Raw genomic sequence first — 57,671 nt, forward strand, 5'->3', positions numbered from 1 at the left:
AAAGATTATGAGATGGTTCGAGATCAGCTTGTTTCCATGCGAGTAAATGGTGGATTCCCTTATATTTTAGTTAAAAACGGAGATTATTTACGGAACGGAGAACTCTATTTAATGCATGGCTATGAAGGAATGGAGCTAGATCCGCACTATTTAGAAAATGTTTTACCCTATATATATCAGCTGTGGGGCCGTCCTGTGCATTTAGAGACCTATGTGGATGGTAAACCGATGTTATATTCCTATGATGGTACTAAAAACTATAAACGTAATGTTTAATAAAAAACTTCTATCTGTTGAGTGTGACAATGAACAGATAGAAGTTTTTAATTCTATTCCTCTGTTTCTTCTGTTAAATCATTGTCCTCTTCATGGCTTTCACTATGATTAGAGGAGGAATGAATATCGCTATCAATGACTAAGCTATCCCTTACCTTAATACCTTGCTGTCCACCAGCTTCGTCGTTATTATTACCCGCTATACCGCTACGGCCATTACCATCTGCGAACTGAGAATTTACATTCCGTGTGTGACTGCCATCACTAGCATTTTGACCACCTTGATTGGCATTGGTCCCCACATCCTCATTGATTTGACCTCCGCCTTCAGCGCGTTGCTCAAAATGGAAGTCTGTATTTCCTATATTGAAAGTAAAATTGAATGTAATATGGTTTCTAGCATGTTTTTCAGTAGAATTGTTTTCAGGTTCCTCAGGGTCATTAAATTTTCTAGAATTGAAACTTTGCATCGTTTGACCTCCTTTCATCTATTAATACTAATACTAATAAGATATTACAGTTTTTAAAGTCCGTTTGTACGTGTAGCCATATCAACTAGAGAGAAGCACATGAATTTTGCTATCTATCCTATAAATTTGTTAAAATGAATGGGATTTGAATATCTAGGGAACTGGAACGGTGAAGGAAAGTTGAAAACATTTAAAAAGGTTTATATAGAAATAACGAGTGTTTGTAATTTAGCATGTAGTTTTTGTCCACCTACTGCACGAGCAAAGGGACTCATAAAAGTAGAGCAATTTAATAAAATATTAGACGAAATCCGACCCCACACAAAATATATTTATTTGCATGTAAAGGGAGAGCCTCTTTTACATCCACGAATAGATCAATTGTTGGATGCGGCTCATGCGAAAGGGTTTAAGGTTAATATTACAACGAATGGTACGCTAATTAAGAAAAACCGTGAAAAAATATTAGGAAAACCAGCATTACGTCAAATAAACTTTTCTCTACATAGCTTTGATGGGCATGAGGGTTCTGAAAACAGAGAAAAATATTTAGGCGATATTTTAGATTTTGTACGGGAGTCTAGAGAATACAAAACGATTATTTCCTACCGTTTATGGAATTTGCAAAAAGACCATGTTTCAGATGTTGCAGCACGTCGCAACCGTGAAACATTAGAAATACTAGAAAATGAGTATAATCTTGACTTTCGCATCGAAGAAAAAGTAGAGCCTGGTAAGGGTGTGAAAATTGGCCCCAATATTTATTTGAATCAGGATCATGAATTTAGATGGCCAAGCTTACTGGAGCCAGAAGATGAAGGTAAAGGCTTTTGTCACGCACTTCGGAGTCAGGCTGCAATTCTTGTAGATGGTACCGTGGTACCTTGCTGTTTAGATGGCGAAGGGGTCATTAATTTAGGTAATGTTCATGAAAAATCCTTCGCAGAAATAGTGGATGGGGAACGTGCAACTAATATAATCGATGGCTTTTCAAGAAGAGAGGCTGTTGAAGAGCTTTGTAGAAAATGTGGCTATCGTCAAAAGTTTGGTATGTAATTATGTATATGAAAAGAAACAGCTCCAATGTCATTGACCATTGGGGCTGTTTTTCTTTGACTGTGAATCAATCGTATCTAAAAAATCCTTTGTAATCCGAACGACATATTTAACCTCATCTAAATTGCGTTCTCTTAATAATGATCGATGAATGTCTAGCATAAGGTTCTTTTCCTCAATATCAGTAACGCCAGATAATTTTTGAAAATTAAAAAGCTCCTCAGGAGGGATGTCTAGTGCCTTCATAAGTGTTTCTAATGTACTCAAGGTTATATTAGATTGTCCGTGTTCAATATTGGAAACTCTCCCTTTACTGAACCCCAATTTCCCTGTTCTTTCGGCCACTTCTTCCTGGCTTAGCCCCTTAGATAATCTAATAATACGGAGTTGTTCACCTACTAGCTTTAAAAAATCTGACATATGATTCACCTCTATGTTAAAAGCTAGTGAAAAATAGTGGAATTGACTATACTATTATAGTGGTATAATAGAGAAAATGTTACATTAAAATGGTACAATTTTAGAGTATCAACTTTCCTTAACCAAATGGCCTAATGGAAGCTATAAGGATTATATTGAAAGTGAACTTTATAGGGCGGTTTACAAAGTAGGATGTAGGATTGGAGGATGAAAGCAGGGTGAAATATTTGTTAGAAGAGATAGCAAAAATAAAAATTGGGAAGGTGGTCACGAGTAAAAAACGTTTTGCTATGGATGGTATTCCTTATATAACAGAAGAAGCGCTAAGGAAATTATCGTTGGAAGATAATACTAGTCTTTTACCAAAGGTTGATAGTACTTTGAAAGAACCATTTTCTTTTTCACTGGTGCCCGCTCAAAGTATCCTTCTAAATAAAATGAATTTAAAGGAAGCGTATATATATCAATGTAAAACAGATGTATGTATTAGCCATGATATCATGGCAATCATACCGAAAGAATCGATACTAATCGGTGACTATTTATTTCATTTTATGAAATGGTATCAGAACAATAAAGAGAGATGTAATGTCTATAGTTTAATGATTGATTTACCTTCTATAGCCATTCAGCATAATGTCGTTCAATTAATAAATGCTGTTGAACAATTATTAAAAAATAAGGGTTCACTAGTCACTGCGGTGAATGAACTACCCAAATATTTTGATAATATTTCTAGACAAGTAAAACAGCATTCCGACAGCTTACACGAAGGATTTGAGCAATTGAATGATCAATATATCGCTATGCTAGACCATATTTTTAATGGTGATTTTTTGAATGATTTTCAAGAGTATCATGTTTTTCAGAGTATATGTAGCGAATAATATAAAGCAGTCGGTGCGTAATGGATTTGAAAGTCCATGCACCGACTGCTTAAATTTCAATAATAATGGGTAAAATCATAGGTTTCCGTTTTGTTTGTGTAAATAAATATTGACCTACAGCTTTTTTTATTTCTCGTCTTAAGACATGTATTTGCCTACTTTCTTGCTGCAATTCCATGATGATTTCTTTGGTCAGGACATTCACTTTATTTAATAGCTCCTCAAAATCTTTTGCATACACAAAGCCACGAGAAATAGTATCAGGCTCTGAAATGATAGCACCGTCTGCTTTGCTAAGGGTTAAGACAATAACCAACATCCCATCCTCAGAAAGCTGCTTGCGATCACGCAGGACAATGCCTTCTACTTCACCTATGCCGATTCCATCCACATACGTATCCCCTGATGGGACTTTGCGTGTTTGTCGCGCCACCGCATTTTCAATATCAACAACATCTCCATTTTTCATAATAAACGTATGGCCCTTTTGAACACCAACAGCCTCAGCTAATAAACGGTGCTGATGCAACATACGGAATTCGCCATGAATAGGAATAAAAAATTGTGGTTTCATAAACGTCAGCATAAGCTTTAAGTCTTCCTGATAGCCATGTCCTGAAACATGCATTCCCGTATGACTGGAAGAACCATATATGACTTTTGCGCCAAGCTGAAATAAATGATCCACGATGCGAGAAACTCCTTTTTCATTGCCTGGAATAGGAGACGCTGCAAGAATAACCATATCATCAGGTAAAACCTTTACTTCCCGATGATTACCATTTGCTAAACGAGCGAGTGCTGCTAACGGTTCTCCTTGACTACCTGTGCATAGTACTACAACCTCTTCAGGGGGAAGGTATTTGACTTCACGCGCATCTATTAACAGATCATCTGGAACAAATAAATACCCTCGTTCAATAGCGACATCTACAACATTTACCATGCTACGACCTAATAAAGCTAGCTTTCGATTAGCGGCAATGGTTGCATGCACAATTTGTTGAATACGATTAACATTTGAGGCAAAGGTTGAGATGATAATTTTACGCTCCGCATGGAAAAAGGCCTCCTCAATATGATGCCCAACAAGTTGCTCTGAGGGGGTTAAGCCTGGCCGTTCGGCATTTGTACTTTCTGATATTAGAACGAGCACTCCTTTTGATCCGATTTCCGCCATTTTATGAATGTCTGCGAATTGGTTATTCACAGGTGTTAAGTCGAATTTGAAATCGCCAGTATGCACTACATTTCCTTCAGGAGTGGCAAGGACGATTCCTAAGCAATCGGGTATGCTATGGTTAGTTCTAAAGAAGCTTACATCAATTTCTCCTAAATGAAGTGCTGAATCAGCATGAATTTCAATTAAATCAGTCTCTCTGAGCAGCTTATGTTCTTTTAGCTTCAATTCGATCAGCCCTAAAGTAAAGCGAGTAGCATAAACAGGAACGTTTAATTTTTTTAATAGATATGGAATACCACCAATGTGATCTTCATGTCCATGCGTCACAATTAAAGCCTTAACTTTTTCTTTATTTTCAAGCAAGTAGGTAATATCAGGGATTATCAAATCAATACCGAGCAAGGTCTCATCTGGAAATTTCGCTCCGCAATCAATAAGAATCATATCATCTGCATATTGAACTACATACATATTCTTGCCAATTTCATTAATGCCACCTAAGGCAAAAATTGATAATAACTGTTTCTTTGTGGACAAAATACTCCCTCCTAAAGTTGTAACTCCATCTAATAATTACTTTAGCCATTGGTAGTATAGCTATTAGTGTTTCATCCTATACAACAAGGATTATGATGAATCCAAGACTACTATTTGTATTTCATGATGAATAGAATGGAGGAGACATAAACTGGGTGCGTTAGTGTCAAGCTTCTTCCAAAGTTCAGAAAAATAAAGGAGGTTTAACTTTGTCTGATTTTGTGCAACATGCAATTTTCGAGCATAGGTTTTGGTTAGAAATCATGCAAAATCATGCGCAATTTATTCATGATGCATTATATCCCTCTGAACAGGATGACATTCAAAGGGCAAATAGTTTTATCCAGCAATTCTCTCGGCTCCTCACCTATGTGTCCTCTATTGATGCTACCAATGCCGTCGCTTTCACGATAACTGTCGATGACAATGTCGAGCAGTTTAAACAATTTAAACTCCATCTACTGAGACATCAATTGTCAGGAGATATTGGTATTCATTTAACACCAACATTTGTCAATCATATGGTGAATGAGCTTGAGGAATATCAAAATGTACTTAGTTATTTGAGAAAAGGCGAAGTGCCACCCATATTTCATGAGCTTCATCACCATTTAATTTGGTTATTGGATGCCTCAGGACATGCAGGTATTATTCAGGATAATTTAGATGGGGTCGAAAAAAGATTGAAGCAAAAGAGTCATGAGTTTGCCAAACACTTTGAACAATTTTATTTAAAAGCAGTAGAATTAACAGGTTATTTACGAACTAATATGCATTCCTTTCCTGCTTTAAGCCGATTTAATAAAGATGTTGAGCTGGAAATGACATTATTCAAAACATTTTTAAAGGAGTTAGAAGAGATGGAATTGAGTGCAGAGGTTTTAGGTACATTTACTGCACCTATGGCGGATCATATGTGGCGTGAAGAGCAATACTATTTAATGAAGCTTGTACAGTCAAGAGGGGAAGGATAAATGAATCGAGAGGCTATCCCAATAGATAGCCTTATTTATTATGGATGAATCACTACTTCAGTCCCTATTGGAACAATTCTGGCCAGTTCTTCAACATCTGGATTTTGCATTCGGATACATCCATGAGAAACAGCATGCCCAATGGAGCTAGGATCATTCGTGCCATGAATGCCATAGTGTTCCTTTGATAAACTCATCCACATAGTTCCAAATGGGCCGCCTGGATTTGGGTCTTTGTTAATAATAATAAAGCTGCCGACAGGTGTTTCGTGGAGCATACGTCCAACTGCTATTGGATATTGTTTTTGTAGGATACTATTTCTATAGAGACGTAGCCAACGATTTTCTGTAGAAATCTCAATACGGTAGGGGATCGTTTCGGGGTCGGGAAAGCCAGGTATTATTATTGGTTGACCAACGTAAAGAGTACCTGATTGAATGCCTGGATTGGCAGCAATAATGGAAGCCACTGGAGTACGATAATCACGGGAAATTTGAATTAACGTTTCCCCAGGTTTAACGGTATGAATCAACGTCAATCCCTCCTTTAATACAGGTGATGATTATACTATATGCTACAAATGAATGATGTTATGGATTGTTCAGGTCTTTGGATAGAATAAGCAGTAACATCGTATGGTTAAGGAGCATATAGCATGAAGGAATTTAAAATTACTTATTTTTTTGATGAAATACATTATGTCAGAAGATTTATCTTTATCGAGTCGCAGCAAGAAGCAGAGAAACTGGTAAAGAGTGAACGAGATCAATATATCTCCTTTACAGATAGCAGAGGTATTTATCATGAATTGCATACTAGGCATGTACGAGTCATTCAAATTTCTGAATACCATCGTATCGATAAAAGTGCTAAAAGGAATGACACATAATCTGTTCATCATTACACACATTAAAGAAGAAAGGAGTGTGGCATGATGGACAAAGAACAAATACCACATGAAAAGAAAATATTTATGAATTTAAATAGTAAAGACAAACCTGACATGGTTGAATCTGATACAATCAGTCTTTTCGATTTGCATGAGGATATGCAAACCGTGGATGCTATTCCTGTGGAGGAGCTTAATAAGAGAGTAGAAAGAGAAGGCGATGAATTGATTGAATTACAGCCGGATGAATTGTAGGGGGAGCGAGCAATGAATAGAGAAAATGGAGATGCCCAATTCTCAGTTTCGGGTACGAATATTGATGAAGTGAAGCAAAAAAATGCCGAATCAGGATTATCCTACAATGAGGTAAAAGCATTATTGGCTAAACAGGGAGGACATGGGACGGCTGTCTTTAGTGACACAAATGTTGATGAAGTAAAACAAGAAATACACAAGTATCAATAAGTGACTGAGGAGGAGTGAGGTGTTGAGTGCTCTTCCTTTTTTCCTTTACAATGATGAGATAAGAAAGGGAGGTCTTAGACTATGTTGGAAAATAGATGCCCACGTTGTGGGAGAGAAAATCATTGTGGAGTCGCCAAAGGTGAAAAAGAATGTTGGTGTATGACAGAGAATTTTCCAGAGCAATTGTTAAGTACTACAAAGACGAATACATGTATTTGTCAAGCATGCTTAAATACATATAAAGAAGAGTCAGTATAACTTATAACTATTTGATGTTGCAGTAAAAATTGCACAATTGGTACAATTGTCTATCGCACAACAACCTAGGGGGCATACATTACTCTGAAAGGAGTGTGTCTAATGGCTAGACCAATTGAACTTAGTAATGTCACACAGATATATTTAGAGGAATATCAACGCATCCTCAAAAAGATGATGCAGGGCATGACCTATGTAACCATTACTTGTAGTATTTCAGAAAACTTTATAAAGCAAATCATCCCTTATCAAATAGCAGCAATTCAAATGTCAGAAAATGTTTTACGCTTCACAACAAATATTCCTGTACAAAATCTTGCATTAGAAATCATCCGAACACATACAGAAATGCTTGAAAGTATTGAAGCGCTACAAAATAGATGTTGTGTTGTGCAAAATTCAGAGTATGAATTATACGAGTATATGTGTGCTTATAAAGAAATTACGGAAGCTATGTTTAATGCAATGTGTGCACCACCAGTTTCCAATAGCATTAACATCAACTATTTAAGGGAAATGATTGTCCATCATCAGGGAGGAATACGACTAGCGCAAAATGTGCTGAGATTTTGTATTTGCCAAGAATTAATCCCGATTCTGAAGTGCATGATTCAAACGCTTTGTGAGCAACTAGAGGCTATGGAAAAGTTACTGGATAGTTTACAAAATTGCGATTGCGAGTGCTAGTACTAACTAAAGGTTTATATAGGAAAAAGGCGCTAAGATCAATCATGGTTTTAGCGCTTTTTCTGCATGAGAATAGTTTATCAAAGAACAATGAGGAAATGTCGATAAAGGCTCGCCTAAAGATTCACGTCTTGGTGAGTGGTATTATGGCACTGGCAAAAAGCTATTAGGTCAGGAACGTGTCTATATAGAATTAGAACAGCCATTCATTCATGTACATGAAATTGCTAAAAAAGCCGTGTGGGAATATTACACAGGTCGTAAAAATGAGGCGGAAAAATACTTGCAGGAAATTTCAGAGAAATTCTTTGTAGTCATTGAAAAGCTAAAAGCGTTAAAGGAAATTCTCTTGGACGGAAAAAAGCAATATATTCATTAAAAACGGGGAGCAAGCAAAGAGAAGATTAGCTTGCTCTTTTTATGTTTAGGACACGGTTCCTTTATCAACACTAGGAACACACATAAAGGTTACGGTCCGCTTTTCACTATCATACAGACACCATTCACGGTGATCTACAACGGAGCCAACATTTACACCGTATTGTTTATCTTGTAATACAATTGGTTGTCCATAGCGAATGCGAATGGGTAGTTTTTTCTGCTGATGATAAAGACCTGATTCATGGCTATGGCCAAAGAAGAACAATGGCTTTTGAAAGGATGGGAATGTTGGCTGCCAGCTTACACTCCATTTAAATTGATGTCCATGCATTAGGGTGGCTCCATCAATTTCCATTATTTCAGGTAATGCTCTAAAGCGCTCAATACCAGTTACCTGTGTAATACGCTCTTCTTGATTGCCCCGTATAGAGGGGAAGGTTAACAGCTCTTCAAACTTACTTTCAACGATTGCTGCTCTTTGTAAAGATAACCCAGACATCGTTTGGGCTTTTTTCTTACTAATAGTGCATTCATATAAATCACCTAATCCAATGATTTTTGCTTCCTTTGCTGTCTGCTGAATATGAGTGAGAACAGCCTTCGTATCTTCTATATTAGAATGTAAATCTCCTAAAAGTGCATAAAGCATGCAAACCCGGCCTTTCCTATAAAATCGTATAAATATCATACACCTAATAGAAATTGCTAGAAAAGTAAAACGTCTAAGAATATTTCGTTAGTTTACCAACATATTTTGGGTGTATGGAAAAATTGCCAGGAAATTAAATGCTTGCTAAAATAAAATCATAATTTTCTGAAATTTAAATCCTTTAGTAGTTTGCCATTAATGATGACTCTATCCCGCAGTAGAAAATGAATTTTGGAGGGCTTATAATGACGATGTACATGACGGATATTCTTGAAAAGTATGCTGTGCAACAGCCTAGTAAAATTGCGACCTTATATAATGGGAATAAGTTAAGTTATCGTGAGTTTTACAAACATGTCGAACGATTTGCAGCTTATTTACAAGAGCAAAATTATAAAAAAGAGGATGTTATTGCACTATATACACTCAACACAGATTTATTTTTAATTGCATATTTAGGTGTGCAATTAGCTGGCTACGTTGCTATGCCCATTAACACTAAATTAGCAGCTCCGGAGGTTGAGTTTATTTTTAATCATTCCCAAGCAAAGGGACTCATTTATGATGAAAGATTAGCTGAAACCTTAGAAAATGTATCCTATTCATTCCAACATATTATTGGATTTCAAGATATGAATCACATCCTTACTAATACTAATTTAGTAAGGGCTGTAGTACCGTTGGAGGCACATGATACTGCTGTTGTTATGTACACTTCAGGTACAACTGGTAAACCAAAAGGCGTGATGCTAACTCATCAAAATATTGTGGCTACAGCAGATATTTGGTCATCTTCCATGAACATGCTTAACACGGACAAGATGTTTATTTGTACACCATTATTTCACTGTGCGGGACTTCATGTTTTTGCCATGCCCATGTTTTATCAAGGCGGGACTGTCTTGATAGAAGAAGCTTTTTCACCCACTAAAACATTAGAGCAGATTGCAGTAACAGAGGCAACCATCTTCTTTGGTGTTCCATCTATGTATACGATCATTTTAAATACGCCCGGATTTAAGGAACATAGCTTTAACCATTTGCGTTTATTATGTTACGGGGCTGCCCCAATGCCTTATGAGCTTGTTAAACAAGTAAAAGAGGCGTTTTCAAATGTTAAAGTTCAAAATTTATATGGTCAAACGGAGAACACACCTGCAGCCACCTCTTTATTAGATACGGATGCTTTAACGAAAATAGGCTCTGTTGGGAAGCCATTAGAACAGACAGAGGTCCGAGTAGTTGATAGTGAAGGAAAGCTAGTTCCCGCTGGTGAGGTGGGCGAGATATGTGTAAGGGGACCCCAGGTGATGAAGGGCTATTTACGTAATCCCGAAGAAACAGCTAGAACGATTATAGATGGATGGCTTTATTCAGGTGATTTAGGACGTTTTGATGAGGAAGGCTATTTATATATAGTTGATAGGAAAAAAGATATGATTATCCGAGGCGGTGAAAATATTTATCCAATCGAGGTGGAGGAAGTGCTGTATCAATTGCCAGAAATTTTAGAAGCAGCAGTGGTTGGATTACCACATGAAGTGTATGGAGAAGTGCCTAAAGCCTTTGTCGTATTTAAAGAAGGTAAATGTCTCGATGAGGAAATCATTTTATCCTATTGTCAATCACGGCTTGCTAAATATAAAGTACCATATGAAATAGAATGTTTAACTGAACTGCCGCGCAATGCTTCTGGTAAAGTTTTAAAGCATACATTACGACCAAAAGTAAGAACGATTTGAGAAAAAAGTTTTAGTATTTACAGTTAATTTTATTCGAAGCTTCGTTTTCGATGCAAAAAAAGTTCTCAGAAACAAGATAAAATAGGAACCTCTTTCAAAGTATCGTATAATAGAGTCTACGACAAATTAAAAGAGAGAAGGGTAACCCTTCGATTTAGAATAGGAGCGGAATTTGTCTTGTGGACGGGGTATAAACGCCTATTACTTATTGGCATGTTGATTATTATGTTACTTTCTAGCTGTCAGCCATTTTCACAGCAAGATGCAGAAAATAAAAATCAATTAACAGTATTAACAGTAGAATTTAATAGTGGAGCACCAATTGCTAATCTTTATATTACGGTCACAGATGTTCAGAATGGTAATGTTGTAGAAGAAGCTATTGGTTCAGAAGAGGGAGAAGCGATATTTTCGAAGCTAAAAGAGGGGCGAGAGTATGCTATTGCGGCAACGACTCTTGAAAATAGTGCAACAAATGATGGCTATACAACCATCGAGAATTTTACCTATGATACTACAAAACCTTACTTTAGATTGCAGACCCACTTTACAAGAGACGAGCAAGAGCTAGATGTTCCCGTGGTGATGCAAAATCCTGAGCTTCCACATGGCTGTGAAATAACTTCACTCACAGCCGTATTAAATTACTATGGAATGAATGTGTCAAAGCTTGAAATGGCTGATAACTATTTACCAAAGGAAGAAATACGTACAATAGGCAATCAACGATTTGGACCAAATCCAAATGAGGCTTTTGCAGGTAATCCTCGTGATAAAGCTCGAGGTATGTATGTATTTGCTGCTCCGATTGTCAAGGCGGCGGAGGCAGCTATTGCAGAGAAACAGGCTGATTTACGTGTAACAGATATGAGAAATGCCTCACAGGCTGATATTTTACAGCTTGTTCGTGAGGGAGTTCCTGTCGTGACATGGGTGACGCTGGATTTATCCAAGCCTAAAAAAAATGCAAATAGAGGCTGGATTTATAAAGGAGCGACTACTTCCCAGGATGCTTTTATGAATTTACACGCTGTTGTGCTAACTGGGCATTTAGGCGATAAGGTCGTGGTAATGGACCCGTTAAAGGGCTATGTAACTTATAATGTGGATCAGTTCTTTAAAAGCTATCATGAATTAGGTGAACAGGCAGTAGCTGTACATAAATAAACTAGCCATTAGGAAGTATGTTACACTAATAAAAAAGTAAAAAGTGAGTTGAGTAGAATGGCCATTGAGCACGCTTTTTTACCGGTTTTATTAGGCGATGAAATGAATGCTTATGGCATGGCCAGAGCATTTTACGAAGCCTATGGTGTGAAGCCACTTGCATTGAATCACACGAATATGGAAAAAATTCAACAAAGTGATTTATTAACCTTCCGTGAAGTACCGAGACTTCATATAGAAGAACGATTTGTGACGGCACTAAAGGCAATAGCGCAGGAATTCACAGAAAAAAAATTACTGCTATTAGCCTGTGATGAATTTTATGTCAAAAAAATTGTAGAACATAAAGATGAATTAATAGAGGATTTTTTAGTTCCTTATGTGAATACTACCCTTGCACATCAGCTGCTGACTCGTGAAAGTATGTATGAACTGTGTGCACAATTTGGCTTTCAATACCCTGCTATGCATGTATGTACAGTTAATGATTATGAAGATTACGAAATGTCATTGGATTACCCAATTGTTATTAAACCAATGAATATGACAAAGTATGCCACATGTATTTTTCCTGGAAAGAAAAAAGTATATATTGCACATGATAAAGAAGAAAAGGATAGTATATTTCATGCTATTTATAAGGAATCAGCCTATCGGGATGATCTCATGATTCAACAATATATCCCTGGAGAAGACGCGAATATGCGTGTTGTCAATGCTTATGTAGGACAAGATGGGAAGACGAAGCTTCTTGCTGTAGGAAATCCAATACTAGAAGAGCATTCACCAGAGGGCATTGGTCGTTATGTAGCTATTATGACAGCCTATAACCCTGCTTTAATGGAAAATGTGAAGTTGTTTCTAGAAGCTATTCAATTCCAGGGATTTGCTACATTTGATATGAAATATGATGAGCGTGATGGACACTATAAATTGTTAAGTATCGAATTACATAATGAGCTTTCCAATTATTATGTGACTGCTAGTGGCTATAACCTTATGCAATATGTAGCGGACGATTATGTTCGTGGAAGTAAACAGCCACTTACATACGTGCAAAATAAACATCTTTGGACAATTGTACCCAATGGTGTCCTTTTCAAATATGTACAAAATGAACAACTGATTATTGAAGCGAAAAGTCTCATTCGACAAGGAATGGCAACGGATTCTATTTTTAATTATAAGGATATGAATGCTAAACGCTGGTTGAATGTTACTGTCGATAATTTAAATTTTTACCGTAAATATAAGAAATATTTTAATAACAAAGGTCTGTCTAACTCATGAAAAAACAAACTTTAGGTATAATAGGTGGAGTTGGTCCACTAGCAACCATGTTTATTGGTGAAATGATTGTAAGACGTACAAAGGCGCAAAAAGATCAGGAGCATTTACATACCATTATTGATAATGATACAAATATTCCTGACCGTACGGCTTTTATTTTAGATAATACGAAAGAAAACCCTGTGCCTGTTATAATGGAGGATGCAAAAAAGTTAGCTTCTGTAGGAGCTGATATGATTGCTATTCCGTGTAATACCGCTCATACTTTTTATGACGAGATTCAGGCAGGCTCTCCGATTCCCGTTTTGCATATGATTCGTGAAACAGCAAAGCGAGCATCCGAATTGGGAGCAGAGCGTGTTGGAATTTTAGCGACAACAGGTACATTGACTTCACGGATGTATCAAGAGGCGTTGGAAGAATATGGTATTACACCTGTGGTACCAGATAATGAGATGAGGGCGCATGTGATGACCATCATTTACGATTTTGTCAAAGCTGGTAAAGATGTCACACAGGATGATTGGCAACCAATTGAAGATGCCATGCTTGCCCTAAACTGTGACCGTATCGTGTTGGGTTGTACGGAGTTATCTATAGTTAATCGAGATTTAAAATTAAGTAATGTATATATCGATTCATTAATCGTTTTAGCGGAGTGTGCTATTTTAGCATGTGGTTATGAGCTAATCGATTAGGAATGTATAGAAAAAATCTGCTTGCTTTACATGGGTAGGCTGCAAGTCTTCAAAGAGTTGTGGACGGGCTTTCATTTCCATGTGTGGAGTTAGGCAGATTTTTTATGGATGAAAGATTCATTTGGTGAAACGATTAGACCAAGGTTTGCGTACATATAAAGTAGGAAGCTGCCGAGTGTGTTAAACTAGTGTCAAGCAGATAGAAGGTGGGAAATAACATGTCAGTAATCAGTTTATTAAAAGAAGAATTACAAGCAAAATGGAACTTTGAAGCAACCATGAAAATTCAAGAGGAAATGATACCAGCCATGCTTGAAGGGAAGGATATCGTAGCTGAATCACCTACAGGTTCTGGTAAAACATTAGCGTATGTTTTACCATTGCTGAATAAAGTTAATGGAGCGAAAAAACAAACACAAGGTCTTATCGTAGCTCCATCACAAGAGCTAGCGATGCAAATTGTGGAAGTTATCCGTGAGTGGACGGCAGGTACGGATATTACAGTTCAGCAGCTTATTGGTGGTGCCAATTCCGCTCGTCAAATTGAAAAATTAAAGAAAAAGCCAACGATTGTTGTAGGAACACCTGGTCGTTTAAATGAATTAGCACGTGCAGGGAAATTAAAACTCAAAGAAATTGAAACAGTTGTTTTAGATGAATGTGATCAATTACTAAGTCGTGAATACCGTGTTGTCATTAAATCCTTTATTGAAGGTTCAGCGTTTGGACGACAAGTGGTAGTTGTTTCGGCTACTATTACAGAGGAAATTGAATTAGTGGCAAGTCGAATGATGTTCGAACCAGTTCGTTTTAAAATTAAGCCAGAGGATATGCTAAAGGTTGGCAAAGTAACCCACTCTTTTGTGAAGGTCGAAGAACGTGATAAAACGGAGTTTCTTCGCCGCCTATCGCATACAGAAGGCCTGAGAGCATTAGCTTTCGTCAATAATATTGATCAATTATTAATGAAAGAAACGAAGCTCCAGTATCGCTCTGCACCAATCGTTACACTTCATTCTGACATGAAAAAGGAAGAACGTAAAAAGGCTTTAGATGCTTTCCGCAAAGGGGACGCACGTATTTTAATAGCAACAGATATTGCTGCACGTGGTTTAGATATTGCCGGTTTAACACATGTTATTCATGTCGATGTACCACGAACAATTGAGCAGTATTTACACCGTTCTGGTCGTACTGGTCGTGCCGGTGCAGATGGTGAGGTATTAACATTACTATCTTATCGTGACGAAAAAACCTATAAAAAATGGACAAGAGAAATTCCTGGTAAGCCAGTGCAGAAGATTTGGCATGATGGTAAGTTGAAAGAAGGTAATTCTAAAACAATTGGACAAAAGGGAGGGAAATAATATGACGTTTGAAGAAAAATTACAGGCATACGCGGAACTTGCAGTAAAAGTTGGGGTAAACATTCAACCAGGTCAATATTTGTTAGTCAACACATCAGTTGAGGCTTTAGATTTTGCTCGTTTAGTCGTTAAAGAGGCGTATAAGGCTGGGGCAGGGCGTGTCCATGTTAATTTTTCTGACGATGAAATGGATCGTGCCTATTTTGAACATGCCTCTGATGAAGAATTTAACCGTTTCCCCGAATGGGTCGTACAAATGCGTGATGAACTCATTGAACGTAAAGGGGCATTATTATGGATAGATGCCGCAGATCCTGATAAATTAACAGGAATCTCGGCTGATCGATTAGCTACTCATCAAAAGGTATCAGGAGCTGCGTTGAAAAACTATCGTAATGCAGTTATGAAGGATTTGATTGCGTGGTCCATTATTGCAGTACCTTCGCCAAAGTGGGCGGCAAAGGTATTCCCCCAATTGACAGCAGACGAGCAAGTACCTGCTTTATGGGAAGCTATCTTTAAAACAGTTCATATCGGAGAAGGTAACGCAGTTGAAAATTGGCATCAGCATGTAACGAATTTAGAATCTCGGGCAGAACTTTTAAATAATAAAAAGTATGCGAAGCTACACTATACTGCACCTGGAACAGATTTAACGATTGCTTTAGCTCCACAGCATAAATGGGTAACTGGTGGCAGTAAAACGCCTGAAGGCCATGTTTTTATCGCCAATATGCCAACAGAAGAAGTCTATACACTTCCTATGAAGCAAGGTGTAGACGGTTATGTTAGTAATTCAAAGCCTTTAGTATATCAGGGCAATATCATTGATGGCTTTAAATTAACATTTAAAGAAGGAAAAATCATTAAAGCAGAAGCTGAAGTAGGTCAAGATTTACTACAGGAGCTTATTCAAGTAGATGAGGGTTCTAGTTATTTAGGTGAAGTAGCACTTGTCCCGCATGAGTCACCAATTTCAGCATCAGGGATTTTATACTTTAATACACTATTCGATGAGAATGCTTCGAACCATTTAGCGATTGGAGAAGCATACCCGACATGCTTAGAGGGTGGTAGAGACTTGGAAAACGGTCAACTAGAAGCATTAGGTGCGAATATTTCTGTAACCCATGAAGACTTTATGGTTGGTAACGGTGAAATGGACATTGATGGTATATTACCAGATGGAACTATAGAGCCTATATTCCGTAAAGGTAGCTGGGCTTTCTAAACTTAGTTTGAATGGAGAATGGGGGAGAGCAGATGAAGCACATAGGTAGTTTGATTGGGATGATTATATTATTACTGACAGGCTGGAGTTCATCTGCTTTTGCTCAAACTGAAAACTATATAGCAATTGGGGATTCACTAGCTGCTGGTCAAACCCCCTTTCAACAAATTGATGCTGGGTATAGTGATCTAATTGCTATGAGATTACAGTCAATGAATCAATTAAAATTCTATACAAAAGAACTTGCTTTTCCAGGTTACACAACAGCCCATGTATTAGAAAAAATTAAGACTGAGGAAGCAAGGGATTTATTAGCCAATGCCACTTTAGTTACTGTTTCAGCAGGTGCCAATGATTTATTAAGCCTTATACGGCTAAATCCAATGGCTGGAACATTAACTTTTTCTCAACTTCAAACAGATTACGCCTTAAATACGGTGAGAAAAAATATAATAGCTATTTTAAATGAATTGGCGGAACGAGCTCCAAAGGCTCAGGTATATGTTGTAGGCTATTATTTTGCCTATCCAGCTGTTCATCTAACTCAAAAAGAAGGCACAAATGCACAGCTTGTGAAATTAAATAAAATTTTACAGCAACAGGCGGAGCTAGCTGGAGCGGGTTACGTAAATGTGTATGACAGCTTCGGGTTAAATGCCACAAACTACTTACCAAACTATACAGATGTCCATCCGAATATGGAAGGCTATCGCCAAATGGCCAATGCATTTTTAAAGGCTTATAGTGGTAGTGATGCCCTATCTATAGCTCCATCACAATTACCGAAACCGAATCCTGTATCATTTGAGGAAATTTTACAAGAACGAGCTTCTGCACAGCCTAAACAACAAAAGGTAACATCCTCCCAGTCTGTACGAAGTGTACGTTCCATTCAGGGATTTCACGGCTATACCGCTTTTATGGAAAAATTAGAAAAGAGATAAGTGAAGGCATCTGATTAGGATGCTTTTTTTTCGTTCTTAATTCCCCAAACAAAGGAAAAACAATCCTTTACTAGCCATGATAAAATAGTAAGAGGACAGGAGGTACAGGAATGAAAATATTTCATACAGCAGATTGGCATTTAGGGAAGCTCGTTCAGGGTGTCTATATGACAGAAGATCAACAATATATCCTACAACAATTTATACAAGCTATCGATGAAGAAAAGCCAGATGTAATTATTATAGCAGGTGATCTATACGATCGTTCCATGCCCCCTATTGAGGCAGTGAATTTACTAAATGACACTTTAGCAAAAATAGTTTTAGAAAAGAAGATTCCTATTTTAGCCGTTGCAGGAAATCACGATAGTGCAGGCAGATTAAACTTTGGTAGTCGATTAATGCGTGATAGTGGTTTATATATTAAGGGCCAATTTACGAAAGATCATGCCCCTATTATTATAAATGATCAATATGGAGAGGTGCATTTTCATCTTGTACCATTTGCAGACCCTGCCTCTATTCGCAGTATCTTTGAAGAGGAAGCCATTCGCTCTCACCAAGATGCTATGCAGAAAATAATTGAACATATAACAGCAGGTATGGATACAAGTAAACGTAATATATTTGTTGGACATGCCTTTGTGACCAAATACGGTGAGGAGGAAGCCAACACTAGTGATTCAGAGCGTCCGCTTTCTATAGGAGGCTCAGACTGTGTGAATGCTGCTTTATTTAAACCATTTCATTATACAGCACTTGGACATTTACATAAGGCACATTTTGTCTTAAATGAAACGATTCGCTATGCCGGTTCACCATTAAAATATTCATTATCTGAGCATCTACATGAAAAGGGCTTTTTAATTATCGATCTAGATGAGCACGGAAATAGTACTGTAACGAAAAGAAAATTGATGCCGAGAAGAGATTTGCGTGTAGTAGAAGGTCAGTTGGAGGAGTTATTAATGCTTCCACCAAGTGATGATTATGTATTTGTTAGATTGACAGATGCTACGTCCGTATCTTCGCCAATGGAACGTATTCGTACTGTTTTTCCTCATGCCCTGCATGTTGAACGTAAGATTTTACGACAAGAGAAACCAAGTGAGCTTCAAGTAGTAGAGGCAGAAAAGCTAGAAGATATAGATCTATTCCGCTCTTTCTTTACAGATATAATTGGGATTCAACCAGATGAAGATACCGAGCGCCTGTTTACAGAGATGTTACAGGAATTATTAGATAAGGAGCGAGAAACAGTAAAATGAAGCCATTAAAGTTAACGATTACGGCATTCGGTCCTTATAAAAATACGGAAATAATTGATTTTCAACAGTTAGGAGAACATCGATTGTTCGCCATCTCTGGCAAAACTGGAGCAGGGAAGACGACGATTTTTGATGCGATTTGTTATGCACTTTATGGGGCAGGTAGTGGTGAAGATCGCCAGGATACAGCTTTACTACGAAGTGGCTTTGCTGACGATGATGTGTATACAGCAGTAGAACTTATTTTTGAAATGCATGGAAGGGTCTATCAGATTTTACGTCAGCCCGGACATATAAAGGGAAAAAATAAAACAGCTACTGGTAAAAAAGTGGAGCTAGCGGAAGTTAGGGAGGGAATGCTCGATTATAACATTGTGGAAAAGCAGCAAACACTTGAGGTCGATAAAAAGATTCAGGAAATTATAGGTCTGACAAAGGATCAATTTAGCCAAATTGTGATGCTACCTCAAGGTGAATTTCGCAAATTATTAACGTCTGATTCAACAAACAAAGAGGTAATCTTACGAAAAATTTTCAAAACAGATCGCTTTGGTGCTATGACAAAGCTGCTTGATGCTAAACGAAAAGAAGCAGAGAGTGATCTTGAACGTGCCAAACAATTAAAAGAACATCTACTTGGTCAAATTGTTGGTGCACTTCCGCAACGTTCATCTCCTCTGTTCAAACAAATTGCGGATAATACGGAAAATATGTTTCAGCTCAAGCAAGCACTTGAAGAGGAGCTTACCTATTATAAAAAATGTTTTGAAGATATACAGCGACAATATGAGGAAGCTTATAATCATCATCAAAAAGAACAGGAATTTTACCGTTTAGCTAAAACGCTTAATGAACAATTTGAGGAGCAGTCCAAACGACAAGAACGACTACAAATGCTGTTAGATGAGCAAGATAAATACCATGCGAAGGAACGGGAAATAGCTTTAGCAGAACAAGCGGAGCGTTTACTATTACTCGAACAACAATGTATGGATTTACGAGCTGAACAAAATTTAAAAGAACAAGCCTATCAACAAGCCCAAAGTAGTCAGCTACAAACCAAGGAACTCTTACAACGAGCACAAGAAAAATATGAAGCGGAAGAGGCAAAAGAGTCTGAGCGGCAACTGCTTTTACAGCAAGAAATGCAACTCCAAGCATTGCTTCCTAAGTTTGAAGCGTATGACAGCCATGTACAGCAGCTGCAAATTGCTGAGCAATATGTGAAAACCGCCAAACAAGGTGCAGCGGATAATATAGTACTAATCGAAAAAGAAAGCGCACAATTAGAGCAGCTTTCACAATCAATTGAGCACTATGAAAAACAAATGGAACCATATGAAGGTTACTTAGAAAAACTTCCAAAGTTGCAGGAGCAAGTAACTTTGCTCATGCAGATGGAGAACTATACAAAAACGGTAGAGATAGCGAAACAGGATGTTATCGCAACTAAAGCTCGCTATCAGGACAGTAGACTGGAGCTTCAACAATTAGAGCAACGCTGGCTGACAAGTCAAGCAAGTGTTTTAGCTCAGCAGCTTAAAGAAGGGCAGCCTTGTCCTGTATGCGGGAGTACGGCTCATCAGCAAACTCATAATGAGAAATTGGAAATTGTTGAACTTGCTCAGGTGGAAACATTAAGGGTAAAAGTTTCTTCCGATGAACGTTTGTATTTGGAAAAAGAGGCAATGTTAAGAACCGCACAACAGCTTCAGCAAGAGACACTGAAACAATTAGATGCACACTCTATCAAGCAACAGGATCAAGCACAGATAATAGCTTCCTTAGAAAAAATGGAGAAAGAGATTACTAGCTTAAGGGTTATCAATCAACAGTTAGCTCAAACAAGAAAAAACCAGAAGGAACAGCGTTTAACAATAGAGCAATTGCAAAACAAACAATTAAAACTTGAGGAATATTTAAGCGAGCAGATGAAGAGCTGGACAAGACTTCAGGCAATTGTAGAGGAACAGCATAAGCAAATGCCAACAAATATTCCAACTTTACCGCAATTAAAACAAACGCTTACTGATGTTAGCCAACAGAAAATGGATTTTCAAAAATTATGGCAGGAAAGCCAACATCATTTACATGCCATGAAGGAAGCTGACAGTAATGCAAAACTAGCTGTGGAGATCGCCAAACAGAATTTTGAAGAATTAAAGCTCAAAATGAATGACAAGCGTGAACAGTTTTCAACAAGCATGCAGGAAGCGGGCTTTGTAAGCTATGAAGACTACGCAGCTGCGAAAAGAAGTGCCACTCAATTAGAGGAACTCCGGAGAGCATGCAGTGACTACACCCTTCAGGTTCATACGTTAAAAATTCAAATTTCAGAAGGAGAAAAACATCTTCAAGGAAAAGAGGAGCAAGATTTAGCCTTGATGGAGGCGACTGTGAAAAGCCTCCGAATCGCCTATGAGGATGCCTTTAAACAACTTCAGCAAATAGATGGATTTGTGAAATCATGTCAAAGCTTTATGAACAAAGTCGAGGAAACAGAAAGAGAGCTACGTTTACTTGAGAGTGAGGCTGGACGTGTAAAGGAGCTATATGGCTTATTAAATGGGCAAAATTCGAAAAAGCTGTCCTTTGAACGATATATTCAAATAAATTATTTAGATCAAATTACAGAGGCAGCCAATATTCGCCTTAATCATTTATCGAATGGTCAATTTGAGCTTAGACGCTCAGACAGACTTGAAAAGCATGCAAAGCAAAGTGGACTTGGGCTTGATGTATATGATGCTTACACAGATCAATTACGAGATGTCAAAACGTTATCTGGTGGTGAAAAGTTCAATGCGTCATTAAGTCTTGCTCTGGGAATGGCGGATGTTATTCAAAGCTTCCAAGGCAATATTCATATTGAAACTATGTTTATTGATGAGGGCTTTGGCTCGCTCGATGAGGAATCATTAAATAAAGCAATAGACACCTTAATCGATTTACAAGATTCTGGCCGAATGATTGGCGTCATCTCCCATGTGCCTGAATTAAAATCCGCGATGCCAGCCGTTTTACATGTCGAAAAAACATTAAACGGACATAGTCAAACACACTTTGAAATAAAATAAAGGAAGGTGTATTTCCGGCTTAAGGAAATACACCTTCCTTTCATTTTTTCCGAGGACTGACTGTAGAAGTTGTCCCTTTTTTTGCTGCCATCACTTTTTTTACAATCGGTATAACAATCGGCGCTAATTTAACAGCGGTTTTTACTACCTTTGATACTTTCATTAAAAACACAGCTCCTTTTTTAATTACTTCTACCTGTTTATTCTAAAAGTAAAACATTAGCGGATAACTCGAACGGCTTGAATAATATTCCATATTACGATTCCGAGCGAGACAATTCCGTAAATGGCGAACGAAATGAACCAAACGATCATTACTGTACTATTACTTGAAGTGGGATCTAAACTAAAGGTAGAAAACACAAAGACAATGAAAAATAATATACCAAATACAAAAGGAATTAAATGAGACACTAGTGCGCGAATGGAATGTCTTTTGATATCAGCATCTTTCGAAACGAAATAAACAATCAATGGTACGATGAAAGGAGCAAAGAAAATACTGAGATAGCTGAAGGCAGATAAAATTTTTTGGTTCTCCATAGTTGTACCTCCTTTTTTAATATTTACGCATGGAAATCAGCAAAGTTTCAAAAATTAAGTATGGAAGAGGTTGTAATCATTCCATGCTTTGCGTACAATGTAATTATTCAAAGTAAATTCAGATGTAACGACCACAAGGGGAGCTGATGATGTCAGCTGAGACTGGGCACGTAATGCCTTTACTCTTTGAACCTGTAAGCTAGCACTTACGTAGGGATGTGGATAGAAACCGACACTTGTACGATGTGAGGCTCTGTCCTGGCATCGTTTTTTCATTCTTGAAAATAATAAGATGTCAGAGAGAATCAAATCAGCGCTTTTCTATTCCTGCTCTTGTATCCTACATCGGAACAAAGGAGAGAATATGTATGGACAAAAAAAGACTATTAATGTTAGTGGAGATTGCAATATTTGCAGCAATTGGCCTTGTGCTGGATCAGGTCTCGTTTAAAGTATGGGCACAAGGTGGCTCTGTTAGTCTTGTCATGGTACCAATTATGTTAATTGCTATTCGCTGGGGCTTAGTAGCTGGCCTAACAACAGGCTTACTTGTAGGTGTTATGCAAACCATGTTTGGCGCTTATATTGTACACTGGCTTCAAGGGTTACTAGATTATGGCGTCGCTTTCACAGTTGTAGGATTAGCAGCCATTGTGCGCAGACCTTTACTAGAGGCAGCAAGTCAACTAAACAAAACGAAAATGGCACTTTATATTATTTTAGGTACTGTGTTTGCAGGCTTCTTGCGTTATGTAGCACATACTACTGCTGGGGCTGTATTTTTTGCGGAGTATGCCGGCGATCAAAATGCATGGATTTATTCGATTATTTATAATGGTACATATATGCTTCCTGCTACAGTATTAACAGCCATTGTGGGAGTGTTATTATTCACAGCGGCTCCACAACTTATGCAACGTAAAGCATAATGCCATCCCCCTTCATGTTGGTGAAGGGGTTTTTTATATAGTTATAAGAGAATAGCGCTTTTTGCACTTTGCCAAGGAGGCACGCATACAATATTTAAAGCGTTTAGCGTTATACGTATAAAAAGTTATGTTATATTAAAGAGTAGATATTAGATGAAAGGGACGTTATACATGATTGTAAAAACGCAAGAAGAGATTGAAGCTTTTAAAAAAATTGGACGCATTTGTGCGGAGATCCGTGAAACAATGAAGGCTGCTACAAAACCAGGTGTCACAACACTTGAACTAGATGAAATTGCCGGTCGAATGTTTGCTGAGGCAGGTGCGATTTCTGGACCAAAAGGAGAATATGACTTCCCAGGATATACTTGTATTAGTGTCAACGAGGAAGTAGCGCACGGTATCCCAGGTAAACGTGTTATTCAGGAGGGAGATATCGTTAATATCGATGTTTCAGGCTCTTTAGATGGCTACTTTGCCGACACAGGTATTTCTTTTGTAGTCGGTGATGGCTATGAAGATAAAGAAAAACTATGTCGTGTTGCCAAAGATGCTTTTGATCGTGCAATGACAAAGGTAAAGGCTGGCTCTAAATTAAATCAAATTGGCAAGGCGGTAGAGCGCGAGGCGAATGCTAATGGCTTAACAGTTATCATGAATTTAACAGGCCATGGTTTAGGTCGTTCTTTACATGATGAGCCAAATCACATTTTAAATTATTATGATGCATGGGACTCTACGATTATGAAAGAAGGCATGGTTCTTGCAGTTGAGCCATTTATCTCTGCAAAAGCAGAGCATATAGTAGAAGCTGGTGATGGTTGGACATTCATAACACCCGATAAGTCTCTTGTTGCTCAAATTGAGCATTCAGTGATTGTTACAAAAGATAAACCAATTATCCTCACTTCATTAGACGAAGACTAGGATGACACAAAAAATCCTGCTCACCAAATTACTTTTGGTAGGCAGGATTTTTTTTAATGAATAAAATGCCAACAAAGAGTACACCACATAAAAATAACGCAGCGGTTGTTACGAGTAGCTCATCAAAACCATTATGTAAAGCGATTCCTATATAAGCCCATATAAAAACACTTGGATACATGATATCAAAGTGATGAAAGCGGATATGTAGCGCAATGACTCCACCTAATGTCAGTAAAATAACTGCCCAAAGAGGAGTACTTAGACCAAAACCGTTCCAACCATAAGCTGTTAACGTAAAGCTAATATTTGTGATGAAAATAAATGTCATCCATGCTAAATAAATGGCGAAAGGAATACGACCCGACAGTGATTTGTCATGAAGTGGATACGTATTGTACAACATAAATAGATACAAGACTAAGAGTAGGGTAATGCCGAGAGAAACAATAAATAATTCATGATGCCATACGTATATCATTAATGCTTGTAAAATATTTATGCAACTAAAGAGCGCAGACTGTTTCATAGATGTCTTTTTGATGTTCATCACTAACCAATAACCGATGAATAAATAAATGACAATCCAAATTAAATGACTTCCATCAACAGGTGCAAATACCACCGAAAAACGATTAGAAATTTCTAAAGAAGACTGACCGTTAAGTTTCATGAAAAAAGATGAAAAGGTTAGGATGAGTGAGACAATATACGAAATTGTCATCAATAAAAACCGAGGCATGCTTTCCTCTCCCTTCGTGTTAAATTGTATAGGGAAAAGACAAATAAGTATAGTACTGTCACTCATTTTATTATAACGGAAACTTCCATCAATGTATCGTGTTGTTTGCTAACACTATCTACAATTTACCATCTCAATAGGCATCCATTTATTTCTTTAGTACAATAAGAATATATACAAAATAAAGGAGTGAAGCTTTATGACACAAAACTTAAAAAATCTAGACCTATCTATTGAACTAGATAAAAAGATGTATAAAAAGAAATTAAAAGTACTCCAATATGAAATGTTAAATGCCCAACAATTTTTATTAAAAAACAAAATTGGTTTAATTTTAGTGTTTGAAGGTATGGATGCCGCTGGGAAAGGTGGAGCGATAAAACGTTTAATTGAACGTGTCGATCCACGTGGCTATGTCGTACACCCAATTTCAGCTCCACAGCCACATGAGCTACGCTATAACTATTTACAACGGTTCTGGAGAAAGCTACCTCAGCATGGGCAAATCGCTGTTTTCGATCGTTCATGGTATGGGCGTGTATTAGTAGAACGTATTGAAGGGTTCGCAACGAAGGAAGAATGGTCTCGTGCCTATGAGGAGATTAATAATTTTGAAAAGATTTTAACTGCGGGGGACTACATAATAATTAAGTTCTGGCTTCATGTTTCAGATGAGGAGCAATTAAAGCGTTTTAAGGAACGAGAACAAAATCCATATAAATCTTGGAAGCTAACAGAAGAGGATTGGCGCAATCGAGAAAAGTCACCACAATATATTGAGGCTGCCAATGAAATGTTTGACAAGACCGATAAGAAAAATGCTCCATGGATTTTAGTAGCTGGAAACGATAAAAAATATGCACGTGTGCAGGTGCTACAAGAAACGCTTGCACATATTGAACGAGAGGCACTGAAACGTGGACTTCATTTAACAAATGTATTAGACAATCCGCTTTTAGAAGATGCTGACTCATCCAGCCTGAACACCTTGAATGAGAAGAAGAAGTAAAAAATAAAATGTAAAATGATGGTGCTATGACATGAAGACATGAGCTGTTTTAGTTGTAGCAGCATCTTTTTTTACATACAATAAGGTAAAACTAGGGATTACTCCTTTAAATTCTATTAGTTAAGAAGGTAGTGAAAATTTCTACCGATATTGATTGGAAGGCTAGTGTGGAGAAATGGTGCTTAAAATTTGGAATTTATTAAGAAAAAAGGGTGGGAATGTGGTAACTATAAAGGGGGAAAAATGCTACATCCGAACATTCCAAGAAAATGATGCACGAAGTTTAACAGGTCTCGTAAGCCGCAATAAATACTTTTGGTCAACATATGAGCCTTTACAAAGACCTGAATACTATACGATCGACGCGCAATATAAAAAAATTCAAGAAAGCTTATATTTAATGGATTCAAAGCGAGAATTTACTTTTGGCATTTTTGAGCATGGTACTAATAACCTAATAGGACATATTGCACTATATGCTGTAAAACGTTTACCCTACTCAAGTGCATTTGTGGGATATGCTATGGATGAAATTTACGTAGGTAAAGGAATTGTTACTGAGGCAGTGAATATGGTAGTCCGCTTTGCATTCGATCAAATTGGGCTACATCGAGTAGAGGCATATGTATCAACCCAAAATAATCCCTCGATGCGTGTTTTAGAGAAGGCGGGCTTTCAACAGGAAGGTCTTTTAAGGAAGCTCCTGTATATTAATGGTCATTGGGTGGATCATTATATGTATGCTCGTTTAGAGGATGAATAAATAAACAAGTGCCTTTCTTTTCAAAGGAAAGCACTTGTTTATTGATTAGCTATAAATCAAGTTAGGATAACTATTGATGGTTACCATCTTCAATTAAATCTAGATGACCTGTATTTGGGTCAATAATTAAACCATGTACAGGAACGTCTTTTACCATTAATGGGTGATTTCGAATCGTGTCGACACTTTTTTTGACACTTGTCGCTACATCACCAAAACCACGTAAAAATTCTTTTAAATCAAAACCAGAATACTCCAGCATTTTGATGGTTTCTGGATTGATACCTCTTTTAACCATTTCACTTAGCATGGCATCAGGATCAACTGCACTCATACCACAGTCATAATGTCCAACCACATAAACTTCATCTGCTTGTAGGCCATAGACAGCAACTAATAAACTACGCATTACAGCACCGAAAGGATGGCTCACTAATGCACCGGCACTTTTCACAATTTTTACATCGCCATTACGGAGATTCATCGCTTTTGGTAAAAGCTCTACAAGACGAGTATCCATACAAGATAAAACAACAATACGTTTATCAGGATATTTTGTAGTGATGAATGGTTCATATTTTTTCTCTTGTACAAACTCTTTGTTAAACCCTAAAATATCTTGTAACATTGTCATGAAAATTGCTCCCTTCCTTACAAAAAATATTTTAGAGCAAAACTTTAATTATGCAAACAATAAAGACTTTTTTCAGACAATTTTTACAATAAAGAAGCAAACTTCGTACACTTTAGCAGCTTAATAACGTTGAAACTATAAAAAAACAGCTACTTTTACAGTAGCTGTTTTTTTACTTAAAATTTTTCGTTTGGCTTTGGATCTACAGTTACTGAAGACTTGCTATCTAAACCTACTTGTAGGTAGTGGATGAAGAATCCAGTTGAAATTAATAAAACTGCTGAAAAGCCAAGAACAGTTGTAATGAACATTTTTAGAGCTCCTCTCTACTTAAATGATCTACTAATTACCCTAAACTAATTATACAATAGGATACTAGGAAAATCTAAGGATAATTTATGACATCCATAACATACTAGACTAGAATACTATTAGTAAGAATGGATTATTTAGAATGCCCAATTTCCATCACGGAATATTGGTTCTTTTTGATTATCGTGGGTAATGCCATCAATATTCATTTTATTCGATCCAATCATAAAGTCTACATGTGTTAAGCTTTGGTTTATGCCATGAGCAGCTAACTCATCAGAAGACATGTCTTTACCACCTTCAATACAAAAAGCATAAGCACTACCAATGGCTAAATGATTTGAGGCATTTTCATCAAATAACGTATTGTAGAATAACAAATTCGATTGGGAAATAGGGGAATGATGAGGCACTAATGCTATTTCACCAAGATAATGCGCCCCCTCGTCTGTTTCAATAAGAGAAGCTAAAATTTCTTGACCTTCCTCAGCTTTTACATCGATAATACGGCCATCTTTAAACGTTAATGTGAAATTGTTAATAATATTGCCACCATAGCTTAACGGTTTAGTGCTGGATACAAACCCATTTATGCCTGTTTTTAAAGGTGCAGTAAAAATTTCTTCAGTAGGTATATTCGCCATAAATGTTTGACCTTGTTCGTTGACACTACTACCGCCTGTCCAGATGTGATGTGCAGGTAACTCGATGGTTAAATCTGTACCTGGAGCCGTGTAGTGAAGCGACTTATACTGTTTGCTGTTTAAATAATCCGCTTTGTCGTGTAATTCTTTGTCGTGAGCTAACCAAGCTTCCACTGAATGTTCAAGATCAATACGCGTCGCTGCAAAGATAGCTTCCCATAGGGCATCCATTTGTTGATCCTCTGGTAAATCAGGAAAAACCTTTGCTGCCCATGCTTTAGATGGAGCAGCGATAACTGACCAACTAAATTTATCAGACTGTAGCAACTGATAATAGTTCGCTAATGCTTGGCCTGATGCTTTTTGGAACGCCATAATTCTGTCACGCTCAATACCTTTTAGTAAATCTGGGTTTTGTGAACTAATGCTTAGGAAAGCAGCACCATTTTCAGCCAGCCACTCACGTTCTTGAACTTTCCATGGTGGGAAGAAATCAAATGAGTCTTTCGGTGCTCCTTCATAGCGAGTACGAACAAGTTCATCGTCAGATAAATCGACAAATACTTGTTTTGCACCATTTTTATAGGCTAATTTAGTAATAATTTGAGCTAATTTTAAGTTATCAGTCGAACAGCTTATATAAAGATATTGATCTTTTTGGATATTTACTCCTACTTTTATTGCTAATTCGGCATATTTTAGTAATTTTGTGCTAAATGATAATAACAAATTCATATCCCCCTTTGAAATAAGACAGTTTAGTGTAAGATTCTTAATTCAATATAATCAAAAATGGTCGAAATGTGAATAAAAAGCATTAATTACATCGAAAAATAATTAAAATACATTTATACTAGCATTATATATTTAAAATATGGAAAATTAGACGAAATTAACAGTAGATAGTAGATTTGGAGGTTCTAGAATGGATAAGTCGTCGATCATAGGGTTAATAATTGCGTTTATAGCGCTGTTAACAGGGATGGTAATGAAGGGTGTAAGTTTAACAGCATTTTATAACCCAGCAGCTATCCTAATTATCATCTTTGGTACTATTTCTGCAGTAACAATTGCCTTTCCAATGCAAGAGTTAAAGCGTGTACCAAAGCTATTTAAGATTCTTTTTAAAGAAACTAAATTAGCAAATGATATTGAAATTATTAAGATGTTTTCGCAATGGGCTGACTTAGCTCGTCGTGAAGGGCTATTAGCACTTGAAAGTAAAGCATCAGAAATTGAAGATCCATTTTTGAAAAATGGTCTTACATTAGCAATTGATGGACAAAATGCAGACTACATTCGTGATGTATTAACAGAGGAAGTAGAGGCTATGGAAGAACGTCATGCAAGTGGTTCTGCCATTTTTACACAAGCAGGTACATATGCACCAACTCTTGGGGTTCTTGGTGCAGTAGTAGGTTTAATCGCCGCATTGGCTGATATGAATGATATTGAAAAGCTTGGACACGCTATTTCAGCAGCTTTCATGGCTACATTACTCGGTATCTTTACTGGTTATGTTTTATGGCACCCATTTGCGAACAAATTAAAACGTAAGTCTGCTTTAGAAGTGAAACAAAAGAGAATGATGATTGAGGGTATCCTTTCAGTATTAGAAGGGGAGGCTCCACGTGTTATTGAACAAAAACTATCATCATACTTAACGATGGAAGAACGTCGTCAAATTTCTGGTGAAAGCGGGGCGGGTGGCCTTGGCAAAGAAAGCTAAGAAAAAAAAGCATGATGAGCATATAGATGAGTCTTGGCTAGTGCCATATGCCGACATCTTAACATTGCTCTTAGCTGTGTTTATTATACTATTTGCTTCAAGTTCAGTAGACCAAGAAAAGCTAGAGAGAATGTCAGCCGTTTTTAGTCAGGTTTTTGATGGTGGAACAAGCTTTTTAGAGCAGCCTGCACCAGTACCTAGTCCAAATGCGGATAGCGACCAAACACCACAGCAAAATTCAGCCTACTTAAAGGATCAGCAGGAGTTGGCTGAAATTAAAGATAGTGTCGATAATTTTATCGCTGTCAATGAAATGGAAGGTCAATTCGCTACAGAAATGACGGATGAAGGTTTACTTGTGACAATTCGTGATAGTATTTTATTTGATCCTGGACAAGCAACGATTAAACCAGAGTATATTCCTATTGCGAAGGAGCTTGCGGATGTATTAGTATCCAATCCACCACGTAATATTGTTATTACTGGTCATACGGATAACGTTCCAGCTGGTCCTAATTTTTCATCAAATTTAGAGCTATCATTAATGCGTGCATCTAATTTCTATATGGTTTTATTAGACAGTAATTCGCAATTGAAATCTGAGAACTTTAGTGCAAAAGGCTATGGCGAAAACCGTGCGATTGCACCAAATGATACAGCAGAAGGTCGTGCAAAGAACCGACGTGTTGAAGTACTTATTCAACCACTAGTGACTGAGGACGGCTCGGAAGCGAAGAATACACAATAAATAAAAAGCTATTAGCAAGGACTATTTGTCTCCTGCTAATAGCTTTTTTATTTGCTTATTTACGTAAAGCGCCCAATTCTGCAACAATTGCCTGCATTTCACTTGGACTAAATGATTCTCTTTTCATAACCATTTCGTATAAATACGTTAAGTCTTCGTAGTTTGCTTCATCGAAGTGTTCCGATTTCATTGCATCGACATTTACCATGCGAAGCTTGTCCTTCATTTGATCAATCATATAAATAACGTTTTCCTTTGACGGGACTGACAAATCCATTTTTTAGCCTACCTTTCGTACTCCTCGCACATATCATTTCATTGAATAAAAAAAATGTCAACTCCGTATTTGGGCATTGCTTTAAAAATAGACTGTTATTGGGTAGAATAAGGGCAGTAGACTAGTTTATTTATGAAATATTAGGGAATATGCAATTACACAAGCAGGGGGTTTTAATATGGGTCAAAGTAAATTATTAGTATCAATCGTAGCAGGAGCAGCAATTGGAGCAGCGTTAAGCATGCTCGATCGCACTACTCGTGAGAAAACAATTGACACTACAAAAAAAATGAAAGAAGCTGTCACGTATTATGCAACAAATCGTGAAGAATTACAGGTCCTCGTGGAGGAAAAAGTACTGGCTGCGAAGGTGCTTTGTGAAAATGTGTCAGATAATGTCAACACTATTGCAGAGAAGGTGGAGGAGTTTAAAGAATTGCCAACTACGATTCAAAGTATGATTGATGACACAAAGTCAGCTTTTACTTTACCTCATAAAGAATAATTGTAGTTTTAGGAGGAGTTGTATGGAAAAGAAAAAGGCAACAATGCAAAATGCCTTTGGATTCGTCAAATCATTTGTGTCTCCTGAAGGGGAAGTGATTGATGTCATGACATCCAAGGGCTTTGTCCAAGATTTGATAGGTCGGGTAAAGCGAGTGGAAATTTCAGCGCTTTCCGCACAGCTCGCTTATTTCTTTTTACTATCATTCTTCCCATTACTTATCTTCCTCGTGACATTGCTACCATATCTTAACTTAGAAACAACGCAGGTTTATTCATTTTTAGTAAATGTATTGCCAGATGAAGTGTATAAGCTTATTGAAAATACGTTGAATGAAATTTTAACAAACCGCAACAGTAGTTTATTGTCCATCGGTGTACTAGGTACGATATGGTCGGCATCTAAAGGTATTAATGCGCTGATTCGTGCTTTAAATAAAGCATACGATACAGAAGGAAGAGCAGGTATATTAGATAGAGGGCTATCTCTTGTTTTTACAGTGGCTCTTGTAGTTGTCATGGCAGTCGCTCTTCTATTGCCGGTATTTGGCCAGCAAATAGGACATTTCTTATTTTCAATCGTCGGAATAGAGGAACAATTTGAATCGGTCTGGCATAATTTAAGATGGTCGATACCACCAATACTTATTTTTATTGTTTTAATGGGTATTTACTGGTTCGTACCTAATACAAGCCCTCGGTTGAAAATATTAGGTGTTTGGCCAGGGGCAATGTTTGCTACGCTTGCCTGGTTAGTGGTCACATATGCTTTCTCTTTCTATATTAATAACTTTGCGAATTATTCTGCTACATATGGTAGTATTGGTGGCGTTATTATTTTAATGCTCTGGTTATATTTTACAGGAATTATTTTAATCTTTGGTGGAGTATTAAATGCTACAATGCAGAAAAGGGCATTACAAAAGGAAATTAATAGATAAGAAAATGACATAATTAAAAAAGGCCTCGCTTCTATTATGAAAGAAGCGAGGCATCTTTGTGATTAAACATTTTTATTCAGCATGCGTAAGCCGTTTAAAATAACGAGGATGGTACTACCCTCATGTCCAATAACACCTAGAGGTAAATCGACTACTTGTAAAAAGTTTGAGGCAATTAGCAAAATAATTACCCCGATAGAGAAGATGATATTTTGCTTTACAATTCGTTGCATTTTACGAGAGAGGCGAACAGCATAAGCAATTTTAGATAGATCGTTTTTCATTAATACAACATCAGCGGTTTCTAATGCAACGTCTGTACCCTCACCCATCGCAATGCCGGTAGTTGCTGTAGCTAGTGCGGGGGCGTCATTGATGCCGTCACCCACCATTCCTACAAATTGATATTGGGAAAGCAAACGTTTCATTTCTGTTACCTTCGTTTCAGGTAGACACTCCGCTACATACTCAGTGACACCAGCTTCTTTAGCAATTACTTTTGCCGTTTTTTCGTTGTCTCCAGTAAGCATGACGACTTGAATACCAAGCTCTTTTAATAATGACACAGCTTTTTTGGCTTCGTTACGTACAGTATCCTTTAAAGCTGTTAACGCTACAATTCCATTTTGGTCACGGATGAAAATAACCGTTTTACCTTGTGCAGCAAGTTTTGCCGCAGCTCCATTTGCAAAATCATTGGCATGTTGAGCATTCACAAAATCAGGTTTACCAACTTGATATTCCTTGTTGTGAACGGTCCCCTTAATACCCCATCCTGGGATATCCTCAATTGTTGCTGATGGTAAGGCAGTAATTCCTTCCGCTTTCGCATAGGAAGTAATGGCTTGAGCAAGAGGATGGTTGGATTGTGTTTCTATTCCCGCAAGAATAGCTAAAGCCATATTACGATCGAATCCATCACGGACAATAAAATCTGTTACGACTGGTTTACCTTGTGTTAATGTTCCAGTTTTATCAACAGCTAATGCACCTAAAACACTTAGATGCTCTAAATGTAAGCCGCCCTTAAATAGCACACCATTTTTAGCACCATTTGAAATAGCTGCAAGTGTCGCTGGCATGATGGCTGCGACAAGGGCACATGGAGAAGCAACAACTAATAAAACCATGGCACGATAAAAAGTTGTTGTCCAATCCCAACCAAGTACGAAATGGGGAAGGAACATCATGATGGCTACACCAAGTAAAACAAATTTTACATAAGTTCCCTCGAATTTTTCGATAAATTGTTGAGACGGAGATTTTTCACTTTGAGCACTTTGGACAAGCTGAATAATTTTTTGAAAGAGTGTTTCTGAATTGGCCTTCGTCATTTCCATTGTAATAGCGCCATTCAAGTTTACCGTACCTGCAAATATTTCATCACCCTCACGTTTTAAAACGGGTAATGGTTCACCACTTATAGCTGACTCATCAATGGAAGACTGTCCTTTAAAAATAATGCCGTCGGCTGGAATACGCTCCCCGGGTTTAATCAATAAATGATCACCAATTTGTAATGTCGAAACAGATACCTTCATTGGCTCAAAGCTGCCTCGAACTAACCAGGCTTCTTCTGGCTGAAGATTCATTAACGCAGATATTTCACGATGACTTTTATTCATAGCATATGTTTCAAGTGCACCACTTACTGCAAAGATGAAAATAAGAATGGCACCTTCTGTCCAATAACCAATAGCAGCAGAACCAATAGCTGCTAATACCATTAGGAGTTCAACATTCAATTTCCTTTCTTCTATGGTTTCTTCTATACCTTCCTTTGCTTTGGCAAAACCACCTACACAAAATGCAATGACATAAAGAAGAACAGAAGCGGTTGTTTGTCCGCTTATATCTAAACGCCATGCAAGTAAGATGAATACACCAGCCATTAACGCAGCGATTAATTCTGCATGTTCTTTAATTTTCTCAATTAAATTTATATTTTCTCGATTAGAGTGTTCCATTCCTATCCCTCCTGATAATGAAAATCAATATCAAAACCCTTAAATATAAGCATTTATTTATGGCCTTTAATTGAAAATGGATTTCAATTACCACATCTTTTATTTAGAATAATTATAACAAAGTAATTTATAGAAATAAAGAGGGAGTTAAAAAAAGGAGGAATTTTATTAACAGAAAAAGGCACAGTCTATTCACTAGGAATATTCTGTGCCTTACAAAAGTGTGCAGTAAAAAGGGCTACTACTTACTTATATTTAATTAGAAAACTCTTTCTGCGTGCAGTGCAAGTTTTTCTAAAGATGATTTATCGACATCTGCGTGTAATGAGTTGCCGTGTGAATCCATTGTTACAACTGCTGTAAATTTTTCAACATTTAAGTGCCACATCGCTTCTGGAATACCAAATTCCATTAAATCAACACCATCTACACCTTTAATGCAGTCTGCGTAATATTGTGCTGCTCCACCGATAGCATTTAGGTAAACGCCACCATGTTCATTAAGAGCTTTTAATGTTTTTGGTCCCATACCACCTTTGCCGATGACAGCACGAATACCGAACTTTTTCATGATATCGCCTTGATAAGGCTCCTCACGAATAGAAGTAGTTGGGCCAGCTGCTTTTACTGTCCAATTGCCTTCCTCATCTTTTGCCATAACTGGTCCACAGTGATAGATAACTTGTCCATTTAGATCCACTGGTGCATCATGGCTCATTAAATGATGGTGGATAGCGTCACGACCAGTATACATACGTCCTGTAATAGAAACTACATCTCCAACTTTTAGTGAACGAATTTGTTCTTCTGTAATTGGTGCAGTAAGCTCTACTACATTTGTTGTGTTGTCTTCTGTTGTAGCTGCCACTTCATCCTCTTTGAAAGTAATTTTTTCACCTTCTTGGTAGTGCCATTTAATAATTTCACCAGTTTGAGGATCGATATCCACAGCCATACGACGGTAAGCCCAGCAGTTATATGCTACAGACACATAGAATGAAGCTGGGATACGGTGCATAACCCCAATTTTGCAGCCTAGTAATGTTGCTTCACCACCGAACCCCATTGTACCGATACCAAATGTATTAGAAGTTTTCACCACATACTCTTCTAATTTGGCAAGATCAGGATTTGGATTTGTATCTTCAACATGACGGAATAATTGTTCCTTTGCTAAATCGTAGCCGGAAGAACGATCTCCACCAATACCTACGCCGATGAAACCAGCTGAACAGCCTTGGCCTTGTGCTTGGTATACAGAGTGTAAAATACACTTACGGATACCATCTAAGTCACGACCTGCACGACCTAGACCATCTATTTCACATGGAAGACTGTATTGAATGTTTTTGTTCTCACAGCCGCCACCTTTTAGAATTAATTTAATCGTAATGTAATCATTTTCCCATTGTTCAAACTTCATAACTGGTAAACCATCGCCAAGGTTATTACCACTATTGGCACCAGTTAATGAATCCACTGCATTTGGACGTAGTTTTGCATCAGCTGTAGTATCATTGATTGCCTTTTTAATCGCAGCTTTAATTTCTAATTGGTTTACGCCCACAGGTGTATAAATTTTAAAAGTTGGAAGACCAGTATCTTGACAAATAGGTGATACATTATCTTCAGCCATAATAATATTATTTGAGATTGTGTCTAAGCTCATTGCCGCACGTGTTCCAGCATTCTCCGCTTCTTTTGCTTTTTTAATCGCACGACGTACATCCTTAGGTAAATTTGTGGATGTTTCAGTAATTAAATCATAAAGACTTTTCTCCAAAGTTTGTAGATTCATTCGTGTATTGCCCCCCATAGAAAATTTGATTATTTCCACGTAACATTATACTCTTTTCAACTAATGAAAAAAAGAGTCCTTACCTATGAGGGCTAAATTTACGCATAGTTTAATAGTATTTGGGGAGGGAGTTGATTTTATAGAACGTTTGTTCTATAATGATGGTAACCCACATTTAGGAGGAATTTGTATGTCTGCTAAAACTTTACTTGAATTACCTGAAGAATTTGATCAATACAGACCGCTAATAGAGGAAACAATGAAGCCCGTTGTTCTGATTGATGCATATGCTGGGAAAACAACCTTGTTTCAAAGTAAGTTTGCAGGGGACCCTTATTTCCCACTAGCGATGGAATATCCTAAAAATGCAAGTGGACAACCACTAAAGCTTTTAGCCCAAGTTAATTTTGCAGAATTGCCTAAGCATTTGCCTCATTTCCCAGAAGAAGGGATAGTGCAGTTTTATATTGATGGCTATGACGATGTATTAGGAATGGACTTTGATAATGGAAAAAATCAAGAAGGCTTTCGTGTCATTTTTCATGATACCGTTATACATGATGAAGCACAGCTTATTCAAGATTTTTCATTTGTAGAAAAAGAAGATGAGGAAATGTATTTTCCGGTAGAGCGTGAAATGACCTTATCCTTTAAAACAGGTTTTGAACCCTTAACGATTGATGATTACAGAGCCAATGAAATCTACAGTAGCATCTTGAAGGCTATTGAAGATAACGAAACAGTAGAAGATGCCTTTTATGATGCTTTAACTGGGGATGGACTTAAAATAGGGGGGTATCCATTCTTTACACAAGAAGATCCACGAGCATACGGTAATTATACAGACTCTACCATTTTGCTCTTGCAAATAGATAGTGTGGGGGATGATATATTATGGGGCGATTGTGGAGTTGGAAATTTCTTTATTACTGAGGAAGAGTTAAAAAATAAAGACTTTAGCAATGTTCTTTATAATTGGGACTGTCATTAAAAAACAAGCGAGCATACTTTGTGCTCGCTTGTTTTTTCATCTTTATTGTTCACGAGCATTAAATTGCTCCATTTTGTCTTCTAGGTCATCCATCATTTGAATTAAACGATCAATATCATCTAATTCAGCTGTTTCTGGATCTAGGGCATCTAATACTTCTAAAAACATTTCAAGACGCTCTCTTAAATAGGTTACTTGCTGTTTTTTATCAGTGATTGGCTTGGACATTCGTACACCTCATTTCATCCCTTTCATCGTAGCTGATTTAAGCTGAAATTTCAATGTTTAGGTAGATGCCTAGGACTAAGAGATTAATTTCAAAAATAAGTAGACGGAATATTTACAATATTGAATATGTATGTTAAAGTTGTTTTAAGATAAAGTAAAGGAGCTGATTGAAAACATCTTTAAAACTCTAACTCGAAAAGGAGGGAGTTTAAACAAGTACTCGGTAATAATCAAAAGCCGAATTTCGTGTTTATACAATTAAATGACTATAAGTATTCGTTAAGCCTTAGCGTAAAATCACATGTGGTGAGCGCTAAGGCTTTTTGGTATGCTGTTCTTTGGGAGAATGATTGGAGGAAAAGATGACATATTTCTCAGATTACAGCAAAAAAAGATTTACCATATTAGTAATAATTGTATCCATATCGGGCTTTTCACAAGGGATGTTATTACCGCTCATTTCTATAATTTTTGAACGTGATGGCGTTTCCTCAGCATTAAATGGCTTGAATGCAACGGGCTTATACATAGGGACATTATTAATTTCACCATTCATTGAGCAACCATTACGAAAATGGGGCTATAAACCGATTATTTTAATGGGTGGCGCGTTTGTTTTTATCTCCTTATTGGCATTTCCTTTATGGAAAAGCGTCACATTTTGGTTTGTGCTTCGCTTACTGATTGGTGTTGGGGATCATGCCCTGCATTATGCCACACAAACATGGATTACTAGTACCGCTGATCATAAAAGCTTGGGAAAAGGGATGGCTATCTATGGCTTGTCCTTTAGTATAGGCTTTGCCGTTGGGCCACTAATGGTAAAGTTGATTGAAATAGCTGAAGCTTTACCGTTTATTGTTTCGTCAATCATGTGTTTAATTGCATGGTCTTTTGTATTCTTCTTACAAAATGAAAAACCTGAGCGATTAACAGGTGACTTACATGCAAGAGGATGGAAGCGTTACAAAATGGCTATATTATTTGGGTGGATTGCCTTTTTAGGACCTTTTGTATACGGGTTCCTTGAATCTTCATTGAATGCATTATTCCCCGTATATGCACTACGTAAAGGGTTTGAGGTTGGCATGATTCCAATTATTTTATCAGTCTTTACATTTGGTGGTATTTTAACTCAAGTCCCATTAGGTGCACTGGGAGATAAAGTGGGGAGAAGGAATATTTTGATGGTAGGGTCATTTGGTGGCGCTATTATTTTCGCAATTGCCAGCTTTTTAGAACAATCACAAATGGCTGTCGCTATAGCATTTTTCTTAACGGGTACGCTAGTTGGCTCGATGTTTTCTTTGGGGATTACTTTTATGGCAGATTTAACGCCAAAGGAGCTACTGCCCACTGGGAATTTACTCTGCGGAATTGCCCTAAGTATAGGTAGTTTAACCGGACCGTTCTTAGGTGGAGTTTATTTAGAATATGTTAAAAATTATAGCTTCCTTTTACTTGTAGCTATACTGCTCCTAATTGTGGCTTTCATATTACTCATATTTGGACGTCTTAAGAACAAACAGACATTGATGGCAAAATAAAAAGAGCGGGGCTCATCTCCCGCTCAAAAACAAAAAAACGCCCAGCAAATCCGTGCTGTTATGGCGTTTTTTGCGTAACAAGGATGTTCCGTCCAAGTTACATAGGTTTGGCACCTAAAAAAGAATTATACAGACAAATTATTATGAAATCAATAAAAATAAAAAGGTATATTTTGGACATTGCTAAAATTTTTAAATATAATGAAAGAATACTTGCTTAAGAAGGAGGTTTTATCATGACCGAAATGAAAAAACTATCTATTCATCGCGCCTTAACAGAATTGAAAATGCTACAACAACGTATAGAAGGGGCAACCAATGAGGTTAGCTCTGTAGTAGCCAATCGTAAAAGTAATCAGAAAATAAATGGAATAGAAATAGTTGAATACGAAAAACAAATGCAAGCATCCTATGATAAAGTAATGGGCTTAATTAGCTATAGAAATAAAATAAAAGCGTTAGTTGTACAATCGAATGCCAGCACAAAGGTAATCGTTGGCAAGGAAGAAATGACTGTCGCGGAGGCCATTGAGCGTAAACAATCGATTCAATATGAAAAGAACTTGCTAGAAGTCATGCAACATCAATACCGTTCTGCTATCCATACAGTTGCCAAAGAAAATGATGCATTACCGGCCAAACTGGAAACCTATTTAATTAATATATTAGGCAATAAAGATAAACAATCTCCGGAAGAAGTGAAATTACATACGGAAACATTTATGAAAAGGAATGAGTTTGAAATCATTGATCCACTAAATGTTAGACAGAGAATAGAGACATTAAGTAGTCGGATTGAAGAGTTCGAATCAGAGGTCGATGCAGTCTTATCTGAATCGAATGCCACAACATTTATTGAAGTGCAAGCATAAAAGGATATGCATGGCCTTGCGAAAACGGAAAACGAAGAGTCGCTCGCGCTTTAAGGCATGTGTGCGAGTTTAAACATAAAACATGCCTTACTCAAATGAAACTTACAACGAAAATAACCTAAAGGCTTAAAGGTTAAAGGTAAAAGTACAAAGTTTACGTGTCAAATATCTTTCTATAAAAGTTCAACTCTTAGCATTTAAAAATCTTCTAAATCCTGGGGTAATGGTTGAGGTATTGACTTTTCTGGACCGTCCGTCATCCACCAGGCAGCTCGTGCTGTGCATAACAAAAAAGGACGTCTCAAATTTTTTTGAGACGCCTTTTATTTTTATTTATTTTTCAATACCAGCTTTGCTACACATTCTACCTGTGCCGTCTGTGAAAACATATCGACAGGTTGAATATACTCGACATGATAATGCTTCGATAATTGCTGTAAATCCTTCGCTAATGTAGATGGATTACATGATGTATAAACAAAACGCTTAGGTCTAAGCTTAAGCACGGTTTGAATAAACTCTGATGCAAGACCTGTACGCGGTGGGTCTACTGTTATAACATCTGGTGTAAAGCCTTCTTTGCGCCATTTTGATAGGACACTTTCGGCCGTACCTACAGCATATTTAGTATGCTTGAAGCCATGGTTGCGCGCATTTTTGCGAGCATCTTGAATGCTTTCAGGAATGACATCCATCCCGCGAACTTCTGCTGCTTGATCTGCTAGCCAAAGACCCACGGTACCAACTCCACAATATGCATCAACTACTGATTCTTTTCCTGTTAAAGCAGCTGCCTTTTTTATTTCATCATAGAGATGAACTGTTTGAGTTGGATTAAGCTGGAAGAAAGCACGAGCCGATAAGTCAAAGGCCAATTCGCCAAGCTCTTCATGTATTGTTTCTTTACCATCAAGAACTATTGTTTCATCACCAAAAATTAAAGAGGTTTTCTCACGATTAATATTTTGTGCAATGGAAACAATGCTAGGATCAATTTTTTTTATACGTGTAATCAATTCAGCAAGATGGGGAATTTCTTTACGGGTAGTTACAAGTACAACTTGTGTTTCACCTGTACGTATCCCTGTACGTACTACAATCGTACGCACTAAGCCATCTAGTGTACGTCCATCATAAATCGTGATATTTAATTTTTGTAAAATCTTACGTGTTGCGACAGTAATTTTAGATGTAACAGGGTGTTGTACAAGGCAGTCGTTAATATTTAGTAGCTTATTGCTGCCTTCAGCAAATAAGCCTGCATATACTCGCTTGCCCTCTTTACGTACTTGGAATTGACTTTTATTACGATAATGCCAAGGATTATCCATTCCAAGTGTTTTTCGTACTTCCACTGTTTCAGCTAGAGGTTTCGCATAACGCTCTAAAGCTTGGATGACAATATCACGTTTTTCCAATAGCTGTTTTTCATATGTCATATGTTGAAGTTGACAGCCACCACATTCATTGTAGACTGGACAAGGTGCTTCCTGGCGGTGCTTAGAGGCTTTATGAATGGATAAAATCTCAGCTTCAGCAAAATTACGTTGAGTTTTCGTAACCTGAGCGGTAATTTCTTCACCAGGAATAGCTCCTTTTACAAATATTACATTTCTTTTATAAAAACCCACACCTTCTCCATTAATGCCAAGTCTTTTTATTATGAGTGGGAATTTTTGCCCCACGGTCATTGTTGTTTGCTGCGTCAAACGTTCCACGTCCCTGCTTTATAATGTCATCTCCCCATTATAACGAAGGAGCAGACGATTGCAAAGCAACAGGAAAATCTTCATATTCTAATACTAAATCGTCAAGTGATAAGAAGGTATAGCCTTGCTTTTTGGCCTCTGCAATAAACATTGGCAAAGCTTCGGCATTGTCTTGTGCAACCGTATGCATTAAAATAACGGCGCCTGGATGCAATTGCTCCATGAGCGCATTATAGGCATAATCAGCACCACGTCGCTCATCTTTCATCCAATCCTTAAAGGCAACAGACCAAAATATATGTCGATACCCTTCCGCATTACCTACTTCTAGCAGTTTTGCATTAAAGGTTCCTTCTGGCGGACGTGCATAGGTTGTACGATCGATGCCAGTCATTTCACGTAATTTCCCATCAAATTTTCGCCATTCTGCACGCATGCCCTCTGGAGTAAGTCGAGCCATATTAGGGTGCCCATATGAATGGTTGCCAATAGTATGACCATCCTTCACCATACGTTTTACTAGGTCGCTCGCGCTGTCTAAATAATGGCCAGTTAAAAAGAAAGTTGCAGGTACATCTTCTTTTTTCAATGTATCCAAAATACTTTCGGTAAAGCCGTTCTCATAGCCATTATCAAATGTTAGGTAGGCAATTTTTTTATCTGCCTTCCCTTTATAAATAGCCCCATATTTATCAAGTAGTTGATCAAGCTGCGCACCAGCCTCTGCCTGTTCACCATTTTTAGCACGCTTAAAGCCCCAATGATGTTCATCAGAACCTGCAGCAAAATATGGATTAATGCTAATACCTGCGGCAATAATAAAAGTAGCGATTACCGCACCAACAATATGCTGTTTCCACATAAAAAACGCATCCTTTCTTTTTCAATAGGATGCGTAAAATAGCTATAAATTATCCACTAATTCTGAGCAATTAATAAGTCTTCAAGTGCTTCTGTTAAATGGGGAAATTTAAATGTAAAATGATGCTTTTCTAACAAAGCTGGTTGGACATGTTGACCCTCTAAAACAAGAGTGCTCTGTTCTCCAAGGGCAAAGCGGATGGCAAAGCTAGGGACAGGCATCCAATGTCGTCGATTCATGACCATAGCGATTGTTTGTCCAAATTCTTTCATGCGTGTGGCATGAGGTGCAGTTACATTGAATGGACCATGAATTTCTTCATGAAGGATTGCAAAATATAAAGCACGTGCTACATCTTCAATATGTACCCACGAAAGCCATTGCTTACCAGAACCGATTGTTCCGCCAATATGCATTTGATATGGCAATAGCATGGGTGGTAAGGCACCGCTCTTTCTACCTAAAATGACACCAAAGCGTGCAAGGGCCACACGGATTCCCAAATGTTCTGCTCGTTTTGCATGTCGTTCCCAATCATCAACGGTCGAGCCTAAAAAATTGGTCGCTGCATCAGAAAAATTCTCATTATAAATAACCTCTGTAGAATGGGGGTAAAAACCCACGGCACTTGCATTAACAAGTACTTTCGGTTTTTTCCTGAGCTTTTCTATTATGCGCACTATTTCAAGTGTTGCATGCATCCGACTCCAATAAATATCCTTCTTTTGTTTTTTCGTCCATCGACCATTATTTAAAGAAACTCCTGCTAAATTCACAAAGGCATCTGCTCCTTCTAATGCCTCTATTGGTAGGGACTCATCCTGCAACCATTGTACATATTGAATACCATTTTTTTCGGAGGAAGGACTTCGAGTTAAAACAAATATACTGTGACCATTTTCCTGAGCTAGCTTGATAAAAGCTTTTCCCACAAAACCAGTTCCACCCGCAATCACGATTTTCATAAGAAGCACCCCTTTTTCAAAAATATACTTTACTAGTAATTTTATCATTTAACACGAATGCAAGCACCTTAAGTGAATCCCTAGAAGAAGGTGATAAGTATCGAATAACGGATACCGTAAAAAGAAATGTTATAATGGACAGGTGAGGTGTTGGCTATGCGTATGATTACGAAAATTGCACGTCAAAAAAACAATCCTGAGCGTTATAATATCTATTTAAATGAAGAATATGCATTTCCTGTTGATGAGGCTATTCTTCTTCAATTTTCTTTAACAAAGGGGAAAGTTCTCGATGAATTTGAAATTCAGGAAATTGCCTATGAGGATGAGATACGCAAGGCGTTTAATAAAGGATTAAACTTTCTTTCTTATCAAATGCGAAGTGAGCACGAGGTTAAGAAAAAACTTCTTACCTTAGAATTTGGAGAAGCAGTAGTTTTAGAAGCAATCCAGAAATTAAAATCGTATGGCTTTATAAACGATGAAAATTATTCCAAAGCTTTACTTGATACAAAAAAGGCTACAATGAAAAAGGGACCGAGAGCTATTAGACAAGATCTCATGAAAAAAGGAATTAATAAAAACCTACAAGATGAGGTACTTGCCACTTATAGTTTTGAAGAACAAATAAAATTGGCCTTACAGTTGGCGGAAAAAATTGTACGTTCAGAGAAAAGAAAGACGCCAGCACAAGTAAAGGCTAAAATTCAAGATTATCTGTTAAGAAAAGGCTATGCATTTCCTATTGTGGAAGAGGTGCTTAATCAAATAGAACTTGAGCAAGATGAAGACAATTGGCAGCCATTACTCGATGCACAGGGCGAAAAAGTTTGGAAAAAGTACGTATCGAAGTATACTGGTTATGAGCTAAAAATGAAGGTGAAGCAGACGCTTTACCAAAAGGGTTTTCCTATAGAAGTAATAGATCGTTTTATAGAAGAGAAGGAGAATGAGGAATGAACGAAAAGAATTATGCTGCTATGTCTGAGCATGAACTGCGTGAGGAAATTGCATTTTTAAAAGAGAAGGCAAGAAAGGCAGAACAGCTTGGCATCATTAATGAATTTGCTGTTTATGAACGTAAAGCATTAATGGCAGCAGCTTATTTAGTAGATTTGAATACAATTGTTCCGGGTGAAATGTATCGTATTGATCGTTCAGATAATGAATTTTTCCAAGTTGATTATTTGAAGGGACGATTTGCATGGGGACATCGTTTAGGTGGTGACAAATACCAAGAGGCACTACCTGTATCCATGCTGTCTCCTGTAAAGGTGGGCAAATAAATGGAGGAAAAAATTGAAAAATTGACAGCAGAATTGCTTGCGAAAAATCCACAAATGTCAGTTGGACGTGCCCGTGTCTGGGTTGAATTATTATGGAGTGATTTTGAATCAACTTCAGCTAAAGCAGGGCATGATTATCGTGGGCCAGATTATACAGAAAATCTTGTTCGCCAATTAATTACAAGCTATGGTGATAAACTTCATGCCTTTGCAGGGCGCAATCCTAAATATGCCCATCTCCTAGATGCTAGTGATGATATGATACAATAATAAAACCCTGACCATTATTGGTCAGGGTTTACTGCTTAATTACTTGCGCCAATTTGTAGTTTTTTCTGAAGCTTATCTTCTGTAAAAATCCAACCCGTGTAGGATGTGACGATTTCATTATCGTCATTTAAATGTGCTACTGCCACAAAGGGATAGCGATTGTCACTACGATAACGCAAGTCGATTAAACGTACCTCTAATAAGCCATTTTCAAGCTCAGAAATCTCCCATCGGTACATCGGGGAGAATGACACGAAGGCAGCTAAGTTGGGGTCTTTCATTGCTGCATGAATGAGGGCAGTTTTAGGTAAAGGCTTAATCTCAAATTTATCATAAATATTAACAGTCCTTCCATAAGCACGGCCAACATAATAATGTGTTTTAGACTTGGCAGCAATACGCCAATGGAAGAAGCGCATAGTGGGTGCTACGATAACATATTCTTCATCTTGTATCGTACTGTGGACAGCATTTTTTACTGCTTTTTGAACAGCAAATCGTAACAGATAATAAATCACGATGATGATATACATGATGCTAAATGTCCAAACAGGGTTGGCTCCGAAAGCCCATAATACAATACCTAAACAGTGTAAGGAAAAAATAATCGGATCAAATGTATTGATGACACCTAATGCAACCCATTTTCTGGAAAATGGCCGTATTGCTTGGGTACCGTATGCATTAAAAATATCTACAAAGACGTGAAGAGCAACAGCTAAAAATGTCCAAAGCCATAAATGAAACACATTTACGTCTTGCAAAATAAGGGATATAACTGCTGTTATTAAGATTGGCCATATAGCTACTGCCGGTAGAGAATGTGTAATTCCGCGATGATGTCTAATATAAATGGCATTATTGCGTAGTTTTAACACAGTATCAACATCTGGAGCTTGTGAGCCAATTATCGTACCTGCCATGACAGCAGTAAAGGTCATTGAGTGATTTGCTACTATAGGGTCGGCTAATGCGAGACCGCCAAGGGCAATACCCATAACGAAATGTGTACCTGAATCCAAAAATATCCACTCCTAGTATGCAGTAAAATCGAGTACAATTTGCATACATCTTTATTTCAATTATAAATTAACTGTATTCAATTTTTGTATGGTGACATTCGATAATGACGAATTTTGTCAGTTATGGACGAATGTTCATTCTTTATTAATTGTATACCCTTTTCAACATAAATTAAATCGTAAAAATATTGGAGGTCACTGTGAATTACCCATATGTAACAGAATTTCGACATTCTTTAGTCGAATGGTTTAACGCTGAGAAACGCGACTTACCGTGGAGACATACTACAGATCCATATAAAATTTGGGTTTCTGAAGTGATGCTACAGCAGACACGTGTCGACACAGTTATTCCTTATTACAATCGTTTTATGGAAAGTTTTCCAACATTAGATTTGCTTGCAGAAGCTCCACAAGATTATTTATTAAAGCATTGGGAAGGACTTGGCTATTATTCTCGAGTGCGCAATTTACAGGCAGGTGCACGTGAGGTTTTAGAAAATTATGGAGGCGTGGTCCCTGATAATCGCCATGAAATATCAAAATTAAAAGGTGTAGGACCTTATACCGCTGGTGCTATTTTAAGTATTGCCTATAACAAGCCCGAACATGCAGTAGATGGCAATGTTATGCGAGTATTAAGCAGAGTGCTTAATATAAATGAGGACATAGCCGTACCCAAAACTAAAAAGATTTTTGAAGCGGCAGTTGAGGAGCTTATTGATCCTACTAATGCATCTTCCTTTAACCAAGGCTTAATGGAGCTAGGGGCACTTATTTGTACGCCTACGTCACCGAAATGTTTATTGTGCCCTGTGCGAGAATATTGTACAGCGTTTAATGAGGGTGAACCGGAAAAACTGCCAGTTAAATCGAAAAAAATGAAGATGAAGCATTTGAGTTACAATATTTTAGTCTGTCAAGATGAACAAGGACGTTTTTTAATGGAGCAACGGCCCGAAGAAGGATTATTAGCTAAACTATGGCAATTCCCAATGATTGATACTACTAGTCAGATAACAGAGGAAAGCTTCTTAAAGGAATGTTCCATTAATGTACAAGCTAGGCATGAACTGCTTTCATTTAAGCACGTGTTTTCACATTTAACATGGCATATAAATAGCTATTATATGAAGTGTAAATCCTCTTCAACGGGCGATTGGTTCACTCAAGAACAAATAGAACAATTGCCGATGCCTGTTCCTATGTTAAAAATATGGGAAGAGGTAAAAAATAATAAATAGGAAAATAAATCCTGCTTAAAACAATTATTTAATGAGCATAAATTTCTTCACCTCGGTACACAATAATTAGCGTGGAGGTGAATGAATAATGAAAAAGCAAAACAACCAAAATTTCCAACCGAATAAAAACATGCAACGTCAAAGTGAAGAATTTGGTTATGAAACGGACGTAAATGAAGTGCAAAAGCAAAATGCGAAAGCAGAGCAAAAGAAAGCTCCAGCTTCAGGTCGTTTCTCTAAAACTAACCAAGATTTAGGTGAGTAACACTTTGTAATTGCATAATTGCATTTACCTCTAAGGGGCTGTCTAAAAATCCGAAAAGATGAAAAAGACAGCTCCTTTCTATATTCTTTTGGTAAACCAATAAATCCCAATATTGCAGGGCTTTTAATAAATTTCGCTTAAAGTTAACGAAATTTTATACAAATTCAAAATAGCGTAGTGAAATTTGTGGTTTTCTAACTACACCTTTCGCGTACACATTGCTATAATATACTAGAGACTGCTAGATAAAGGTAGCATAGACGAAAAGGTGGGCTTCAAAATGGCATTACCGGTAGAAGGAGAAACGATACAAATACATAGCTATAAGCACAATGGCCGCATCCACCGTGTTTGGCAAGAAACGATGGTTTTAAAAGGAACGAAAAATATTGTGATTGGTGCGAATGAACGGACACTTGTGACAGAATCCGATGGTCGTACATGGCTAACGAGAGAGCCTTCTATTTGCTATTTCCATGCGGAACACTGGTTTAACATCATCTGTATGCTACGTGAAGACGGTGTGTATTATTATTGCAATCTAAGCTCACCATTTGTGTTCGATAATAATGCCATTAAATATATCGACTATGATCTAGACATTAAAGTTTTTCCTGACATGTCTTATACGCTCTTAGATGAGGATGAATATGAGCTTCATCGTAAGGAAATGTCTTATCCTGATGTGATTGATAAAATTTTAAAGCGCAATGTCGATAAGCTAATAAGCTGGATTCAACAAAAAAGAGGACCTTTTGCACCCGATTTCATCGACGTCTGGACAAATCGTTATAAGTTCCAGCTAGATATGCAGTCAGATGATTGTTAGTGACACCTATTAGTTAACTAATAGGTGTTTTATATTGCCTCTTGTAGCCATTTCTAGGAAAGGCATATGCAAAATAGTTAGCGGTAAAGTCATCATAACTGTATTTTAGTCAAAATATTGCTATAATACATAGGGCATTCATCATTGGATGCCTGTTTCTTTTTGTAAGGATGTGATGAAAATTTGGGAAGCATCAAGCGGTATATGCGCTTTGTAAAACCTTATTCTTGGGAGATCGTTTTAACGATTGTTATCGGTATAGTTAAATTTGCTATTCCTTTATTTATTCCATTACTCATTAAAATTGTGTTGGATGATATTATTGCTGCGGACGACTTAACAGATGGAGAAAAAACAAAAGAGCTATTATATTGGCTGGGAGGAACGATTATTGTGTTCTTTATTATTCGTCCACCCATCGAATACTACCGTCAATATTTTGCACAACATGTTAGTAATAAGGTGCTGTTTGATATTCGGAAAGAAATCTACGCACATTTACAACGATTAAGCTTAAAATATTATGCCAATACACGTGCCGGTGATGTTATTTCAAGGGTCATCAACGATGTTGAGCAAACGAAGAACTTTGTAATGACGGGTTTAATGAATGTGTGGCTAGACCTTGCAACCATTGTCATTGCAGTCATTATTATGCTAACAATGGATATTAAGCTAACATTAGTGGCCTTATTAGCGTTCCCATTTTATGCATTGAGTGTGAAGTACTTTTTTGGAAAACTGAGAGATTTGACACGTAAACGTTCACAAGCACTTGCAGGTGTGCAAAGCTATTTACATGAACGAGTAGCTGGTATGAGTATTGTTAAAAGCTTTACATTAGAAAAACATGAACAAACACTATTTGATCAAGCAAATGGTGAATTTTTAGAGAAGGCCCTTGATCAAACAAAGTGGAATGCTAAATCCTTTGCTGTGGTAAATACCATTACAGATGTAGCGCCTTTACTTGTTATTGCTTATGCAGGTTATCAAGTCATAAATGGTACATTATCTGTTGGAACAATGGTTGCCTTTATCGCGTATATTGAACGATTGTATGGCCCACTTCGCCGCCTTGTTAGTTCTTCAACAACGTTGACACAATCCATTGCATCAATGGATCGAATGTTTGATTTAATGGATGAACCGTATGAAGTGAAAAATAAAGTGGGTGCGCGAGAATTACCAGCCGCGACAGGAGAAGTTCGTTTTGATAATGTTTCTTTCCAATATGAAAAAGATGGGGTATCTATTTTAAAAAATATTAATTTTACTATTAATCCTGGTGAGACTGTCGCCTTCGTCGGCATGAGTGGTGGTGGTAAATCCACAATTATTAGCTTAATACCTCGGTTTTATGATGCAACGGATGGTTTCGTAACAATTGATGGACAGGATGTAAGAGATGTCACATTGCACTCACTACGTTCTCAAATTGGAATTGTCCTACAAGATAATATACTCTTCAGTGACTCTGTTAAAGAAAATATTTTAATGGGAAAACCTGATGCGACAGATGAGCAAGTGATTGAGGCTGCCAAAGCAGCAAATGCTCATGATTTTATTATGACTCTGCCAAATGGATATGACACTAAAGTAGGTGAACGTGGAGTAAAACTATCAGGTGGGCAAAAACAACGAGTTGCCATTGCTCGAGTATTTTTAAAAAATCCTCCGATTTTAATCCTTGACGAAGCAACTTCAGCGCTGGATTTAGAGAGTGAAGCATTGATTCAGGAGTCATTAGAGGAGCTGGCTCATGAACGAACAACCATAATTATTGCTCATCGTCTTTCGACTATCACACATGCTGACAAGATTTTTGTTATAGACCATGGTCAATTAATCGAAAGCGGTACTCATGAGCAATTAATGATGGAACAAGGGACATATTATGATTTATTCCAAGTGCAACATTTGGAGTAATAATGAAATTACACGAAAATCAACAAATGTGAAATTTTTAAAAAAAGTCTTTCATTTATTTTTAAATGGAAGGCTATTTTTTTTTGATAAATGTAAAAAATTATCTCTTTATAAGATTTAATTATTATTAAAGACGATTATTGTAGAAATTCTATGTAATTTGCAGAATATTAATGATTGAAAGAGTGATGTTTTTTAGTTAGAATTATCTGAAAATAGGGAATTTAACAAAAGTTATAGTATTCTGTTAATATAATTTATACAATTAAGTAAAATATAGGTAGGGTGGGACGTTGCGCATGAGGAAAAAGCTACTAGAAATAAAAGGTTTAAAAACAACCTTTTTCACAGATAATGGACAAATTCCTGCTGTAGATGATATCGATTTTTCTGTCCAAGAAGGAGAAATATTAGGGATTGTCGGTGAATCGGGAAGTGGTAAAAGTGTTACGTCACTGTCCATCATGGGATTAATTCCATCACCCCCTGGCAAAATAACCGGTGGTGAAATATTGCTAGATGGTAAAAATCTAGTGAATTATACAGAAAAACAAATGCAGAAAATACGTGGAAAAGACATAGCTATGATTTTTCAGGAGCCTATGACTTCACTAAATCCCTTGTTTACAATTGGTGATCAATTAAAGGAGGCCATTTTAATACATAATCCAAAATGGTCGAAAAAGAAAGCGTTTGCCAGAGCAGTTGAAATTGTGAAACTTGTAGGTTTACCACGTGCTGAAGAATTACTAAAGGATTACCCGCATCAGCTATCGGGAGGGATGCGTCAACGGGTCATGATTGCAATGGCACTTGTCTGTGATCCACAGGTTTTAATTGCGGACGAACCGACAACTGCTTTAGACGTTACGATTCAAGCTCAAATTTTACAACTTATGAAAGATTTAAATAAACGATTGAATACAGCAGTACTATTAATTACACATGATTTAGGCGTTGTAGCAGAAACCTGTGAGCGTGTGATTGTCATGTATGCTGGACAAGTTGTAGAGGAGGCACCGATTCAAGAAATATTCGCTAATCCGAAGCATCCTTATACACAAGGTCTTATTCAATCAGTGCCTGATATGCGATTTAAAAAGGAGAATTTATATTCAATCCCTGGAAGTGTACCAAAACCAGGGAGTATTCAAGTAGGGTGTCGTTTTGCGGCACGCTGTGAATACGCAATGGAACGTTGTTTACAGGAAACACCACCTTTATTTGAGGCAGCAGAGCAGCATAAATCGAGATGTTTTTTACTAGAGAAGCAGGAGGTGGAGCAACGTGTCGAAAGTGTTATTAAAGGTTGATAGCTTAAAGAAATATTTCCCCATACGCAAAGGGGTTCTAAATACACAAACCGGGGATGTAAAAGCAGTGGATGATGTTTCATTTGAGGTTTTTGAAGGTGAAACATTGGGGATTGTTGGTGAGTCGGGCTGTGGTAAATCAACAACAGGTCGTTTACTCATGCGATTACTAGAGCCTACTGAAGGAAACATTGAATTCGCAGGTAAAATGATTTCTGAATTATCCAATAATGAAATGAGGAAGGCACGTAGAGATATTCAAATGATTTTTCAGGACCCGTATGCCTCTCTAAATCCAAGACATAACATTGGCAAAATTTTAGAAGAGCCTCTTATCGTTCACGGAATAGGTAGTGCCAAGGAGCGGAAGCAAAAGGTATTGGAGCTGCTTGAGATTGTTGGATTGAATGAATATCATGTCAAACGTTACCCACATCAGTTTAGTGGTGGTCAAAGGCAACGAATCGGTATCGCACGTGCTTTAATGACCAATCCTCGTTTGATCATTGCGGATGAACCAGTATCGGCATTGGATGTGTCTATACAGGCACAAGTGTTAAATCTATTGCAAAAGCTGCAAAAGGATTTAAAGCTAACCTATATATTTATTTCTCATGATTTAGGGGTTGTGCGCCATATTAGCAATCGTGTTGGCGTCATGTATTTAGGCAAATTAGTAGAGTTGACTGCGAGTGAAGGCTTATATGCTGAACCGCTTCATCCATATACACAGGCACTCTTATCTTCGGTCCCAGTGCCAGATCCAACGTTTGAACGTGAACAAATCATTATTACTGGGGATATTCCGAGTGCATCCAATCCGCCAAGTGGCTGTACATTCCATACGAGATGTCCTTTTAAAATGGAACAATGCTCACAGGTAGTACCTAGCATGCAAGAAGTGAAAACAGGTCATTATGTTGCGTGTCATCTATATGAGGCACTTCAACATTAAATGATATAAAAACCACATAGGGGGAAATTGAATGAAGAAAAAGAAGCTTTGGACTTTAGGTGTAATGCTGCTCCTTATTCTCTCGACGATCTTAGCAGCTTGTGGCGGCTCTGATACAAAGGATACGGGTAGTAAAGATACTTCAACTGGTGGCGATACAGCTAGCAGTGGAGAACCGAAAATTTTAGTGTATGGTCGTGGAGGAGATTCTGTAGCACTAGACCCTGCTGTTGTAACAGACGGTGAATCCTTTACGGTTACAGCTAATATTTATGAAACATTGGTGAATTTTGGTGAACAAGATGTAACGATTCAGCCAGGTTTAGCAAAATCATGGGAGGCATCAGAGGATGGTTTAACGTATACTTTCCAGCTACAAGAAGGTGTGAAATTCCATGATGGCACAGATTTCAATGCTGAGGCAGTTGTTAAGAATATTGAACGTTGGAAATCAGGTGCTGATAAACACCCTTATTTTAGTTCGCAATTTCTCGTTGGTGACAAACAAGTAATTGAGTCAGTAAATGCAGAGGGTGACTATACAGTTGTCTTTAAGCTAAGCCAACCACAAGCACCGTTCCTGAAAAACTTAGCAATGTCTCCATTTGCGATTGCTTCACCCACTGCATTTGAAGCAGATGAAGAGGGATTGTCAGCAAATCCTGTAGGTACTGGCCCTTTCAAATTTGTCAGCTGGGTACGTAATGATTCAATAACAATTGAGAAAAATCCTGATTACTATATTGATGGCTATCCTAAATTAGATAAAGTAATTTATCGTTCTATTCCAGAGAACTCTGCACGCTTAAATGATTTATTAGCAGGCAATATTGATGTAGCTGATGGCATTAGTCCATCCGATAAAGGAACAATTGAGGGGGATGCTAATTTACAATTAATTGAGCGTCCATCTATGAACGTTGGCTATCTAGGGTTAACAGTGACACGCCCTCCATTTGATAATGTAAAAGTGCGTCAGGCAGTTAACTATGCAATTGATAAGCAAGCATTAGTGGATGCATTTTATGAAGGGCTAGCAGAGCCAGCGAAAAACCCAATGCCACCAGTAATTTCTGGCTATAATGATGAAGTTGCAGGCTATACGTATGATCCGGAAAAGGCGAAAGCATTACTTGCTGAAGCAGGTTACGATGGCAAGGAAATTGAGCTTTGGGCAATGCCAGTACCACGTCCATACATGCCTGACGGTCAAAAAGTGGCAGAAGCGATTCAAAAGAACCTAGAGGATGTAGGCATTAAATCTAAAATTGTGTCATTTGAATGGGCTACTTATCTAGAGAAAGCACAAAATGGTGAGGCGGATGCATTCTTACTTGGCTGGACAGGTGATAATGGGGATGCGGATAACTTCTTATATACTTTATTAGATGGAGATAATATAGGCTCGAACAACTATACATTCTATGATAATCAAGAATTACACAAGTTGTTAACAGCCGCTCAAACTGAAGTCGATGAGGACAAGCGTAATGAGCTTTATAAGCAAGCTCAAGTCATTATTTCTGAGGATGCACCATGGGTTCCGCTTGCTCACTCTACTCCAATTTTAGCTGCTAACAAGAAAGTTACAAATTATATTGCGCATCCTACTGGCTCTGACCGTTTAGGTGCGGTAGATATTCAATAGTCATTTTATGAGTTGAATAAAAGAATTAGAGAATCTGCTTGCTTTTCTGCGGGTAAGCCGTGGAATTCTAGCAGATTCTTTTCTAGTATAAGAAAACCATATCATTTTCTCCTGTATGAAAGATCACTCATCTAAACATTCAAAACCGTTTGGTGAAGGCTCAACCTTTCAACAGTATATAAAGACTTCAAAGTAGATTATGAAAATCATAGAGAGGTGATGAACATGCTTCACTATATGGGGAGACGTTTATTTCAACTAATCCCAGTTTTGCTTGGAATGACTTTTATTGTCTTTATGTTAATACGAGCAATACCTGGTAATCCCGCTCAAGTTATTTTGGGACAACAGGCGACAAAAGAGGCAGTCGAGGCATTAAACGCAAGTTTAGGATTAGACAAACCCTGGTATACACAATATTTTAGTTATTTGGCAGGCATTTTTCAGGGAGATTTAGGGGTTTCCTTACGTACAAAATTACCTGTATCAGATGAAATTTTTCCATACTTAGCTGCAACAGCTGAACTCGCCTTTTTTGCGATGATTATTGCGATAGTTATCGGTGTGAATGCTGGTATTATTTCTGCTTGGTTTCAAAATTCTTGGTTTGATTATACAGCGATGATTGTTGCATTAATCGGTGTTTCTGTACCGGTGTTCTGGCTTGGGTTGATGGAGCAATGGACATTTAGTAGTAAGCTTGGTTGGTTGCCTACCTCTGGCCGAGAAGATGTCCGAAATCCTATAACCGCCATAACCCATTTTTATTTATTGGATACGCTCATTCAAGGTCGCTTCGATCAATTCGTCGAAGTCTTAAAGCGACTCATATTACCAGGTGTCGCACTGGCAACTATTCCGATGGCTATCATTGCAAGAATTACAAGATCTTCTATGCTAGAGGTTATGCGCTCAGATTATGTTCGCACTGCAAGAGCAAAAGGCCAAAAAATGTTTATTGTGGTTTATAAGCATGCTTTAAAGAATGCCGTTATTCCTGTGTTAACAGTAATTGGTTTACAAACAGGATTACTGCTTGGTGGGGCCATTTTAACAGAGACTATTTTTAGTTGGCCAGGAATTGGTCGCTATATTTATGATGCGATTGGCTTCAGGGATTATCCTGTGATTCAATCAGGAATTTTAATCGTTGCATTTATTTTCATCATGATTAACTTAATCGTGGATTTACTGTATACAGTTGTCGATCCGCGTATTAAATACAAGTAGAAGGGAGTTGCAATGATGACTGGAGCAATCGATATAAAAAAAGAAGCAGCACCAGTGCGAGAAAGGGCAGTAGGTCCATGGCTCGAAGGCTGGCGTAGCTTTAAAAAGAGCAAAGTTTCACTCGTAGGAGCAGGAATCGTTATATTCTTCGTTTTACTGGCTGTCATTGGTCCTTTCATTGCACCACAGGGCATCAATGAACAAGATTTAACGAAGCGTTTACTGGCACCATCCGCTGATCATTGGTTTGGAACGGATGATTTTGGACGGGATATCTTTTCGAGAATCATACATGGTGCAAGGATTTCACTATGGGTAGGCTTTTTTTCCGTTATTTTATCCGTTATAATTGGTAGTTTACTTGGCATTATCGCAGGCTATTATGGGAAATGGATTGATACGATTATTTCACGTATTTTTGATATTATGCTAGCTTTCCCTAGTATGCTGCTGGCGATTGCGGTCGTATCAGTGCTAGGTCCATCTTTACAAAATGCATTAATTGCCATTGCTATTATTAACATACCGAACTTTGGGCGCTTAATCCGCTCTAAAGTATTAAGTGTTAAAGAAGAAGAATATATTGTAGCGGCAAAGGCTATTGGCATGCGTGATTCACGAATTCTGTTTTCTCACATTTTGCCAAATTCTATCACTCCGATTATTGTACAGGGGACGCTTGCTATTGCAACTGCCATTATTGAAGCGGCGGCATTAGGTTTCCTTGGTCTAGGCGCGCAAGCACCAGCACCTGAATGGGGAAAAATGCTTGCGGATGCTAGGAAGTTTTTATTAAACGCACCATGGACAATGATTTTTCCAGGATTAGCGATTATGTTAACGGTTCTTGGCTTTAACTTAATGGGTGATGGTTTACGTGATGCACTAGATCCGAAAATGAAAAATTAGTAATTAGATTCATGAGCCTTCTACAAGTTAGAAGGTTTTTTTCGGCTCTTTCGAAAAGGAACTCTTTTACAGGTGAAGCGTCCTTTATAGAAATATTCCTATAACAATAAATAAAAAAAGAGAACCTTTCGGAGCCATTTATTGAATTTTTTGTCACGTTATTTTAGACTGAAAGTATGGTTAATAAAGGCCATCTTACTGGGTAGATGATGACTTTACATATAATCTTTTAATTAGAATACATATTTTAGGAGGGTGATCAAATTGGCAATTAATTTACAAAAAGGACAACGTGTTGATTTAACAAAAGGGAACGCAGGATTAAACAAGATTAAAGTAGGTTTAGGATGGGACCCTGTCGGCCAAGAAAAAAGTGGTGGCTTCCTTGGCGGTTTATTTTCTAGTAGAAATAGTGGCAGTGGTAGAAGCGTTGACTGTGACGCCTCTGTATTAATGCTGCAAGACGATAAAGTTTTAGCTGGGGACGATGTCATTTACTTTGGCAAATTAACAAGTAACTGTGGCTCTGTTCGACATTCAGGTGATAACTTAACGGGAGATGGCGATGGGGATGATGAAGTAATCACAATTGAGCTATCGTCTGTTCCGACACAATTTAATAAGCTAGTGTTTGTCGTAAACATCTATGATGCGGCAGGCAGAAACCAACACTTTGGTATGATTCGAAATGCATATATCCGTGTGTATGATGACAGGACAGGAAGCGAACTAATTCGCTATAATTTAAGTGATGATTATTCGAATTTAACGACGTTAATCTGTGGTGAAATTTACCGCCATCAAACTGAATGGAAATTCGCAGCAGTTGGTTCAGGAACGAACGATCTCAAACTTGGCGACGTTGTTCGAAGATATCAATAAAATAAAACGACTATTTAGGAGGAAGAAAAAGCATGGGTATTTCACTACAAAAAGGTCAAAAGGTAGATTTAACGAAAACAAATCCGGGATTAACAAATGTAATTGTTGGTTTAGGTTGGGATACAAATAAATATGATGGTGGAAATGATTTTGATTTAGATTCCTCTGTATTTTTACTTGCCGATACAGGAAAAGTAGCAGATCAAAATGACTTTATTTTCTACAACAATACAACAGGCGGTAACGGATCAGTTGAACATTCAGGTGACAATTTAACAGGTATTGGTGAAGGTGACGATGAAGTGGTGAAAGTTGCATTAGCTCAAGTTCC

Annotated in this window: 62 protein-coding genes, 1 pseudogene and 1 riboswitch (2 of these 64 cut by a window edge); of the genes and pseudogenes, 44 read left to right on the top strand and 19 right to left on the bottom strand. The window is 37.6% G+C overall.

Features of this window, described 5'->3' with window-relative positions:
• Window positions 1-276, top strand: partial view of a SpoVR family protein gene (locus tag ACOZBY_RS19065; protein ID WP_012292053.1) — the 3' portion only. 1,128 nt of this gene lie to the left of the window's left edge; the window shows 276 of its 1,404 coding nt (coding positions 1,129-1,404); the start codon falls outside the window, past its left edge; it ends in the stop codon at window positions 274-276.
• 53 nt (window positions 277-329) lie between these two features.
• Here the strand turns inward: ACOZBY_RS19065 and ACOZBY_RS19070 are convergent, their stop codons facing one another.
• A complete protein-coding gene (locus ACOZBY_RS19070; protein ID WP_031416835.1) occupies window positions 330-746 on the bottom strand; it encodes a hypothetical protein in 417 nt (138 codons plus the stop codon).
• 180 nt (window positions 747-926) lie between these two features.
• On the opposite strand from ACOZBY_RS19070, the gene ACOZBY_RS19075 reads away from it, so the two are divergent.
• Window positions 927-1,802, top strand: a complete 876-nt coding sequence (locus tag ACOZBY_RS19075; RefSeq protein WP_031416837.1) for a radical SAM/SPASM domain-containing protein — start codon at window positions 927-929, stop codon at window positions 1,800-1,802.
• A gap of 30 nt (window positions 1,803-1,832) precedes the next feature.
• Here ACOZBY_RS19075 and ACOZBY_RS19080 read toward each other — a convergent pair whose 3' ends face one another.
• Window positions 1,833-2,222, bottom strand: a complete 390-nt coding sequence (locus tag ACOZBY_RS19080) for a helix-turn-helix domain-containing protein (protein WP_031416838.1) — start codon at window positions 2,220-2,222, stop codon at window positions 1,833-1,835.
• Between the two features lie 218 nt (window positions 2,223-2,440).
• Between ACOZBY_RS19080 and ACOZBY_RS19085 the strand changes: the two genes are divergently transcribed.
• Window positions 2,441-3,109, top strand: a complete 669-nt coding sequence (locus tag ACOZBY_RS19085) for a hypothetical protein (RefSeq protein WP_230584434.1) — start codon at window positions 2,441-2,443, stop codon at window positions 3,107-3,109.
• Window positions 3,110-3,158: 49 nt separating this feature from the next.
• Here ACOZBY_RS19085 and ACOZBY_RS19090 read toward each other — a convergent pair whose 3' ends face one another.
• Entirely contained in the window at window positions 3,159-4,829 is a 1,671-nt protein-coding gene (locus ACOZBY_RS19090; protein WP_036165348.1) for a ribonuclease J, read from the bottom strand.
• 209 nt (window positions 4,830-5,038) lie between these two features.
• On the opposite strand from ACOZBY_RS19090, the gene ACOZBY_RS19095 reads away from it, so the two are divergent.
• Window positions 5,039-5,803 (top strand): DUF2935 domain-containing protein, encoded by a 765-nt coding sequence (locus tag ACOZBY_RS19095; protein ID WP_012292059.1) that lies wholly within the window; start codon window positions 5,039-5,041, stop codon window positions 5,801-5,803.
• Window positions 5,804-5,841: 38 nt separating this feature from the next.
• On the opposite strand, the gene ACOZBY_RS19100 is transcribed toward ACOZBY_RS19095, so the two are convergent.
• Window positions 5,842-6,336 carry a L,D-transpeptidase family protein gene (locus tag ACOZBY_RS19100; RefSeq protein WP_099806194.1) on the bottom strand — a complete coding sequence of 165 codons (495 nt, stop codon included), beginning with the start codon at window positions 6,334-6,336 and terminating at the stop codon, window positions 5,842-5,844.
• Window positions 6,337-6,459: 123 nt separating this feature from the next.
• On the opposite strand from ACOZBY_RS19100, the gene ACOZBY_RS19105 reads away from it, so the two are divergent.
• The 6 genes and pseudogenes from ACOZBY_RS19105 to ACOZBY_RS19130 all read left to right on the top strand — a co-directional run.
• A complete protein-coding gene (locus tag ACOZBY_RS19105; RefSeq protein WP_012292061.1) occupies window positions 6,460-6,693 on the top strand; it encodes a hypothetical protein in 234 nt (77 codons plus the stop codon).
• A 42-nt stretch (window positions 6,694-6,735) separates the two neighbouring features.
• Entirely contained in the window at window positions 6,736-6,948 is a 213-nt protein-coding gene (locus ACOZBY_RS19110) for a hypothetical protein (RefSeq protein WP_012292062.1), read from the top strand.
• A 12-nt stretch (window positions 6,949-6,960) separates the two neighbouring features.
• Window positions 6,961-7,158 (top strand): gamma-type small acid-soluble spore protein, encoded by a 198-nt coding sequence (locus tag ACOZBY_RS19115; protein WP_281486882.1) that lies wholly within the window; start codon window positions 6,961-6,963, stop codon window positions 7,156-7,158.
• An 81-nt stretch (window positions 7,159-7,239) separates the two neighbouring features.
• Complete coding sequence (locus ACOZBY_RS19120; protein ID WP_080695155.1) at window positions 7,240-7,416, top strand: cysteine-rich CWC family protein; 177 nt, start codon at window positions 7,240-7,242, stop codon at window positions 7,414-7,416.
• A gap of 102 nt (window positions 7,417-7,518) precedes the next feature.
• Complete coding sequence (locus tag ACOZBY_RS19125) at window positions 7,519-8,103, top strand: DUF305 domain-containing protein (RefSeq protein ID WP_012292064.1); 585 nt, start codon at window positions 7,519-7,521, stop codon at window positions 8,101-8,103.
• 133 nt (window positions 8,104-8,236) lie between these two features.
• A pseudogene (locus ACOZBY_RS19130) lies at window positions 8,237-8,482 on the top strand (chemotaxis protein); the annotation flags it as partial.
• Window positions 8,483-8,527: 45 nt separating this feature from the next.
• Here the strand turns inward: ACOZBY_RS19130 and ACOZBY_RS19135 are convergent.
• Entirely contained in the window at window positions 8,528-9,133 is a 606-nt protein-coding gene (locus tag ACOZBY_RS19135) for a metallophosphoesterase family protein (protein WP_031416846.1), read from the bottom strand.
• A gap of 245 nt (window positions 9,134-9,378) precedes the next feature.
• Here ACOZBY_RS19135 and ACOZBY_RS19140 point away from each other — a divergent pair, with 245 nt between their 5' ends.
• The 9 genes from ACOZBY_RS19140 to ACOZBY_RS19180 all read left to right on the top strand — a co-directional run bounded on the left by ACOZBY_RS19140 (window position 9,379) and on the right by ACOZBY_RS19180 (window position 21,917).
• Complete coding sequence (locus ACOZBY_RS19140; RefSeq protein ID WP_080717391.1) at window positions 9,379-10,875, top strand: class I adenylate-forming enzyme family protein; 1,497 nt, start codon at window positions 9,379-9,381, stop codon at window positions 10,873-10,875.
• Window positions 10,876-11,052: 177 nt separating this feature from the next.
• A complete protein-coding gene (locus tag ACOZBY_RS19145) occupies window positions 11,053-12,042 on the top strand; it encodes a C39 family peptidase (protein ID WP_036160430.1) in 990 nt (329 codons plus the stop codon).
• Window positions 12,043-12,099: 57 nt separating this feature from the next.
• The gene (locus tag ACOZBY_RS19150; protein WP_036165355.1) at window positions 12,100-13,332 is read left to right on the top strand and encodes a hypothetical protein; all 1,233 of its coding nucleotides are present in this window, start codon (window positions 12,100-12,102) and stop codon (window positions 13,330-13,332) included.
• Window positions 13,329-14,030 (top strand): aspartate/glutamate racemase family protein, encoded by a 702-nt coding sequence (locus ACOZBY_RS19155; RefSeq protein WP_012292071.1) that lies wholly within the window; start codon window positions 13,329-13,331, stop codon window positions 14,028-14,030. The genes ACOZBY_RS19150 and ACOZBY_RS19155 overlap by 4 nt, the downstream gene beginning before the upstream one ends.
• 218 nt (window positions 14,031-14,248) lie before the next feature.
• On the top strand, window positions 14,249-15,397 hold the full coding sequence (locus ACOZBY_RS19160; protein ID WP_012292072.1) for a DEAD/DEAH box helicase: 1,149 nt from the start codon (window positions 14,249-14,251) through the stop codon (window positions 15,395-15,397).
• A gap of 1 nt (window position 15,398) precedes the next feature.
• On the top strand, window positions 15,399-16,628 hold the full coding sequence (locus tag ACOZBY_RS19165) for an aminopeptidase (RefSeq protein WP_012292073.1): 1,230 nt from the start codon (window positions 15,399-15,401) through the stop codon (window positions 16,626-16,628).
• 32 nt (window positions 16,629-16,660) lie between these two features.
• Window positions 16,661-17,572: an SGNH/GDSL hydrolase family protein gene (locus ACOZBY_RS19170; RefSeq protein WP_036160442.1), complete on the top strand. Its 912-nt coding sequence runs from the start codon at window positions 16,661-16,663 to the stop codon at window positions 17,570-17,572.
• A 110-nt stretch (window positions 17,573-17,682) separates the two neighbouring features.
• On the top strand, window positions 17,683-18,840 hold the full coding sequence (locus ACOZBY_RS19175) for an exonuclease SbcCD subunit D (protein WP_207889462.1): 1,158 nt from the start codon (window positions 17,683-17,685) through the stop codon (window positions 18,838-18,840).
• Window positions 18,837-21,917, top strand: a complete 3,081-nt coding sequence (locus ACOZBY_RS19180) for an AAA family ATPase (protein ID WP_422762607.1) — start codon at window positions 18,837-18,839, stop codon at window positions 21,915-21,917. Before ACOZBY_RS19175 ends, ACOZBY_RS19180 begins: the two co-directional genes overlap by 4 nt.
• 40 nt (window positions 21,918-21,957) lie before the next feature.
• On the opposite strand, the gene ACOZBY_RS19185 is transcribed toward ACOZBY_RS19180, so the two are convergent.
• Window positions 21,958-22,080: a hypothetical protein gene (locus tag ACOZBY_RS19185; protein ID WP_257216288.1), complete on the bottom strand. Its 123-nt coding sequence runs from the start codon at window positions 22,078-22,080 to the stop codon at window positions 21,958-21,960.
• Between the two features lie 56 nt (window positions 22,081-22,136).
• Entirely contained in the window at window positions 22,137-22,460 is a 324-nt protein-coding gene (locus ACOZBY_RS19190) for a DUF4870 domain-containing protein (protein WP_031416856.1), read from the bottom strand.
• Window positions 22,461-22,586: 126 nt separating this feature from the next.
• Window positions 22,587-22,694, top strand: a riboswitch (TPP riboswitch).
• Window positions 22,695-22,828: 134 nt separating this feature from the next.
• Between ACOZBY_RS19190 and thiT the strand changes: the two genes are divergently transcribed.
• Both thiT and map read left to right on the top strand, forming a co-directional pair.
• Window positions 22,829-23,389 carry an energy-coupled thiamine transporter ThiT gene (thiT, locus tag ACOZBY_RS19195; protein ID WP_031416858.1) on the top strand — a complete coding sequence of 187 codons (561 nt, stop codon included), beginning with the start codon at window positions 22,829-22,831 and terminating at the stop codon, window positions 23,387-23,389.
• Between the two features lie 171 nt (window positions 23,390-23,560).
• Complete coding sequence (gene map, locus ACOZBY_RS19200) at window positions 23,561-24,316, top strand: type I methionyl aminopeptidase (protein ID WP_036216602.1); 756 nt, start codon at window positions 23,561-23,563, stop codon at window positions 24,314-24,316.
• A gap of 28 nt (window positions 24,317-24,344) precedes the next feature.
• Here map and ACOZBY_RS19205 read toward each other — a convergent pair whose 3' ends face one another.
• Window positions 24,345-25,058 carry a hypothetical protein gene (locus ACOZBY_RS19205; protein WP_031416860.1) on the bottom strand — a complete coding sequence of 238 codons (714 nt, stop codon included), beginning with the start codon at window positions 25,056-25,058 and terminating at the stop codon, window positions 24,345-24,347.
• Between the two features lie 199 nt (window positions 25,059-25,257).
• Here ACOZBY_RS19205 and ACOZBY_RS19210 point away from each other — a divergent pair, with 199 nt between their 5' ends.
• Complete coding sequence (locus ACOZBY_RS19210; RefSeq protein WP_036165358.1) at window positions 25,258-26,067, top strand: polyphosphate kinase 2 family protein; 810 nt, start codon at window positions 25,258-25,260, stop codon at window positions 26,065-26,067.
• A 175-nt stretch (window positions 26,068-26,242) separates the two neighbouring features.
• Complete coding sequence (locus tag ACOZBY_RS19215) at window positions 26,243-26,830, top strand: GNAT family N-acetyltransferase (RefSeq protein ID WP_012292083.1); 588 nt, start codon at window positions 26,243-26,245, stop codon at window positions 26,828-26,830.
• A gap of 70 nt (window positions 26,831-26,900) precedes the next feature.
• On the opposite strand, the gene ACOZBY_RS19220 is transcribed toward ACOZBY_RS19215, so the two are convergent.
• From ACOZBY_RS19220 to ACOZBY_RS19230, 3 genes are all read right to left on the bottom strand, one after another.
• Window positions 26,901-27,464 carry a beta-class carbonic anhydrase gene (locus tag ACOZBY_RS19220; protein ID WP_012292084.1) on the bottom strand — a complete coding sequence of 188 codons (564 nt, stop codon included), beginning with the start codon at window positions 27,462-27,464 and terminating at the stop codon, window positions 26,901-26,903.
• A 176-nt stretch (window positions 27,465-27,640) separates the two neighbouring features.
• Window positions 27,641-27,775: a hypothetical protein gene (locus ACOZBY_RS19225; RefSeq protein WP_004225590.1), complete on the bottom strand. Its 135-nt coding sequence runs from the start codon at window positions 27,773-27,775 to the stop codon at window positions 27,641-27,643.
• Between the two features lie 138 nt (window positions 27,776-27,913).
• Entirely contained in the window at window positions 27,914-29,155 is a 1,242-nt protein-coding gene (locus ACOZBY_RS19230) for an aminopeptidase (protein ID WP_422762608.1), read from the bottom strand.
• A 190-nt stretch (window positions 29,156-29,345) separates the two neighbouring features.
• Between ACOZBY_RS19230 and motA the strand changes: the two genes are divergently transcribed.
• Window positions 29,346-30,149, top strand: a complete 804-nt coding sequence (gene motA / locus ACOZBY_RS19235) for a flagellar motor stator protein MotA (protein WP_031416865.1) — start codon at window positions 29,346-29,348, stop codon at window positions 30,147-30,149.
• Window positions 30,133-30,897: a flagellar motor protein MotB gene (gene motB / locus ACOZBY_RS19240; protein WP_025115820.1), complete on the top strand. Its 765-nt coding sequence runs from the start codon at window positions 30,133-30,135 to the stop codon at window positions 30,895-30,897. Before motA ends, motB begins: the two co-directional genes overlap by 17 nt.
• A 55-nt stretch (window positions 30,898-30,952) precedes the next feature.
• Here the strand turns inward: motB and ACOZBY_RS19245 are convergent, their stop codons facing one another.
• Window positions 30,953-31,174 carry a DUF1128 domain-containing protein gene (locus ACOZBY_RS19245; protein ID WP_031416866.1) on the bottom strand — a complete coding sequence of 74 codons (222 nt, stop codon included), beginning with the start codon at window positions 31,172-31,174 and terminating at the stop codon, window positions 30,953-30,955.
• A gap of 178 nt (window positions 31,175-31,352) precedes the next feature.
• Here ACOZBY_RS19245 and ACOZBY_RS19250 point away from each other — a divergent pair, with 178 nt between their 5' ends.
• Complete coding sequence (locus ACOZBY_RS19250; RefSeq protein WP_012292090.1) at window positions 31,353-31,679, top strand: hypothetical protein; 327 nt, start codon at window positions 31,353-31,355, stop codon at window positions 31,677-31,679.
• A gap of 22 nt (window positions 31,680-31,701) precedes the next feature.
• Complete coding sequence (locus ACOZBY_RS19255) at window positions 31,702-32,619, top strand: YihY/virulence factor BrkB family protein (protein ID WP_012292091.1); 918 nt, start codon at window positions 31,702-31,704, stop codon at window positions 32,617-32,619.
• A 62-nt stretch (window positions 32,620-32,681) separates the two neighbouring features.
• On the opposite strand, the gene ACOZBY_RS19260 is transcribed toward ACOZBY_RS19255, so the two are convergent.
• Window positions 32,682-34,586: a heavy metal translocating P-type ATPase gene (locus tag ACOZBY_RS19260; RefSeq protein ID WP_012292092.1), complete on the bottom strand. Its 1,905-nt coding sequence runs from the start codon at window positions 34,584-34,586 to the stop codon at window positions 32,682-32,684.
• A 259-nt stretch (window positions 34,587-34,845) separates the two neighbouring features.
• The gene (locus tag ACOZBY_RS19265) at window positions 34,846-36,384 is read right to left on the bottom strand and encodes a fumarate hydratase (protein WP_031416868.1); all 1,539 of its coding nucleotides are present in this window, start codon (window positions 36,382-36,384) and stop codon (window positions 34,846-34,848) included.
• 190 nt (window positions 36,385-36,574) lie between these two features.
• Here ACOZBY_RS19265 and ACOZBY_RS19270 point away from each other — a divergent pair, with 190 nt between their 5' ends.
• The gene (locus ACOZBY_RS19270; protein ID WP_031416870.1) at window positions 36,575-37,375 is read left to right on the top strand and encodes a YwqG family protein; all 801 of its coding nucleotides are present in this window, start codon (window positions 36,575-36,577) and stop codon (window positions 37,373-37,375) included.
• Window positions 37,376-37,417: 42 nt separating this feature from the next.
• Here the strand turns inward: ACOZBY_RS19270 and ACOZBY_RS19275 are convergent, their stop codons facing one another.
• A complete protein-coding gene (locus ACOZBY_RS19275) occupies window positions 37,418-37,603 on the bottom strand; it encodes an SE1561 family protein (protein WP_008173529.1) in 186 nt (61 codons plus the stop codon).
• Between the two features lie 362 nt (window positions 37,604-37,965).
• On the opposite strand from ACOZBY_RS19275, the gene ACOZBY_RS19280 reads away from it, so the two are divergent.
• Complete coding sequence (locus ACOZBY_RS19280; RefSeq protein ID WP_036160447.1) at window positions 37,966-39,150, top strand: MFS transporter; 1,185 nt, start codon at window positions 37,966-37,968, stop codon at window positions 39,148-39,150.
• Window positions 39,151-39,386: 236 nt separating this feature from the next.
• A complete protein-coding gene (locus ACOZBY_RS19285) occupies window positions 39,387-40,022 on the top strand; it encodes a hypothetical protein (protein WP_031416872.1) in 636 nt (211 codons plus the stop codon).
• A gap of 329 nt (window positions 40,023-40,351) precedes the next feature.
• Here the strand turns inward: ACOZBY_RS19285 and rlmD are convergent, their stop codons facing one another.
• From rlmD to ACOZBY_RS19300, 3 genes are read right to left on the bottom strand one after another with little or no spacing between them, the layout of a single operon-like run.
• Window positions 40,352-41,731 carry a 23S rRNA (uracil(1939)-C(5))-methyltransferase RlmD gene (gene rlmD / locus ACOZBY_RS19290; RefSeq protein ID WP_036165396.1) on the bottom strand — a complete coding sequence of 460 codons (1,380 nt, stop codon included), beginning with the start codon at window positions 41,729-41,731 and terminating at the stop codon, window positions 40,352-40,354.
• Between the two features lie 37 nt (window positions 41,732-41,768).
• Entirely contained in the window at window positions 41,769-42,593 is an 825-nt protein-coding gene (locus tag ACOZBY_RS19295) for a polysaccharide deacetylase family protein (RefSeq protein ID WP_012292098.1), read from the bottom strand.
• A 56-nt stretch (window positions 42,594-42,649) separates the two neighbouring features.
• Window positions 42,650-43,558, bottom strand: a complete 909-nt coding sequence (locus ACOZBY_RS19300; RefSeq protein ID WP_036160449.1) for a TIGR01777 family oxidoreductase — start codon at window positions 43,556-43,558, stop codon at window positions 42,650-42,652.
• A 156-nt stretch (window positions 43,559-43,714) separates the two neighbouring features.
• On the opposite strand from ACOZBY_RS19300, the gene recX reads away from it, so the two are divergent.
• From recX to ACOZBY_RS19315, 3 genes are read left to right on the top strand one after another with little or no spacing between them, the layout of a single operon-like run.
• Window positions 43,715-44,518 carry a recombination regulator RecX gene (gene recX / locus ACOZBY_RS19305; RefSeq protein WP_080720026.1) on the top strand — a complete coding sequence of 268 codons (804 nt, stop codon included), beginning with the start codon at window positions 43,715-43,717 and terminating at the stop codon, window positions 44,516-44,518.
• Window positions 44,515-44,844, top strand: coding sequence for a YfhH family protein (locus ACOZBY_RS19310; RefSeq protein WP_012292101.1), 330 nt, complete (start codon window positions 44,515-44,517; stop codon window positions 44,842-44,844). The genes recX and ACOZBY_RS19310 overlap by 4 nt, the downstream gene beginning before the upstream one ends.
• On the top strand, window positions 44,845-45,114 hold the full coding sequence (locus ACOZBY_RS19315; RefSeq protein WP_012292102.1) for a YfhJ family protein: 270 nt from the start codon (window positions 44,845-44,847) through the stop codon (window positions 45,112-45,114).
• A 35-nt stretch (window positions 45,115-45,149) separates the two neighbouring features.
• On the opposite strand, the gene ACOZBY_RS19320 is transcribed toward ACOZBY_RS19315, so the two are convergent.
• On the bottom strand, window positions 45,150-46,136 hold the full coding sequence (locus ACOZBY_RS19320) for a metal-dependent hydrolase (protein WP_031416879.1): 987 nt from the start codon (window positions 46,134-46,136) through the stop codon (window positions 45,150-45,152).
• Window positions 46,137-46,336: 200 nt separating this feature from the next.
• Between ACOZBY_RS19320 and mutY the strand changes: the two genes are divergently transcribed.
• From mutY to ACOZBY_RS19375, 11 genes are all read left to right on the top strand, one after another.
• Window positions 46,337-47,380 (top strand): A/G-specific adenine glycosylase, encoded by a 1,044-nt coding sequence (gene mutY, locus ACOZBY_RS19325; protein WP_031416881.1) that lies wholly within the window; start codon window positions 46,337-46,339, stop codon window positions 47,378-47,380.
• A gap of 88 nt (window positions 47,381-47,468) precedes the next feature.
• Window positions 47,469-47,645 carry a gamma-type small acid-soluble spore protein gene (locus ACOZBY_RS19330; protein ID WP_008173504.1) on the top strand — a complete coding sequence of 59 codons (177 nt, stop codon included), beginning with the start codon at window positions 47,469-47,471 and terminating at the stop codon, window positions 47,643-47,645.
• A gap of 280 nt (window positions 47,646-47,925) precedes the next feature.
• The gene (ntdP, locus tag ACOZBY_RS19335) at window positions 47,926-48,474 is read left to right on the top strand and encodes a nucleoside tri-diphosphate phosphatase (RefSeq protein WP_025115837.1); all 549 of its coding nucleotides are present in this window, start codon (window positions 47,926-47,928) and stop codon (window positions 48,472-48,474) included.
• Window positions 48,475-48,678: 204 nt separating this feature from the next.
• Window positions 48,679-50,403 carry an ABC transporter ATP-binding protein gene (locus tag ACOZBY_RS19340; RefSeq protein ID WP_012292106.1) on the top strand — a complete coding sequence of 575 codons (1,725 nt, stop codon included), beginning with the start codon at window positions 48,679-48,681 and terminating at the stop codon, window positions 50,401-50,403.
• Between the two features lie 299 nt (window positions 50,404-50,702).
• Entirely contained in the window at window positions 50,703-51,716 is a 1,014-nt protein-coding gene (locus tag ACOZBY_RS19345) for an ABC transporter ATP-binding protein (protein WP_031416884.1), read from the top strand.
• Window positions 51,691-52,671 carry an ABC transporter ATP-binding protein gene (locus ACOZBY_RS19350; RefSeq protein WP_422762609.1) on the top strand — a complete coding sequence of 327 codons (981 nt, stop codon included), beginning with the start codon at window positions 51,691-51,693 and terminating at the stop codon, window positions 52,669-52,671. The genes ACOZBY_RS19345 and ACOZBY_RS19350 overlap by 26 nt, the downstream gene beginning before the upstream one ends.
• 31 nt (window positions 52,672-52,702) lie before the next feature.
• Complete coding sequence (locus ACOZBY_RS19355; protein ID WP_012292109.1) at window positions 52,703-54,319, top strand: ABC transporter substrate-binding protein; 1,617 nt, start codon at window positions 52,703-52,705, stop codon at window positions 54,317-54,319.
• 225 nt (window positions 54,320-54,544) lie between these two features.
• Window positions 54,545-55,549, top strand: coding sequence for an ABC transporter permease (locus ACOZBY_RS19360; RefSeq protein ID WP_031416888.1), 1,005 nt, complete (start codon window positions 54,545-54,547; stop codon window positions 55,547-55,549).
• Between the two features lie 12 nt (window positions 55,550-55,561).
• Window positions 55,562-56,458: a nickel transporter permease gene (nikC, locus tag ACOZBY_RS19365; protein WP_012292111.1), complete on the top strand. Its 897-nt coding sequence runs from the start codon at window positions 55,562-55,564 to the stop codon at window positions 56,456-56,458.
• A gap of 264 nt (window positions 56,459-56,722) precedes the next feature.
• Window positions 56,723-57,340: a TerD family protein gene (locus ACOZBY_RS19370; RefSeq protein ID WP_012292112.1), complete on the top strand. Its 618-nt coding sequence runs from the start codon at window positions 56,723-56,725 to the stop codon at window positions 57,338-57,340.
• A 32-nt stretch (window positions 57,341-57,372) separates the two neighbouring features.
• Window positions 57,373-57,671: the 5' portion of a TerD family protein gene (locus ACOZBY_RS19375; protein ID WP_012292113.1), read on the top strand. It continues 283 nt past the right edge of the window; the window shows 299 of its 582 coding nt (coding positions 1-299); it begins with the start codon at window positions 57,373-57,375; its stop codon lies off the right edge, out of view.

Origin of the sequence: Lysinibacillus sp. NPDC056220 (genome assembly GCF_049315265.1) — a bacterium.
GTDB lineage: Bacteria > Bacillota > Bacilli > Bacillales_A > Planococcaceae > Lysinibacillus > Lysinibacillus pinottii.

Bases quoted from the DNA above. Each gene is read 5' to 3' on its own strand.
- ACOZBY_RS19080 (WP_031416838.1), bottom strand. From the start codon at position 2,222: ATGTCAGATTTTTTAAAGCTAGTAGGTGAACAACTCCGTATTATTAGA.
- ACOZBY_RS19120 (WP_080695155.1), top strand. From the start codon at position 7,240: ATGTTGGAAAATAGATGCCCACGTTGTGGGAGAGAAAATCATTGTGGA.
- ACOZBY_RS19115 (WP_281486882.1), top strand. From the start codon at position 6,961: ATGAATAGAGAAAATGGAGATGCCCAATTCTCAGTTTCGGGTACGAAT.
- ACOZBY_RS19330 (WP_008173504.1), top strand. From the start codon at position 47,469: ATGAAAAAGCAAAACAACCAAAATTTCCAACCGAATAAAAACATGCAA.
- ACOZBY_RS19150 (WP_036165355.1), top strand. From the start codon at position 12,100: ATGGCCATTGAGCACGCTTTTTTACCGGTTTTATTAGGCGATGAAATG.
- ACOZBY_RS19160 (WP_012292072.1), top strand. From the start codon at position 14,249: ATGTCAGTAATCAGTTTATTAAAAGAAGAATTACAAGCAAAATGGAAC.
- ACOZBY_RS19275 (WP_008173529.1), bottom strand. From the start codon at position 37,603: ATGTCCAAGCCAATCACTGATAAAAAACAGCAAGTAACCTATTTAAGA.
- ACOZBY_RS19205 (WP_031416860.1), bottom strand. From the start codon at position 25,058: ATGCCTCGGTTTTTATTGATGACAATTTCGTATATTGTCTCACTCATC.
- ACOZBY_RS19270 (WP_031416870.1), top strand. From the start codon at position 36,575: ATGTCTGCTAAAACTTTACTTGAATTACCTGAAGAATTTGATCAATAC.
- ACOZBY_RS19105 (WP_012292061.1), top strand. From the start codon at position 6,460: ATGAAGGAATTTAAAATTACTTATTTTTTTGATGAAATACATTATGTC.
- ACOZBY_RS19355 (WP_012292109.1), top strand. From the start codon at position 52,703: ATGAAGAAAAAGAAGCTTTGGACTTTAGGTGTAATGCTGCTCCTTATT.
- map (WP_036216602.1), top strand. From the start codon at position 23,561: ATGATTGTAAAAACGCAAGAAGAGATTGAAGCTTTTAAAAAAATTGGA.
- ACOZBY_RS19070 (WP_031416835.1), bottom strand. From the start codon at position 746: ATGCAAAGTTTCAATTCTAGAAAATTTAATGACCCTGAGGAACCTGAA.
- ACOZBY_RS19220 (WP_012292084.1), bottom strand. From the start codon at position 27,464: ATGACAATGTTACAAGATATTTTAGGGTTTAACAAAGAGTTTGTACAA.
- ACOZBY_RS19255 (WP_012292091.1), top strand. From the start codon at position 31,702: ATGGAAAAGAAAAAGGCAACAATGCAAAATGCCTTTGGATTCGTCAAA.
- motA (WP_031416865.1), top strand. From the start codon at position 29,346: ATGGATAAGTCGTCGATCATAGGGTTAATAATTGCGTTTATAGCGCTG.
- ACOZBY_RS19170 (WP_036160442.1), top strand. From the start codon at position 16,661: ATGAAGCACATAGGTAGTTTGATTGGGATGATTATATTATTACTGACA.
- ACOZBY_RS19135 (WP_031416846.1), bottom strand. From the start codon at position 9,133: ATGCTTTATGCACTTTTAGGAGATTTACATTCTAATATAGAAGATACG.
- ACOZBY_RS19265 (WP_031416868.1), bottom strand. From the start codon at position 36,384: ATGAATCTACAAACTTTGGAGAAAAGTCTTTATGATTTAATTACTGAA.
- ACOZBY_RS19210 (WP_036165358.1), top strand. From the start codon at position 25,258: ATGACACAAAACTTAAAAAATCTAGACCTATCTATTGAACTAGATAAA.
- ACOZBY_RS19300 (WP_036160449.1), bottom strand. From the start codon at position 43,558: ATGAAAATCGTGATTGCGGGTGGAACTGGTTTTGTGGGAAAAGCTTTT.
- thiT (WP_031416858.1), top strand. From the start codon at position 22,829: ATGGACAAAAAAAGACTATTAATGTTAGTGGAGATTGCAATATTTGCA.
- ACOZBY_RS19190 (WP_031416856.1), bottom strand. From the start codon at position 22,460: ATGGAGAACCAAAAAATTTTATCTGCCTTCAGCTATCTCAGTATTTTC.
- recX (WP_080720026.1), top strand. From the start codon at position 43,715: ATGCGTATGATTACGAAAATTGCACGTCAAAAAAACAATCCTGAGCGT.
- ACOZBY_RS19175 (WP_207889462.1), top strand. From the start codon at position 17,683: ATGAAAATATTTCATACAGCAGATTGGCATTTAGGGAAGCTCGTTCAG.
- ACOZBY_RS19245 (WP_031416866.1), bottom strand. From the start codon at position 31,174: ATGGATTTGTCAGTCCCGTCAAAGGAAAACGTTATTTATATGATTGAT.
- ACOZBY_RS19185 (WP_257216288.1), bottom strand. From the start codon at position 22,080: ATGAAAGTATCAAAGGTAGTAAAAACCGCTGTTAAATTAGCGCCGATT.
- ACOZBY_RS19140 (WP_080717391.1), top strand. From the start codon at position 9,379: ATGACGATGTACATGACGGATATTCTTGAAAAGTATGCTGTGCAACAG.
- ACOZBY_RS19225 (WP_004225590.1), bottom strand. From the start codon at position 27,775: ATGTTCATTACAACTGTTCTTGGCTTTTCAGCAGTTTTATTAATTTCA.
- ACOZBY_RS19295 (WP_012292098.1), bottom strand. From the start codon at position 42,593: ATGTGGAAACAGCATATTGTTGGTGCGGTAATCGCTACTTTTATTATT.
- nikC (WP_012292111.1), top strand. From the start codon at position 55,562: ATGATGACTGGAGCAATCGATATAAAAAAAGAAGCAGCACCAGTGCGA.
- ntdP (WP_025115837.1), top strand. From the start codon at position 47,926: ATGGCATTACCGGTAGAAGGAGAAACGATACAAATACATAGCTATAAG.
- ACOZBY_RS19250 (WP_012292090.1), top strand. From the start codon at position 31,353: ATGGGTCAAAGTAAATTATTAGTATCAATCGTAGCAGGAGCAGCAATT.
- ACOZBY_RS19180 (WP_422762607.1), top strand. From the start codon at position 18,837: ATGAAGCCATTAAAGTTAACGATTACGGCATTCGGTCCTTATAAAAAT.
- ACOZBY_RS19125 (WP_012292064.1), top strand. From the start codon at position 7,519: ATGGCTAGACCAATTGAACTTAGTAATGTCACACAGATATATTTAGAG.
- ACOZBY_RS19155 (WP_012292071.1), top strand. From the start codon at position 13,329: ATGAAAAAACAAACTTTAGGTATAATAGGTGGAGTTGGTCCACTAGCA.
- ACOZBY_RS19340 (WP_012292106.1), top strand. From the start codon at position 48,679: ATGCGCTTTGTAAAACCTTATTCTTGGGAGATCGTTTTAACGATTGTT.
- ACOZBY_RS19360 (WP_031416888.1), top strand. From the start codon at position 54,545: ATGCTTCACTATATGGGGAGACGTTTATTTCAACTAATCCCAGTTTTG.
- ACOZBY_RS19165 (WP_012292073.1), top strand. From the start codon at position 15,399: ATGACGTTTGAAGAAAAATTACAGGCATACGCGGAACTTGCAGTAAAA.
- ACOZBY_RS19285 (WP_031416872.1), top strand. From the start codon at position 39,387: ATGACCGAAATGAAAAAACTATCTATTCATCGCGCCTTAACAGAATTG.
- ACOZBY_RS19110 (WP_012292062.1), top strand. From the start codon at position 6,736: ATGATGGACAAAGAACAAATACCACATGAAAAGAAAATATTTATGAAT.
- ACOZBY_RS19280 (WP_036160447.1), top strand. From the start codon at position 37,966: ATGACATATTTCTCAGATTACAGCAAAAAAAGATTTACCATATTAGTA.
- ACOZBY_RS19310 (WP_012292101.1), top strand. From the start codon at position 44,515: ATGAACGAAAAGAATTATGCTGCTATGTCTGAGCATGAACTGCGTGAG.
- ACOZBY_RS19215 (WP_012292083.1), top strand. From the start codon at position 26,243: ATGGTGCTTAAAATTTGGAATTTATTAAGAAAAAAGGGTGGGAATGTG.
- ACOZBY_RS19230 (WP_422762608.1), bottom strand. From the start codon at position 29,155: ATGAATTTGTTATTATCATTTAGCACAAAATTACTAAAATATGCCGAA.
- ACOZBY_RS19345 (WP_031416884.1), top strand. From the start codon at position 50,703: ATGAGGAAAAAGCTACTAGAAATAAAAGGTTTAAAAACAACCTTTTTC.
- ACOZBY_RS19260 (WP_012292092.1), bottom strand. From the start codon at position 34,586: ATGGAACACTCTAATCGAGAAAATATAAATTTAATTGAGAAAATTAAA.
- ACOZBY_RS19315 (WP_012292102.1), top strand. From the start codon at position 44,845: ATGGAGGAAAAAATTGAAAAATTGACAGCAGAATTGCTTGCGAAAAAT.